General features: G+C 51.6%; 50 protein-coding genes (2 of these 50 cut by a window edge). 22 read left to right on the top strand and 28 right to left on the bottom strand.

Annotated elements, in window-relative coordinates; all coding sequences use genetic code 11:
* From SYK_RS12510 to SYK_RS12520, 3 genes are all read left to right on the top strand, one after another.
* Positions 1-770, top strand: the 3' portion of a protein-coding gene (locus tag SYK_RS12510; RefSeq protein WP_281760605.1) for an aspartate carbamoyltransferase catalytic subunit. It extends 160 nt beyond the left edge of the window; 770 of the gene's 930 nt are visible here — the last part of the coding sequence; the start codon falls outside the window, past its left edge; its stop codon occupies positions 768-770.
* A gap of 15 nt (positions 771-785) precedes the next feature.
* The gene (locus SYK_RS12515; RefSeq protein WP_281760606.1) at positions 786-2,069 is read left to right on the top strand and encodes a dihydroorotase; all 1,284 of its coding nucleotides are present in this window, start codon (positions 786-788) and stop codon (positions 2,067-2,069) included.
* A 125-nt stretch (positions 2,070-2,194) separates the two neighbouring features.
* Positions 2,195-3,541 (top strand): HD domain-containing protein, encoded by a 1,347-nt coding sequence (locus SYK_RS12520; protein WP_281760607.1) that lies wholly within the window; start codon positions 2,195-2,197, stop codon positions 3,539-3,541.
* A gap of 446 nt (positions 3,542-3,987) precedes the next feature.
* Here the strand turns inward: SYK_RS12520 and SYK_RS12525 are convergent, their stop codons facing one another.
* Together SYK_RS12525 and SYK_RS12530 are read right to left on the bottom strand one after the other, a co-directional pair.
* Positions 3,988-6,495 (bottom strand): multiheme c-type cytochrome, encoded by a 2,508-nt coding sequence (locus SYK_RS12525; protein ID WP_281760608.1) that lies wholly within the window; start codon positions 6,493-6,495, stop codon positions 3,988-3,990.
* Between the two features lie 3 nt (positions 6,496-6,498).
* A complete protein-coding gene (locus tag SYK_RS12530) occupies positions 6,499-7,542 on the bottom strand; it encodes a hypothetical protein (RefSeq protein WP_281760609.1) in 1,044 nt (347 codons plus the stop codon).
* 188 nt (positions 7,543-7,730) lie between these two features.
* Here SYK_RS12530 and SYK_RS12535 point away from each other — a divergent pair, with 188 nt between their 5' ends.
* From SYK_RS12535 to SYK_RS12555, 5 genes are all read left to right on the top strand, one after another.
* Complete coding sequence (locus SYK_RS12535) at positions 7,731-9,899, top strand: methyl-accepting chemotaxis protein (protein WP_281760610.1); 2,169 nt, start codon at positions 7,731-7,733, stop codon at positions 9,897-9,899.
* Positions 9,900-9,999: 100 nt separating this feature from the next.
* Positions 10,000-10,770 carry a type III pantothenate kinase gene (locus SYK_RS12540; RefSeq protein WP_281760611.1) on the top strand — a complete coding sequence of 257 codons (771 nt, stop codon included), beginning with the start codon at positions 10,000-10,002 and terminating at the stop codon, positions 10,768-10,770.
* A gap of 30 nt (positions 10,771-10,800) precedes the next feature.
* Positions 10,801-11,391: a hypothetical protein gene (locus tag SYK_RS12545; RefSeq protein ID WP_281760612.1), complete on the top strand. Its 591-nt coding sequence runs from the start codon at positions 10,801-10,803 to the stop codon at positions 11,389-11,391.
* A 130-nt stretch (positions 11,392-11,521) separates the two neighbouring features.
* A complete protein-coding gene (eno, locus tag SYK_RS12550) occupies positions 11,522-12,808 on the top strand; it encodes a phosphopyruvate hydratase (RefSeq protein ID WP_281760613.1) in 1,287 nt (428 codons plus the stop codon).
* A 62-nt stretch (positions 12,809-12,870) separates the two neighbouring features.
* Positions 12,871-13,281, top strand: coding sequence for a hypothetical protein (locus SYK_RS12555; protein WP_281760614.1), 411 nt, complete (start codon positions 12,871-12,873; stop codon positions 13,279-13,281).
* Positions 13,282-13,337: 56 nt separating this feature from the next.
* On the opposite strand, the gene SYK_RS12560 is transcribed toward SYK_RS12555, so the two are convergent.
* The gene (locus tag SYK_RS12560) at positions 13,338-14,687 is read right to left on the bottom strand and encodes an MATE family efflux transporter (protein ID WP_281760615.1); all 1,350 of its coding nucleotides are present in this window, start codon (positions 14,685-14,687) and stop codon (positions 13,338-13,340) included.
* 92 nt (positions 14,688-14,779) lie between these two features.
* On the opposite strand from SYK_RS12560, the gene SYK_RS12565 reads away from it, so the two are divergent.
* From SYK_RS12565 to SYK_RS12580, 4 genes are all read left to right on the top strand, one after another.
* Positions 14,780-15,583, top strand: a complete 804-nt coding sequence (locus SYK_RS12565; RefSeq protein ID WP_281760616.1) for a MerR family transcriptional regulator — start codon at positions 14,780-14,782, stop codon at positions 15,581-15,583.
* 201 nt (positions 15,584-15,784) lie between these two features.
* On the top strand, positions 15,785-16,642 hold the full coding sequence (gene folD, locus SYK_RS12570; RefSeq protein ID WP_281760617.1) for a bifunctional methylenetetrahydrofolate dehydrogenase/methenyltetrahydrofolate cyclohydrolase FolD: 858 nt from the start codon (positions 15,785-15,787) through the stop codon (positions 16,640-16,642).
* A 140-nt stretch (positions 16,643-16,782) separates the two neighbouring features.
* Positions 16,783-17,622, top strand: coding sequence for a hypothetical protein (locus SYK_RS12575; protein WP_281760618.1), 840 nt, complete (start codon positions 16,783-16,785; stop codon positions 17,620-17,622).
* Positions 17,623-17,812: 190 nt separating this feature from the next.
* Positions 17,813-18,703, top strand: a complete 891-nt coding sequence (locus tag SYK_RS12580; protein WP_281760619.1) for a DMT family transporter — start codon at positions 17,813-17,815, stop codon at positions 18,701-18,703.
* Here the strand turns inward: SYK_RS12580 and SYK_RS12585 are convergent.
* From SYK_RS12585 to SYK_RS12625, 9 genes are all read right to left on the bottom strand, one after another.
* Positions 18,675-19,478, bottom strand: coding sequence for a hypothetical protein (locus SYK_RS12585; RefSeq protein WP_281760620.1), 804 nt, complete (start codon positions 19,476-19,478; stop codon positions 18,675-18,677). The genes SYK_RS12580 and SYK_RS12585 overlap by 29 nt on opposite strands.
* A gap of 5 nt (positions 19,479-19,483) precedes the next feature.
* The gene (locus tag SYK_RS12590; protein WP_281760621.1) at positions 19,484-19,840 is read right to left on the bottom strand and encodes a PilZ domain-containing protein; all 357 of its coding nucleotides are present in this window, start codon (positions 19,838-19,840) and stop codon (positions 19,484-19,486) included.
* A 107-nt stretch (positions 19,841-19,947) separates the two neighbouring features.
* Complete coding sequence (glpX, locus tag SYK_RS12595; protein WP_281760622.1) at positions 19,948-20,931, bottom strand: class II fructose-bisphosphatase; 984 nt, start codon at positions 20,929-20,931, stop codon at positions 19,948-19,950.
* 9 nt (positions 20,932-20,940) lie between these two features.
* Positions 20,941-22,905 (bottom strand): transketolase, encoded by a 1,965-nt coding sequence (gene tkt / locus SYK_RS12600; RefSeq protein WP_281760623.1) that lies wholly within the window; start codon positions 22,903-22,905, stop codon positions 20,941-20,943.
* Between the two features lie 25 nt (positions 22,906-22,930).
* Positions 22,931-23,371: a ribose 5-phosphate isomerase B gene (gene rpiB, locus SYK_RS12605; RefSeq protein WP_281760624.1), complete on the bottom strand. Its 441-nt coding sequence runs from the start codon at positions 23,369-23,371 to the stop codon at positions 22,931-22,933.
* Between the two features lie 62 nt (positions 23,372-23,433).
* Entirely contained in the window at positions 23,434-23,748 is a 315-nt protein-coding gene (locus SYK_RS12610; RefSeq protein ID WP_281760625.1) for a hypothetical protein, read from the bottom strand.
* Positions 23,748-24,632 (bottom strand): hypothetical protein, encoded by an 885-nt coding sequence (locus SYK_RS12615; RefSeq protein ID WP_281760626.1) that lies wholly within the window; start codon positions 24,630-24,632, stop codon positions 23,748-23,750. Before SYK_RS12615 ends, SYK_RS12610 begins: the two co-directional genes overlap by 1 nt.
* A complete protein-coding gene (locus SYK_RS12620; RefSeq protein ID WP_281760627.1) occupies positions 24,629-26,347 on the bottom strand; it encodes a tetratricopeptide repeat protein in 1,719 nt (572 codons plus the stop codon). The genes SYK_RS12615 and SYK_RS12620 overlap by 4 nt, the downstream gene beginning before the upstream one ends.
* Positions 26,348-26,416: 69 nt before the next feature.
* Positions 26,417-27,448 (bottom strand): sigma-70 family RNA polymerase sigma factor, encoded by a 1,032-nt coding sequence (locus SYK_RS12625; RefSeq protein ID WP_281760628.1) that lies wholly within the window; start codon positions 27,446-27,448, stop codon positions 26,417-26,419.
* A 277-nt stretch (positions 27,449-27,725) separates the two neighbouring features.
* On the opposite strand from SYK_RS12625, the gene SYK_RS12630 reads away from it, so the two are divergent.
* The 4 genes from SYK_RS12630 to selD all read left to right on the top strand — a co-directional run bounded on the left by SYK_RS12630 (position 27,726) and on the right by selD (position 32,758).
* Complete coding sequence (locus tag SYK_RS12630; protein WP_281760629.1) at positions 27,726-30,140, top strand: homocysteine S-methyltransferase family protein; 2,415 nt, start codon at positions 27,726-27,728, stop codon at positions 30,138-30,140.
* 298 nt (positions 30,141-30,438) lie between these two features.
* Complete coding sequence (locus SYK_RS12635; protein ID WP_281760630.1) at positions 30,439-31,236, top strand: YkgJ family cysteine cluster protein; 798 nt, start codon at positions 30,439-30,441, stop codon at positions 31,234-31,236.
* Positions 31,214-31,699, top strand: a complete 486-nt coding sequence (rfaE2, locus tag SYK_RS12640; RefSeq protein ID WP_281760631.1) for a D-glycero-beta-D-manno-heptose 1-phosphate adenylyltransferase — start codon at positions 31,214-31,216, stop codon at positions 31,697-31,699. Before SYK_RS12635 ends, rfaE2 begins: the two co-directional genes overlap by 23 nt.
* Positions 31,700-31,708: 9 nt before the next feature.
* Positions 31,709-32,758, top strand: coding sequence for a selenide, water dikinase SelD (gene selD, locus SYK_RS12645; RefSeq protein ID WP_281760632.1), 1,050 nt, complete (start codon positions 31,709-31,711; stop codon positions 32,756-32,758).
* 5 nt (positions 32,759-32,763) lie between these two features.
* On the opposite strand, the gene SYK_RS12650 is transcribed toward selD, so the two are convergent.
* On the bottom strand, positions 32,764-35,862 hold the full coding sequence (locus SYK_RS12650; RefSeq protein WP_281760633.1) for a PAS domain-containing hybrid sensor histidine kinase/response regulator: 3,099 nt from the start codon (positions 35,860-35,862) through the stop codon (positions 32,764-32,766).
* 156 nt (positions 35,863-36,018) lie between these two features.
* Here SYK_RS12650 and rocD point away from each other — a divergent pair, with 156 nt between their 5' ends.
* Positions 36,019-37,218, top strand: coding sequence for an ornithine--oxo-acid transaminase (rocD, locus tag SYK_RS12655; RefSeq protein ID WP_281760634.1), 1,200 nt, complete (start codon positions 36,019-36,021; stop codon positions 37,216-37,218).
* Between the two features lie 238 nt (positions 37,219-37,456).
* Here rocD and SYK_RS12660 read toward each other — a convergent pair whose 3' ends face one another.
* The 6 genes from SYK_RS12660 to SYK_RS12685 form a co-directional block, all read right to left on the bottom strand.
* Complete coding sequence (locus SYK_RS12660) at positions 37,457-38,275, bottom strand: TatD family hydrolase (protein WP_281760635.1); 819 nt, start codon at positions 38,273-38,275, stop codon at positions 37,457-37,459.
* Positions 38,276-38,282: 7 nt separating this feature from the next.
* The gene (locus SYK_RS12665) at positions 38,283-39,269 is read right to left on the bottom strand and encodes a glycosyltransferase family protein (protein ID WP_281760636.1); all 987 of its coding nucleotides are present in this window, start codon (positions 39,267-39,269) and stop codon (positions 38,283-38,285) included.
* Between the two features lie 252 nt (positions 39,270-39,521).
* A complete protein-coding gene (locus tag SYK_RS12670) occupies positions 39,522-40,433 on the bottom strand; it encodes a DMT family transporter (protein WP_281760637.1) in 912 nt (303 codons plus the stop codon).
* 73 nt (positions 40,434-40,506) lie between these two features.
* Positions 40,507-41,082: a WbuC family cupin fold metalloprotein gene (locus SYK_RS12675; RefSeq protein ID WP_281760638.1), complete on the bottom strand. Its 576-nt coding sequence runs from the start codon at positions 41,080-41,082 to the stop codon at positions 40,507-40,509.
* A 40-nt stretch (positions 41,083-41,122) separates the two neighbouring features.
* A complete protein-coding gene (locus tag SYK_RS12680; RefSeq protein ID WP_281760639.1) occupies positions 41,123-41,983 on the bottom strand; it encodes a GNAT family N-acetyltransferase in 861 nt (286 codons plus the stop codon).
* Between the two features lie 8 nt (positions 41,984-41,991).
* The gene (locus tag SYK_RS12685) at positions 41,992-42,774 is read right to left on the bottom strand and encodes a polysaccharide deacetylase family protein (RefSeq protein WP_281760640.1); all 783 of its coding nucleotides are present in this window, start codon (positions 42,772-42,774) and stop codon (positions 41,992-41,994) included.
* Positions 42,775-42,906: 132 nt separating this feature from the next.
* Here SYK_RS12685 and SYK_RS12690 point away from each other — a divergent pair, with 132 nt between their 5' ends.
* The 3 genes from SYK_RS12690 to SYK_RS12700 all read left to right on the top strand — a co-directional run bounded on the left by SYK_RS12690 (position 42,907) and on the right by SYK_RS12700 (position 46,600).
* Positions 42,907-43,983, top strand: coding sequence for a radical SAM protein (locus SYK_RS12690; protein WP_281760641.1), 1,077 nt, complete (start codon positions 42,907-42,909; stop codon positions 43,981-43,983).
* Between the two features lie 137 nt (positions 43,984-44,120).
* The gene (locus SYK_RS12695; protein WP_281760642.1) at positions 44,121-45,329 is read left to right on the top strand and encodes a glycosyltransferase family protein; all 1,209 of its coding nucleotides are present in this window, start codon (positions 44,121-44,123) and stop codon (positions 45,327-45,329) included.
* Complete coding sequence (locus tag SYK_RS12700; protein ID WP_281760643.1) at positions 45,329-46,600, top strand: glycosyltransferase family 4 protein; 1,272 nt, start codon at positions 45,329-45,331, stop codon at positions 46,598-46,600. The genes SYK_RS12695 and SYK_RS12700 overlap by 1 nt, the downstream gene beginning before the upstream one ends.
* A gap of 330 nt (positions 46,601-46,930) precedes the next feature.
* Here the strand turns inward: SYK_RS12700 and metW are convergent, their stop codons facing one another.
* The 7 genes from metW to SYK_RS12735 form a co-directional block, all read right to left on the bottom strand.
* Positions 46,931-47,536, bottom strand: a complete 606-nt coding sequence (gene metW / locus SYK_RS12705) for a methionine biosynthesis protein MetW (protein ID WP_281760644.1) — start codon at positions 47,534-47,536, stop codon at positions 46,931-46,933.
* A complete protein-coding gene (gene metX / locus SYK_RS12710; RefSeq protein ID WP_281760645.1) occupies positions 47,536-48,714 on the bottom strand; it encodes a homoserine O-acetyltransferase MetX in 1,179 nt (392 codons plus the stop codon). The genes metW and metX overlap by 1 nt, the downstream gene beginning before the upstream one ends.
* A 46-nt stretch (positions 48,715-48,760) precedes the next feature.
* Positions 48,761-49,171, bottom strand: a complete 411-nt coding sequence (locus SYK_RS12715) for a MarR family winged helix-turn-helix transcriptional regulator (RefSeq protein ID WP_281760646.1) — start codon at positions 49,169-49,171, stop codon at positions 48,761-48,763.
* Positions 49,172-49,180: 9 nt separating this feature from the next.
* Complete coding sequence (locus SYK_RS12720; protein ID WP_281760647.1) at positions 49,181-49,906, bottom strand: urease accessory protein UreH domain-containing protein; 726 nt, start codon at positions 49,904-49,906, stop codon at positions 49,181-49,183.
* Between the two features lie 175 nt (positions 49,907-50,081).
* Entirely contained in the window at positions 50,082-51,392 is a 1,311-nt protein-coding gene (locus tag SYK_RS12725; RefSeq protein WP_281760648.1) for a mechanosensitive ion channel family protein, read from the bottom strand.
* Positions 51,393-51,416: 24 nt separating this feature from the next.
* Entirely contained in the window at positions 51,417-52,280 is an 864-nt protein-coding gene (locus SYK_RS12730; RefSeq protein ID WP_281760649.1) for a UbiA-like polyprenyltransferase, read from the bottom strand.
* A 20-nt stretch (positions 52,281-52,300) separates the two neighbouring features.
* Entirely contained in the window at positions 52,301-52,744 is a 444-nt protein-coding gene (locus SYK_RS12735; protein ID WP_281760650.1) for a DMT family transporter, read from the bottom strand.
* 173 nt (positions 52,745-52,917) lie between these two features.
* On the opposite strand from SYK_RS12735, the gene SYK_RS12740 reads away from it, so the two are divergent.
* Both SYK_RS12740 and SYK_RS12745 read left to right on the top strand, forming a co-directional pair.
* Positions 52,918-53,265 (top strand): TraR/DksA family transcriptional regulator, encoded by a 348-nt coding sequence (locus SYK_RS12740; protein WP_281760651.1) that lies wholly within the window; start codon positions 52,918-52,920, stop codon positions 53,263-53,265.
* Between the two features lie 26 nt (positions 53,266-53,291).
* A complete protein-coding gene (locus SYK_RS12745) occupies positions 53,292-55,724 on the top strand; it encodes a glycosyltransferase (protein ID WP_281760652.1) in 2,433 nt (810 codons plus the stop codon).
* 1,279 nt (positions 55,725-57,003) lie between these two features.
* On the opposite strand, the gene SYK_RS12750 is transcribed toward SYK_RS12745, so the two are convergent.
* Both SYK_RS12750 and SYK_RS12755 read right to left on the bottom strand, forming a co-directional pair.
* Complete coding sequence (locus SYK_RS12750; RefSeq protein WP_281760653.1) at positions 57,004-57,357, bottom strand: hypothetical protein; 354 nt, start codon at positions 57,355-57,357, stop codon at positions 57,004-57,006.
* Positions 57,358-57,361: 4 nt separating this feature from the next.
* On the bottom strand, positions 57,362-57,671 hold the 3' portion of the coding sequence (locus tag SYK_RS12755; RefSeq protein WP_281760654.1) for a hypothetical protein. 83 nt of this gene lie beyond the right edge of the window; 310 of the gene's 393 nt are visible here — the last part of the coding sequence; the start codon falls outside the window, past its right edge; it ends in the stop codon at positions 57,362-57,364.

Raw genomic sequence — 57,671 nt, forward strand, 5'->3', positions numbered from 1 at the left:
AACCGAGTACCCGCACCAAAACCAGCTTTGACGTTGCTGGAAAGCGATTGTCCGCGGACACGTTTTCGCTGGCCAAGAGTTCATCCAGCCTGACCAAGGGCGAGTCGCTTAAGGATACGGCCCTGACACTGCAAGCCATGGCCCCAGACGCCATCGTTATCCGACATTGGTGCTCAGGCGCTGCCCGCTTTTTGGCTGATCGATTGGACTGTGCGGTTATCAATGCCGGTGATGGACGACATGCCCATCCTACTCAGGCCATTCTGGATAGTTTTACTTTGCATCAGGAATGGGGCGATGTCGCGGGCAAGACGATTCTTATTTTGGGAGATATTGCCCATAGCCGTGTGGCCCGCTCCAATGTCATCATGCTAAATAAGCTGGGCGCAAAAGTCCGGCTGTGCGCACCACGAACACTGATGCCTCCGGCAGTTAAATCCTGGCCGGTGGAAGTTTATTCCGATCTGACTGAAGCGGTCAAAAATGTTGATGCGGTCATGTGTCTGCGTTTGCAGCTTGAACGTCAGAAAGATGGCCTGCTGCCTGATTTGCGTGAATACGCCCGGACCTACGGATTGAATCAGAAGCATATCGATCTAGCCAATCAGGACGTGCGTATTCTGCACCCCGGTCCCATGAATAGGGGCATTGAGATCAGCTCGGATCTGGCCGATTGTGCCGATTCACTGGTGCTTGATCAGGTGTCGAGCGGTGTGGTCACGCGTATGGCCCTCCTCTTCCTTTATATGACCCGCAAGGGCGAAGAATAAGTTGGAGAAATAATGATGCCTAAAATAGAATTGATAATTCATAGGGCCACGTTCGACGGCAAGGAAGTGGATGTCTTTGTTGCCAAGGGTAAGATCGTTGAGATCAGGAAGTCCGTTGAATCTCTGGATGCAGGTGATGCGAAAGTGGAAGAGGCTTTTGGCCTGACACTGATGCCATCCATGACGGATGTGCATGTTCACCTTCGCGAGCCGGGATACGAATATAAAGAAGATGTTGAATCCGGGCTTCGGGCTGCTGCCTGGGGTGGATTTTCAAACATTATGTGCATGGCAAATACCAAGCCGGTGAACGACAATGAGTCCGTGACCGAGATGATGCTTGAAAAGGCGCGGAAATCCTGGCCCAAGGGTCCGCGTCTGTTTCCTATCGGCGCATTGACCAAGGGATTGTCCGGCAAGGAACTGGCTCCCATGGCCGAATTGGCCAAGGCCGGATGCGCGGCGTTTTCCAATGATGGCGTGCCGGTGAAGTCCACCAAGATTTTTCGTCGGGCCGTGGAATATGCCTCAGATTGGGACCGCGTGGTCATTGATCATTGCGAAGATCCATATATGGGTGTGGCCGCAGGCGTGAACGAAGGCGAAGTTTCCAGCCGTCTGGGATTGCCTGCCCAGCCTGATGTTGCCGAGGCCCTGCAAGTGGCGCGAGATATACTCATGGCTGAATATTTGGAGCTGCCCATTCATCTGGCGCATATTTCCTGCCGCAAGTCCGTTGATCTGATTCGTTTTGCCAAGGAACGTGGGGTCAGGATTACGGCGGAAACCGCGCCGCATTATCTGATTTTTACCGAGGATTATCTGGAAAACGAGGCCACCGAGTTCGACACCAATGCCAAGGTCAATCCGCCGTTGCGGACGCAGGACGATCAAGACGCCATTTTCGATGCTCTCAATGACGGCACCATCGATTGTCTTGCAACGGACCATGCGCCCCATGCTTCCTACGAGAAGGAAACCGAGTTTGATGTGGCTCCGTGTGGTATTACCGGGCTGGATACGGCCTTGAGCACGACATGGCAATTGGTGAAGGACGGCAAGTTGACCAAGGAAGCGTTTACGCGAGCCTGGACCACGGCCCCGTGTGGTATTTTCAAGCTGCCGGTAAATACTTTTCAACCGGACGACCCGGCGGATTTTTTCTTGTTTGATGAGGAAGAAGAATGGACAGTCTCCAACCAGACCCTATACTCCAAGGGTAAGAACACTCCGTTGCTTGGTACCACCCTGAAAGGGCGGGTAAAAACCCATTTCATTCGGGGCAAAAAGATTGTATAGCAATGGTTCTGGGGCGGTTGCCTTCAGACAAAAAAATGTGCTGTTCGGTATTGGATAAGACAACATAAGGACTACGCAAAGGCTGTTTCTGGAAGCATACGCTTGTGGACAGCCGGAGGAGCAATATGAGTCAGCCTTTCAAAGATGCTGTCGGCTTTTGTAAAACCATCATGCGCAACGGTTACGATGCGTATGTTATCAATGTTCGCCTCCAGGCCCTGACCCTGGATGAGACGGGCGACGAAAAAGAACTCGACATCTGCACTGAGGCCGGTCTTTCCGAGCTTCAAAAATATTTCCCCAATCTCGAAGAATCTCAGGATAAGGGCATTCTTGGTTATTTGATTGAAGGCGGCGTGAAGTATTACTTCTATCCCGCTGATGTCACCGAGGCTTCCTACACGGATGAGGCAGTGTCTGTTATGACACCTCGCCTGTTGAAGCGGTTGGAACAGCGCGGGGATATTCCCTTGTCCGCTGTCTGTCCGTTTATCCCCAAGGCCAAGGATATGTACGCCGATTTTGCGGACTTTTCCGAAGGTAAAATCCGTTTCAAGGGTGTCCCGGATCAGGCCCTCAAAAAGGATTACTCCTTGGCATATCGTGCTCTGCGATTTGCGGCCAATTTTGACAAGGAAATCGAGGCCAACTCCTGGATTGCCATTGTACGTAATGCTCGGCGAGTGCTTGACTATGTCCCCATGTCCGACTTTTTGGATGAATGGCGCAAGGTCGAGGCCGAAGCAATGTACAAGTTCTTTCGCCTGCTCTTTGATTCCATGCTCCTGCATGGCCTGATCCCGGAAGTTGCGGCTTTGTCCCGCGTCCATCAGATCAAGAATCCAGAAGAGGGTTCCGAAGAGACTGTGCTTGAGCACACCTTTGACGTGATGAAGGCGTATCCCGAAGAATTGCCTTATGATTGGTACGGCACCGTTGCGTGTCTGTTCCATGATGTGGGCAAGCTTTACACGGCTGAGTTCTACGAGGAAAAGTGGAATTTCCTCCAGCATCATCGTGTGGGGGCCAAGGTTTCCCGTAAGGTTCTCAAGCGTTTGCGTTTTGAGGAACAGGATATCGACCTTGTGTGCGATTTGGTCCAGAATCACATGCGGCCTCATTTCATGCTTACAGATAAGGGCATCCGTCGTCTGCGTTCTTTGGATGAATACCCACGCATCATGGAAATGGTTAAAGCGGACATCAAGGCCCGTGGCGCTTCTTGGCGTGAATTCAATCACAACCTCAAGATGGCTGAGCGCGCCGATATCCCGGAAGACGAGATCGAGCCGTTTATGGACGGTAATCGGATCATGACGCTCACCGGTCTCAAACCCGGTCCAATCGTCGGCCAGATCCGTGACGAACTGCTTAAGGCACAGATTGCAGACGACGTTGTCACCGACGAGGACGCCGAAAAGTTTGTCATCGATTATGTCAAAAAGAATCAATGCAAAGGCACGACCTGCTAGCGCAAGCCACACAAATAAAAAAAGGGCCGCTCGGATTTCCGAGCGGCCCTTTTTTTATTTGTGTGGCTTGCGCAGACGGCTTGCGATAGCGGCGCATCTGCACATTTTTCTGGCTTCGTTTCATCCTCAACGTAGCTAGGCTACGCCTCCGGTGAAACTTCGCCCGAGAAAATGCACATCTGCACCACTCTCCCAAGCCTTTCGGCATCGGGGAAAGAGAGCCGTTGTTGGGGTGCGTTCGCACCCCAAGGTACTCCATGCACAGTGCTTTGCTGGTGCTTTTGAGGGAAAGAAAAAGGGGGCGCTTTAGGCCGGTGAAAATGAGTGCCTTCGCCGAAGGCGACACAAAAAGTTTAGGAAAAGGAAGGGATGGGGGGCTGGGGGAAGGGGAGGAAAGAACCTTTTTCAAAGGGTGTTCCCGCCCCTTCCCCCAGCCGTCGGAGATATTATTCCAATCCCATACCTGGATGATGTACTGCGTCTTCCATGGTTTCGCCGTGGCAGACGACGCAGGTTCCGTTGGCTCCAATGGCTTGAGCTTCATCCATGTATTGGAGCGGCATGACATTGTCGCGATCGGATGCCGGGTAGATGGCGTGCGGGCTGCCGTGACAGGCGCCGCAATGCATGGCATCCATCTCGTCGCGTCGAGCCGCATAGAGCGTGGCAGGGCCATCGGTCCAGGAGTTGAAAGCCGAGTCGGTTTCCGGTGGTTGGAAATCCACGTGACAGGTCAGACAATCCGGTTCGTTTAACCACGGGGTGCGTGGATTGATGGCGTCCTGATTGCCCAGAGTTTGTGGGATGATCAGACCGAGTAATCTGTCAGCGCCGGGAATGGACTGATCCTTTTCGGCCTTGAGTAAGGAGATCGCGTGATCTTCCATGGCTCCATGGCAGTCTGTGCAGACGAACCCTCCGAGATCGTGCTGTCCGCGCAGGGTGGATTCCGGGTGACATTTAAGACAGGAATCCTCGGCCTCGCGTCCGGCGAGATACACGGCGTGAATACCGTGAATGGCGGCGGACAGATTGAGCCGTTTGTCTTTGCCGTCCGTGTCCTGCATCGGGTCGTCATGACAGGAAGCACACTCGACTACTCCCTTGCGATTGGAGAGATCGGTGCGGTTCATGCGGTCATGCACAGCCAGAATGTTTTCGACCGTGGCGTTGGCAACACCTGAGTCTCCCTGTGCCCATTCGCCGCCGTGACAATTGCGGCATCCCATTTGGTTGGAAGTAGGTAGTGCGACTCGGGCAGTGGCCAGAATTTCCCCGGCGTCGTTGCGTGCTTCAAGGTTGATAACAGGCAATAGATTGTATGCGCCATTGGCCTGAGACTGAATGGCGAGTTTGGTTTCGAATCGTTCGAACTCTTCGTTGAGGGCTAGTGTGCCGGATAAGGACTTACCCTTGAAGCCGTTTTCCACCTGATAGGTAATAACGACGTCTTCAAGTACACGCTCGGGGCCGGGACCGCGCAGGACGAGTTGGGCGCGTAACGTGTTGGAAGGTGGCAGCAGGGTCCATTTGTCGCTTTGGGCATAGAAACCAGCACCGCGTGCGCACCATGCAGTCAGCACGTATTCTGAAGTATCCGAGCCAAAAGCCACAGGCTCGACCGATTTCAATTCCGGTAATTCTACCGGGTCCATAGGAGCTTTGTTGTTCAGTTCTTCGCTGATGTACCGGGCCAGAATCATGCGTTCGTCCGGGGTTCCGGCAAAAGGCGGCATGTATTTGTTGATCTTGCCCATGCCCGTGAGGAGAGCGTCCAACCCGTTGGTGTTGAATACGGCGGTGCGTTTGCGAATATCGTTCATGGGACCGCCGATTGAATGGCAGGCGGAACATTCGAGCTGATACAGGAATGCGCCGGCTTGTTTCCAGTTGTCTTCGGTGATGCCTTTTTTGAGTTCCGGCGGTGCCCATTTGGCAGAGGCAATGGCTCCGTTCTGGTTGATGATCGGCATATGCGCCTTGACGATGGACGTTGAATAGACCGTATCCCAGATAAGATACGGCTTGCGTCCGGCTTCGCGTACGAATTCAAAGGAACCGAAAAGTCCTTGTCCGGCCAGAAGAACGACCAGTGCCAGCGGGAAACTGATGAGTCGTGGGGCTCGGATGGCGAGCAACAGTCCTCCGATAAGTGTTGCCAGACTGAACATCCAGAACCATTGCATGAATACGGCGACACGGTGGGATTTGAATGCGACCATCTCATATTGACCGGCAGGCAGGGCGGCTATGTACCACCAGCCTGAGACGATGACGGCCAGTACACCAAGGGTCGTCCAGACTGAGCAGGAGCGCACCGCGAGCATGCGGGTGTCGTCGTCCTTGATGCGTGTAGCTGTGACGAATCCGAAAAGACCGGCACAAGCCGCACTGAAGAAAGTGCGGAAGACCAGTGAAGGCCAGAAAGTCGGGTTGAATAAACCATCCCAGAAGTCTTTGGTTTGCAACCAGTCTCCGGGCGTGAGCATGAAGCCGATGATGCCGTTGATGAGAAACAGGGAGAACCAACCGAAGATGAAATAGAGCCAGCCCACGATGACGTGGTCGCGGCGATTCATGGTGTTCCATGTATAGTAATAGATTATGAGCGCGACAATTTCGCCGAGAAAACAAACCCACTCGGCAGCCCAGCCAAAGACGAATTGGTGGATGAGAGTGATGGTCGCCTCAGGTGCAATGAGTGCGATGGTGAACCAGATGGCCACGCCGGATACCCCGCCGAAAGCCATGGTCAGAAGTAGGAAGAAACGGGTGTGTTTTTTGGCCCATTCAAGCAGGTGCATGTTGTTGGTACGGTATGCCGCCTGTTCGGTCAGGACGAGGAACAGTCCGCCACCGACAGCGAAATGGGCTACATAAACATGGATGGTCGCGATAAAGGCGATCCAGAAGCCGCCGGCCAGAGTTGTGAGTTGCCAGATGGGGTATTCCATGACTTAGCTCCTCCCCTGACGTGAATTGAAGTAGAGTTTGATCATGTAGGCCATGGCAGCGAGGCCTACGATCAGGAATCCGAGGAAAAGATAGAAGGAGCCGTAGCGACCAGTTACTGGTGTGGACTCGATGGAGAACCACGGCGCAATGTACAGGGTGCGCAACCAATGGCGGGTGCATACCATGAAGAAGACAGTGATGATCGCCCAGATGGTGGCTTTTTTCGGTTCTTTTTTGAAGCCTGCGATGAGCATGAATGCGGCGGCGATCAGTGAAGCGATTAACGTCCCGGTAGCCGGGATGTTCCGTCCCATGAATGCGAGAAGGATATCCTGAGGCAGTGCGGCCAGAAACCAGATGCCTACGGCCAGATTAACGAGAGTTGCACGGGTGAACCAGAGCATGCCGGTGTCGATCATATCGTCGTTGGTTCGGATCTGACCAAGCAGGGCTACGAACAGCCCGCCGATGGCGAGTGCTCCGGTCATGAAGTGCAGGAACCGGGGATAAATGACCGGATCTGACCAATTGAGAAAAGCTCCATCTGTATTGAAGTATTTCAGCCATGTTTCGGGCTGTAACATGATGGTCATGTTGTTGGAGAACATCCAGCCCACGTAGAGCAGGCCAAGAATGGACGCTGCGAAAAGTGCGGTGCGGACTGCGTTGCTCATGGATTCGTATTTGAATTTATAAATGTAGAATCCGTAGTAGGAGAACATCAAGGCCGCGATTACGGCGAGCCACCATCCCCCCATAATAACGGAGCTGACGTAATCGAAGTGTCCGTAATTGACTTGAAGGAAGAGGAGGGGAGCCACACCCATGTTGATGGTCAGAGCAAGCAAAGGCGGTAGTTTCATACCGACTTCTTTGATTATAACTCCTTGACCTCGTAGACTTTTTGTCAATCCTATGACCGCCGAACCAAGTAGGGCGTTCATGAAAAGCAGGTGAGCCGTGAGGGTGACGATGAGCAAGATATCAAACCATGCCCAATGGATGGGTACAGGTTCGGCCAGTGGAATGAGTGATGCGGGATTCACAGGAGTTCTCCTTCATATTTATCCAGACTGTGAACCGTATTGTATATGGTAATTATTGTTAGTGCACAACATCCTTTTTCTTTGGCCTCGGTCTGACACTAATGAAAAGTTTAATTATTATAGTGACAAAAGCTTTATATCCCGTGTAAAAGGGCTGTAAGTCTATTTTTTTGATATAGGAGGCGGTTATGAAAATAGGTTTTAAGATAACTTCGCTTGGCGCTGTTCTCATAGGTCTGACTGTAACGTGTATCCTTGGTATTTTGCTTTGGCAGAGTGGCAATATGCAGGAAACGTTGACGGAGAGTTTTGATAAGCAGGCTCGACACGAAGTGGAATTGGCCGTTGTCGATGCCGGTAACATGTTGGCGACCCAGCACGCCACTTTGGCGAAGCAATTGGAGAATGACATGCATGTCGTTCTCGATATTGTTCAACGAAATGGGGGCTTTCACCTGTTGGATGAAACGGTTGATTGGAAGGCTGTGAACCAGATTTCGAAAAATGCATCGACTGTTTCACTCGACAAGATGGCTCTTGGAACAGAATGGCTTGGGCAAAATGCTGATCCTAATGTCTCGACCCCCATGGTGGACGAGATTATGAAAATGACAGGAACCACCTGTACTGTTTTTCAGACCATGAATTCTCAAGGCGACCTGTTAAGGGTCGCGACTAATATCCTCAAGACAGACGGTAATCGTGCTGTTGGGACATTTGTCCCCAGCTCAAGCATCGTAGCTCAAACGGTGAAGTCCGGGCAGACTTTTCGGGGGACGGCTTTTGTGGTCAATGCGTGGTATCTGACGCAGTACAGGCCCATCAAGAATGCGTCCGGTACGGTGATCGGTTGTCTCTATGTCGGTATCTTGCAGGAGGGTGTGCAGGAATTGCGGCAGGGCATCAAGTCCGTTGTACTTGGTGAAACCGGGTATATGGCTGTTCTGGGAGGTTCGGGCAAAGGCGAGGGCGTGGTTAAAATGCATAAGGATAAGTCGCTTGAGGGACAGAATGTGCTTCAAACGACCGATGCAGAGGGAAATACTGTTTTTAAAGAATTGATCGAAGCCGCTCAGGCGAACGACGGAAAGCCTGTAACCAAAGCGGCCATGCTTGCCGATCGTGGGGGAGTTGAGCCTCGTGCCGTGCTTTTGAGTGCAACGTATTTCAAGCCTTGGAATTGGGTTATCGTAGGCACCGGGTATGTGGAAGAGTTCCTTGGCGGCAAGAGGGCTGCGGATGCGGCATTGGACAGTACGACGTGGTGGACCATACTGATAGGTGTGGTCATGCTTGTGATTGGCGTGTTGGTCTTTTTCTTCTTTGCCAACAAGATGAGCCGTTCCATTGGCAAGGCTGTATCGGTTATGTCTGAGATCAGTCAGGGGAATCTGGATGTTCCCGCGCTTGATGCGGATACGAGTCGATTCAGGGACGAACTGGATGAGCTGGGTGAATCGGTTAACGCCATGGGTGAGCGGCTTCGTGACATTGTGCATAATGTCCAATCCTCTGCGCAGAGTGTGACTCAGGGTAGCGCCGAATTGGCGAATACCTCGCAGTCGATTTCCGCAGGCGCATCCAATCAAGCTGCTTCTGTTGAAGAAGTCTCGGCTTCCATGGAAGAGATGACCTCCAATATTGAGCAGAATACAGAGAACGCTCAACAGACTGAAGGCATTGCGCGGCAGGCTGCGGGCGATGCTTCCAAGGGCGGTGAGTCGGTGAGTCGGACGGTGGATGCCATGCGTCAGATCGCCGACAAGATCGCGATTATTGAGGAAATAGCCCGTCAGACAAACCTGTTGGCATTGAACGCGGCTATCGAAGCTGCCCGCGCCGGTGAACATGGCAAGGGTTTTGCGGTTGTTGCCGCCGAAGTGCGTAAGTTGGCAGAACGAAGCGGTGTTGCTGCCGCCGAGATCAGTGAGCTTTCGGCCAGCAGTGTCGATATAGCAGAACAGGCCGGGAAGATGTTGGGCAAGATGGTTCCAGATATCACCCGGACTGCCGAACTTGTTTTGGAGATATCCACGGCTAGCCATGAGCAGACCACTGGTTCATCCCAAATCAAGAACGCCATTCTCGAATTGGACCGTGTGGTGCAGCAGAACTCGGCAGAGTCTGAAGAATTGGCTGCTTCGTCCGAAGAACTGGCTGGTCATGCCGCTCAGTTGCAGCAGGTTATCGGTTTCTTCCGGCTTCGTGCAGGAACGACTGCCCCGTCTGCATCGGTCAGCGTTAACCGTATCAATTCGCCCAAGCCGTTGCCTTCTGCTTCTCCCAAAACATCCCCGACTCCGTCCGGTATGAATCTGGATATGGGGGAAGATGACTCTGGGTTCGAGCGTTTTTAGTTGTGTAAGTAATACTTTGTCGAGGTCCGTGCTGCATTGTGTGGCGCGGGCCTTGTTTTTTGGGTAAAAAGAAGAGAAAGTCCCCTCCAAGGAGAACCATATGGGCAAGATACTGCTTTTCGATGCCGGGAATACCAACACCAAACTTTGTCTGGCCGATGATCAAGGGCTGGGCGAGAGTTATACCCTGCCAACACGTCCGGCCAATACCGATGATGATTGGGGACTCAAAATCGAGTCTATTTTGCTCCGTGAGGATGTGGACCCGGCAGACATTGAAGCCTGCGTTATTTCCAGCGTGGTGCCGCCGCTCGATCCGCTTATTTCCCGCATGGCGCGACGTTTTCTCAACTGTGAGGCGCTTTTTGCCGCCCGCGATTTGCCCATTGATATGGACAATGAATACGCTCGTCCAGAACAGGTGGGAGCGGATATATTGGTCGGGTGTTACTCAGCACGCATGACCTATGACGACAAGAATCTTATCGTTATCGATTTCGGCACAGCTACGACCTTGGCCTGTGTCCAAAACACCGCGTTCAAGGGTGGGCTGATCTGTCCCGGCGTCCTGTCATCTGCCGGAGCTTTAGCTGGAGGTACTGCAAAACTCCCTAAAGTGGATCTGACGGTGTCTGATGAGTCTATAACGTGGGGAAAAACCACAGAAGAGTGTCTCAATCAAGGTCTTGTTTTTGGTTTTGCGTCTATGGTTGATGGCCTTGTCGACAAGCTGTCAGTGCAATTGAAAGATCCTTTTGTGGTGGCAACAGGTGGCTTGGCTCGGACCATTGCACAGGTTTCCGATTCCATTGATGAACTGCGTCCCGATCTGGTCATGGAAGGATTGTGGATGGCATATTATAATCGGTAGCAGCGGTTTCATTTTGAAATTGGAGATATCATGTTCAAACACATCTCACTCATTCTACTGTTGCTTTTCCTTTTGATTGGTTGCGCGGAAAAGAAAGTTGGAACAACCTCTCTTGTTTCGGCGACACTTCCCTATTCCATATATCTTCCAAGTGACTGGAAAGCCATTCCAGACAGCAAGGTCCTGTCGTCAGATTTCAAAGCCTTTGCCACATTGGAGGATGGTGTTTTTGGAGGTGCATATACTGGAGCACCAACGGCAGATATCCGTCTTCCGCTGATGGGTTTTACACAACTGAATACCGGCAAGGTGTCAGTTTCCGAGTTCTATTTCGTGGCGGACGGGATAGACGGTTTGATGATGAAAATGTTTGGGGATGAGAATTTGAAAGCAGTAGTGAATGGGAAAAAATTTGATGAAAAGAGAAAATGTGTTTTGATGGATACGACAATTTTTTACGAAGGTGGCCTTTCTCTTGATATTGATTACGCCATGTTTTTTACTGAAAAGGGGATGTTGTTGGCTTTTGGTGCCGCTGCTCCTCAGGACAGGCAGACAAAAGACGTCTTTAAGCGCGCTTTTGCGAACTTGATTCTTTCGCCGGAACTTCAGTATCAATAGTCTCTCTCTGTGAAATAATAACTGCGTTCACCCAATGGGGCATATATAGAATTGAGCATTGTAGGGTTTTCATCTAGAGTCCTGCAATCAAGACGTTAATTTTTTTCATCAATCATAGAAGGAGACTCCCATGAGTACCATCGTCGGCGTTTGGGCGCGTGAAATCCTCGATTCTCGCGGCAACCCCACCATCGAATGCGAAGTTTTGTTGGAATCCGGCGTCATTGGCCGGGCAGCCGTGCCTTCTGGCGCATCTACCGGAACCCGTGAGGCCCTTGAACTGCGTGACAAGGAAGAGCGTTATAACGGTAAAGGCGTGCAGCAGGCCGTCGAGAACGTGCGCGGTGAAATTGCCGGTGCCGTTATCGGCATGGATGCCGTGCGTCAGGTTTCGCTCGACTACGCACTTATTGATCTGGACGGTACCGAGAACAAGGATCGCCTTGGCGCCAACGCCATGCTCGGCGTTTCCATGGCTGTCGCTCGTGCAGGCGCTCGTTTTCTGGGTCTGCCCCTGTACCAGCACCTTGGTGGTATGAACGCCAAGCTGTTGCCTGTTCCCCTTATGAATATCATTAACGGTGGCGAACATGCTCCGAATAACCTGGATATTCAGGAATTCATGATTATGCCTGTTGGCGCAGAGACGTTTGCCGAGGCCCTGCGCATGGGTGCCGAAGTCTTCCACAATCTCAAGACTATTCTGTCCAAGGACGGTCACGTTACCTCTGTTGGTGATGAGGGTGGTTTTGCTCCGAACCTGAAGTCTCACGCTGAGGCCTTTCAGTATATTACCCGCGCTTGTGAAGCCGCAGGGTACGAACCCGGCAAGCAAATCGGTTTCGCCATTGATGCCGCCGCTTCCGAGTTCTACAAGGATGGAAAGTACGTTCTGGCCGGTGAGAACAAGACCTTTTCTTCCGCTGAGCTGGTCGATTTCTACGATGACCTTGCCTCTCAGTTCCCGCTTATTTCCATCGAAGATGGTTTTGCTGAATCTGATTGGGACGGCTTTGCCCTCCAGACCGACAAGATGGGCGAGCGTATTCAGCTTGTGGGCGACGACCTGTTTGTTACCAACCCGGACATTCTGGCCGAAGGTATCGACAAAGGTGTTTGCAACTCCATCCTGATCAAGCTTAATCAGATTGGTACTGTGACCGAGACTTTGGACACCATTGAGCTTGCTAAGTGCGCCAGCTACACCAACGTAGTTTCCCACCGTTCTGGTGAGACCGGCGATCATTTTATCGCCGACTTGGCTGTTGGTGTAAATGCCGGACAGATCAAGACCGGCTCTTTGTGCCGTTCGGATCGTCTGGAAAAATACAACCAGCTTTTGCGCATTGAAGAAGAACTTGGCGATGACGGTATCTATTATGGTCCCGTTCTCGGTGGAAGTTTCTTCGACGAGTAGAAGAACGCATCACATAACGGGCCGCTCATATGGGCGGCCCTTTTTTTTACCCGGAGGTTTGAATGAAGAAATCGCTGTGTTCTCTGCTTACACTGACTTTTCTGCTTCTTGCTGCCAATGCCTTTGCCGGTGATATCCCGGATATGAAAGGGACCTGGGTTTGCGATGCAACGGTTGTGGCGAGTGTGGAGCGGGGGATTTATGAAAATCAGTCAGCTAAAAGTACTCTTGTTATCGAAGAGCAACAGGGCCGTGTTTTTACGGGGCATAAAACGTGGGTCGTGAAAGGAAAAATCTTTACCGAAAAAATTGTGGGCGGCATCGCCTCGGACGGTGAAATTTATATTTCTGAAGAGAATGACGGCCAGATTTTGGGCGACCTCAACAAACGTGGCGATTCATTTGTGGTTTTTTATGTGGAGAGCGGTTCCACGGCCAAGGTCGTTGAATTGACATACAAGAAGGCTCAATAGCCGTCCTCATATATCCAAGCAATGAAAAGGGCACTTCCATATGAAGTGCCCTTTTTTTATGTTGGAACGGCGACCTCGGGCCTGACGTATCGGTGTCTGTACTTCATGAAGAAGAATATAGACATTCCAACTGCCGCGATTTCTGACATGGGCACGGAGAGCCAGACTCCGGTTAGACCGAATAGTGGCGGCAGAAGTACGATGAATCCCAGAGTGAAGACAAAGGATTTCAGAAAGGAAATGAGTGCGGATATCTTGCCGTTGTTTACGGAAGTGAAGAATCCCGAGGCGAGAATACTGACGCCTTCGAGTAGGAAGCTGAAAGCGAAGATTGCCAGTGCGCCTTCGGCAATGGCTATTACGGCCTGTTCGTCCTTGGCAAAGAGTCTGATGATGTCACTTCCGTAGAATATGGCAACGAGGAATGAGAGAATGGATGCCCCCACCATGATCAGTGCCGACGTGCGAACCAGTTCTCTGATCTTGGCGAAGTTACGTCTCCCATAGTTGAAGCTTATGGCTGGGGATACCCCGATGCTCAGGCCGATATGTACCGAAGACAGGAGATAGTATGTGTACATCATGATGGAGAGTGCGGCCACGCCGTATTCACCAGCATAGGAGAGTACAACGTAGTTGAAAACAAGCGTCTTCACGCCTGCCGATAGTTCAGACACCATCTCGGATGATCCATTGACCATGGCATTTCTCAGAAATCGGAAATCCATGGTGGGGCGTGCAAAACGGAGCATCCGCGCCTTGAAAATGAAATAGTAGATGCCGATGGCAACGGCAACGGCGATGCCTGCGCTGGAGGCGAGACCTGCCCCGCTGATTCCCATGTCGAACTTGGCGATGAGGATATAGTCTAACGTAGCATTGGTCAGTCCTGCACCAACGGTGGTGCAGAATGCCCAGCCGGGGCTGCCGTCCAGACGCATGAAATATTCGACGGTCACTTGCAGTATGACCGCACCTAATCCATAGATGATCGCGTTTAGATAGCTTATGCAATAGGGCAGAAGCTTGTCGGTTGCCCCGAGAAGAAGTGCTACTCTGTCAGTGCCCATTCCCTTGACCAGAAGAATGATCCCCACCATCAGGAAGAGAAGCACGCTAACGGTTAACGTGAAGTGTGCGAAGGCTTTTTCCGATTGTTGCTTACCGAGTTCAATGCCGATGATGGCGCTGGCTCCGGCGGCAAACATGACGCCTACTCCAAAAGTGAGGCAGAAAAGGGGCATGACGATATTGACCGAGGCCATGGCGAGAGGTCCGGCGTACCGTGCGATAAACAGGGCGTCCACGATCGTGTACAGCGAGATCGAAATCATGCTGAGCACGGACGGAGTGACAAACTTAGCGTAATCCAGTGCGGACCACTTTTTGCTGAAAAACTGTTCCATCAAATCTATTCCTTGAAAGGGTATTTTTTCTTTCTTGAATGGAGCATGGTGTATATAGTAACTATAGGGTCAAGCAAAAAAGGCAGAAAGTTATGAAAATCAGATTTTCCACGGGCGAAATGGCAAAACATTTTGGCATCTCAAAGCAGACACTTATATATTACGATACAATAGGGCTTTTCAGGCCACGGTGGACAAATGAGGAAACCGGATATCGATCCTATTCCATCGAACAAAATGAGATACTGGATACGATTCTTGCGTTGAAAAATCTTGGTATGCCGCTCAAGAAAATTCGTGATTATTTGAATCTGCCAACAATTGAAGAGCGCATTTGTTTGCTTGAGAAGCAGGAGGAGCGCATTAAGAATAAAATTAAAGTCATCACCAGAGCGAGGAAACGGGTCAATTCCATGCTTGCCGCATTCAGAGATCGTTCGAAAATTGTTCCTTTCGAGATGGGGGTCAAGCGGGTGGAGCAGAGAAGTCTGTTCAGCGAATCTGTTAGCGAGCCGTATGACCTATATCAATTGGAAATAGCTATTAAGCGGCTACTTGAAAGAACGCAGGTACGGGGAGATACCGATTTGCATGAATTCATGGGGGTGGTGGATGCCCCTGCTGTAAATGTGCGGTTATTCATGAAAGTAGGACAATATGTGAAGTCCGGCGGCAATGATCGCCTTGAAGCCGGGGATTATGCCTATATATACCATAAAGGATCGTACGATACGGTTTATCTTTCACAAAAGAAGCTTGAGAATTTTATGGAAGAGATGGGACTTGAAAAAGTCGGGTTGATTTATGAAAATATCATGTTGGATTATTTGGCTGTGTCCAATGAAGATGAGTATCTTATTGAAGTGATGGTGCCTGTTGTTCGGCGGAGTTCTTGAATTTCGGTGTGTTGTCGTATTGTAATGGCAGAGCACGTTGTCTGTTGTTCTTCTGTATATCGGGTATGACAGGAATATGTGTGTTGCATAGTTCGGCCTTTTTCTTTAGGTAGCGGCCAATGCCTGCGAAAATCCGCCAGGGGTGGTTGGCTTTGAAGCAGCAAAATTTCATGTGATCCTGAAAGCCGTGGAGGCAAAACGATGATTCTTCTGGACGGTAAGGAAACAGCGGCAACTATACGAGCCGAGATCAGAGAGGAAGTGGACGGACTGGGCGGCAAGTATGGTCGTAAACCCGGACTGGCCGTAGTGTTGGTGGGCGAAGATCCGGCCAGCCAGGTGTATGTACGGAACAAGGAACGGGCTTGTACGGACTGTGGTATCGAATCCATCCCGCATCGCCTTGATTCAGCCAGTCAGCATGAGCTGGAAGGTTTGATTCAGGAGTTGAACCGTGATGTGAATGTGGACGGTATCCTTGTGCAGCTTCCCCTGCCCGAAGGGCTGGACTCCCAGAAAATTTTGGATCTTATCGACCCGGATAAGGATGTCGATGGATTTCATCCGGTCAATGTGGGCAAGATGTCCCTCGGTTTGCCCGGTTTCAAACCGTGTACTCCTGCCGGTGTCATCAATCTTTTGAAACGGTATGACCTGGACCCGGCCTGCAAGAAAGCCGTGGTTATCGGCCGTTCCAATATCGTGGGCAAACCGCTTGCCATGATGTTGTCCCAGAGCGGTCCGTGCGCTAACGCAACAGTCACGCTGTGTCATTCGCGCACGCAGGACCTCAAGGCCGAGTGCCTGGAAGCCGATTTCGTGTTCGCAGCCATTGGCAAACCCAACTTCGTGACCGCCGATATGGTCAAGGAAGGGGCTGTCGTGGTGGATGTTGGTATCAATCGTACCGACGAAGGTCTGGCAGGGGATTGCGATTTCGAATCCCTCAAGGATAAGGTCCACGCAATGACGCCAGTACCCGGTGGTGTCGGTCCCATGACCATTGCTCAGTTGATGGTTAACACGCTGGAAGCTTTTAAGATGCACGTTGGCGCATAGCGCAAACAACGACAAATCAGTCTGTAAAACGGGCCGGTATATCCGGTCCGTTTTTTTTGTTTATGAGATGTAAAGATACTCGTCGAACGTCCGATAAGACCTGTATGCAAATTCAAGCTGCCCATATGAATTACAGCTTCATGGAGAAGTTGAAAGCACGACAAAGCCAGGGGGAAAACCTTGGTGCTGCCGGAGCTTTGCTTGAGAATCAACCCGGAATGCGTCTTGGGCAGATGGCAGACATCAACCCTGCGAAAGACGGACTGACGCCTGCACGTAAAGCTTTGGCCAATGCTCCGGGACAAGCGGATAAGTTACCGGAATCTTTCTCGGAGACTCTGGGTGAAGTTTTTGCCAATGAGATCGTCCGGCGCATGGATGATACAGCCGGCGAAGATGGGCAGCCCAAGGACCCGTCTGATCTGCGTGATTCCCTTGCATCCACCATGGACTGGATTCGTGAACGGTTCGGCGACGAAACCGCTGCAGCCGCGTCAGGCATGATTTTTCAATCCACATCTTCCGGCGTTACTGAAGATACTTTGGGCGAGGGGCTGCTCAATACCCTCAAGTTCATTGATCGCAATTTCGGATTTGCCGCCGGTGACGCTGCTATTGCCAACTTCAACAGCGGTATTAATTCTTCCATTAACGGGTTCTTTGATAACGGCAAGCAGGAATTGTTTTTTGCGGTAGATTCTCCGCCGCAGGACGGGCCGAGTGCCACACAGGACCTTACCGCACGTGTTGTCGTGCAGGCGCTTCAGGCGGGGATTGTCGACGATGATGCGGAAGATCCGCTGACAGGTGTTCTCGACGACCTCAAGGAAGAACTCAACAAGATCGCAGAGCTTCAGGATTTGACATCAAAGCTTGAAGCGAAGTTTAACCCGACTGCGGCCAACACCGAAGCTGCACACGCCGCGTATCAGGCCCAGCCCGGATTCAGTGAGCCGCAGTTCACCAGTCTCACCGTATAAAATATTTCGTTTGACCCCATGAAGCCGGCCCGAAAGAGTCGGCTTTTTTGCGTTTTTTTTCGCCCATGATGGTGAATTCCATTGAAGGGGTTGAGTTCGCAGTGCGCATACCAGATAGTGGTGTTTTAAAAAGGTTGGGTATGCGCCTAATTCTCTTGACATGGAAAGCTAAAAGCATAGTCTCCGCCCCATGAACTTCCTGACTCCTGGCATGCGATACATGCTCCTCGGAACTTTTCTTTTTTCCCTCGGATCGCTCAGCGTCAAGCTGGCGGGCATGCGTGTGCCAACGACGGAAATATTGTTTGTTCGCGGGATTATTGGCGTGGGGTTGTGCTGGTATATTTTACGTCGAGCTGGTGTTGGCGTGTTTGGTCAGCGTAAGTTAGCTCTTTTCTTTCGCGGTCTGCTCGGTTTTACATCAATGCTGGCGGAATTTTATACCATTGTTCATCTGCCGTTGGCGGATGCATTGGTCCTGTTGTTTTCACATCCGATAGTGGTGGCGCTTCTGGGGTGGGTCGTTCTGCGAGAACGTTTGTCAAAGGGCAGCATGGTCGCAGTTTTGATATCTCTTGTCGGCGTGACTGTGGTCTGTCGTCCCGGTGTCCTGTTTGGGACGGGAAATTCCATGGACCCGTTCTTGTTGGGTGTGGCCCTGTTGGCTGTGCTTTTAACTTCCGTAGCCATCTTGACCGTGCGTAGTCTGGCAAAGACCGAACATCCGGCAGTCGTGATGTTTTATCCTCCGCTGTTTATCGCATTGCTTGCGCCGATATTTTATGGTGAATGGGTCGTGCCGACAATGAGCGAGTGGTTCATGATACTTGGGGTGGCTGTGTTTATGAATATGGGACAGTATTACATGACCCGTGGATATGCTATTGAGTCGGCCGCTCGTATCAGCGGGGTTTCCAGTCTGGAGATCGTGTTTGCCGCCATGTGGGGTATGATGTTTCTTGGGGAGATACCGGATGTCTGGACCGTACTTGGTGGGTCGCTTATTGTCTTCGGCACACTTGTTTTGGGTAAGTGCGGAAGAAAGGAAATGCTTACTCCGCCGCAGGGGCCGTCAGCTTGAGGACGGTTCGCTGATTGATCTTGAGTTCCTTTAAGTCTTTGCCCCAGTATTTTTCAATCAACTCGTCCATGAGGCCGCTCTTTTGTGCTTTGATAAGTCCGTTTCGAATGATGGGCTCAAGGTGTCTGGCAGACGGATGCAAGAAGAACCAGAAATCACTGTCATAGGAGAAAAGAAGGGTGGATTCGACTTCGACGTCTTGTTTTTCTTTTATTTCATTCAGTATTTCACCGACCCCTCGTGACAGGTAGTCCACATTCCGATCCTGACTGGCAACCATTGGGTATAATGCACGCCAATCACCATCTTTTTCCATGAATTTTAGCGAGTTTTTCCGCCAGACTTGCACATCATACCAACCTTTGCCAAAGCCGCCAACCTTGCCGAGTTGTTTGAATTGTTGAAGGTTTTCAATATGAGAATATATTTGTGCCTGCCCCTTGGGAATAACCAGAATTCGTTTGCCGATGAGATCTTTCGTAAGATCTACTCTTACGGGGACAAGGGGGAGTTCTTGGGTTTTAGCTTTATGAAACCATCGAATGTCAGTCTCGCCTGATAGAAACATTTCCATACTACGTTTTAATGGGACGACACCTAGTGATTGCAGGGTGACAGTATATCCGGCATCTTCAAGGGAATGGGTCAGCAATTCGTGAAAATACTGATGATTACCAGTGGGGAGTTCCGTGACACGGATGGTGATATTTTCTGCCCATGACGAACAGGGCAGCATGCATACAATGATAAGGGCTGCAAATAAACGGATCAACATAATGATCAGAATTTTTCGAAAATTTGGAGAAGTTCTTCGTCGACATCGTCTGGTTCATTTGCATTGAGTGTGACTAAGCGATGTAGGAAGGTGAAGCTCAGTTCATCCATTTCCTTGAACGCCATGGCCGATTCAGCCTTGCCATGACGGACTATTTCTCCATCTACCACGATACGGATTCCGGGCGACAGCGGCAGGTGTAACTCGCAATGCGTTCCGGGTGCACAATCTTCACATCCGGTCAGAAGTGCGCCCTTGAGACTGATGTTCTTGGTACCCACGGGAATGACAACATCCCCGATGCTGACGTAGGCTTCGAATCCTGCGGCGACGCGTGTACTGCGGCGTTTGTTCTTGGACATAGTGTGTCCCCCCTAAGGAATTGATAGCATGAATTTATATGTATCTCAAAGAAAAGGGCCGGGATGCATACGCATCCCGGCCCTGATAAGAACGTATCCCGGCAGGCCTAGTCGTATTTGACTGAGCTGATCTGCATGAGGGTTTCCCAGTTGTGGATGGCTTCCACGTAGCGGATAGTGCCTGTTTTGCCGCGCATGACCAGGGAAGAGGTCTCTGCGCCATGACCGTGGTAGGTGACACCTTTCAGGAAGGTGCCGCCGGAGATGCCAGTGGCAGCGAAGAACAGGTCTTCGGATTTGACCAGATCAGACACGGTCAGCACACGACGAACGTCCATGCCGAATTCGGCCAGCGCGTTCTTTTCCGTCTGCTTCTGCGGGTCGAGTTTGGCGAACATCTCACCGCCCATGATACGGATGGCGATGGCGGAAAGCACTCCTTCTGGGGTGCCGCCGGTGCCCATCATGACATCGACTTCGCAGCGCGGATCAATGGCCATGAGAGAAGCGGTGATGTCGCCGTCACTGTGCAACTGGATGCGTGCGCCAGCTTCACGGATCTCGGAGATCAGTTTTTTGTGGCGTGGTTTGTCCAGAACAAAGACGACCAGATCGTCCACATCCTTGTCCAATGCGCGAGCAATGAGTTTCAGGTTGTGGCCAGTGGGAGCTTCGATGTCTACTACGTCTTTGGCCTGAGAAGGCACGACGAGTTTTTGCATGTAGTAGCTCGGGCCTGGATCGAACATGGATCCGGCAGGGGCCACGCCGACAACTGCAATGGCATTGGGACGGCCATTGGCGAGCAGGTTGGTGCCTTCCAGCGGATCAACAGCGATGTCGACCTTGGGGCCTTGTCCCAGTCCGAGTTTTTCACCGGCGTAGAGCATGGGAGCATCGTCCTTCTCGCCCTCACCGATCATTACACGGCCTTGTATTTCCAATGTATTGAAGCTCAGGCGCATGGCATCGACAGCCGCTTGGTCTGCGGAAATCTTGTCACCTTTACCAAGCCAACGGGCGCAGGCTAATGCTGCTGCCTCAGTGACGCGGACCAGGTCCAATGCGAGGTTTTTTTGTGGGGCTTCCATGTGATACTCCTAGTATTTCTCTCGAATCATTCGGGCAAAGTTTTCGGGGGTGAACCCGTATTTGTCGGACAGGATCTTGCCGGGGGCGCTGGCACCGAAATGGTCCAGGCCGAGGACGACACCGTTCAGGCCGACGTATTTATACCACAGGGGAGTGCGACCGGCTTCCGCTGCAGCGCGAGCCGTGACTTCCGGGGGCAACACTTCATTTTTATACGATTCGGGCTGATCGTCAAACAATTTGGTGGAAGGCATGGAGACCACGCGTACCTTGCGTTTGAGCACCTTGGCTGTTTCCAGACACAGGGCGACTTCGGAGCCGGAACCAATCAGGATAAGATCAGGGGTGCCGTCGCAGTCCTTGAGGACATAGCCACCCTTGCGGGGGCCATCGGTCACAGCCGGATATTCGGCGGGATCGAGAACGGGCAGACCCTGACGGGTCAGGAATATAGTGGACGGCATTTCTTCCTGCGTAATGGCGATATCCAGGCAGACCGCGGTCTCCATGGCATCGGCTGGACGCAGGTCGATGAGATCCGGGATCAGACGCAGGGAACTGACGTGCTCGATGGGCTGATGAGTCGGACCGTCTTCACCGACCCAGAAAGAATCGTGGGTGAAGACATATAATACCGGCAGTTTTTGCAGTGCAGACATGCGGATGGCATTGCGACAGTAATCGGCAAAGGTCAGGAACGTTGCGCCGAAAGGCATCAGGCCGCCGTGCAACTGTAAACCGTTCATGATGGCAGCCATGGGGAATTCGCGGACGCCGAAGGCAAGGTTACGGGAACCGTATCCGGTTACACCAAAGTCGCCGTAGGTATCGCGGAAGTGCTGCGTTTGGTTGGACGGATCGAGGTCGGCAGAACCTCCTACCAGTGTGGGCAGGGATTCCATGACTGAATTCAGGCAAGCACCCCATGCCTTGCGGGTGGCCATGGTTTCACCGGGGGTGAACTCGGGCCAGTCGATTTTGCGCTCGGAGCGCGGCATGGTGACTTCTTTCCACATGGAGGCAAATTCGGGATCGCCCAGTTTTTCGTCGACCACTGCCTGCCAGTCGGCAGCGTTTTTGCGCAGACCGTCAAAGCGGGATTGGAAGTTGGCAACCACGTCCTCAGGGACATAAAAGTTCTCGGCGGGCAGGCCGAGTTTTTCTTTGGTGGCTGAAATTTCCTCTGTGGACAGCGGGGAGCCGTGAGTCTTGTGACTGCCTTCCATGGTGGCGCAGCCTTTTGCCATGGTGGTGTGACCGATGATCAGGGTGGGCTTGCCCGTTTCGAGCTGGCCTTCTTTGATGGCGGCGCGGATTTCGTCCTGATTGTGGCCGTCCACTTCCAGAACCTGCCAGCACATGCCTTCAAAGACCTTGCGGTGATCGGTACAATCAACTTGGCTACAGGGGCTTGCGAGCTGAATCTTGTTGGAATCATAGTAGATGATGAGTTTACCAAGACCCCACAGACCGGCCAGAGACGCGGCACCAAGAGCTACTGGTTCCTGAATGTCTCCGTCGCAGGACACAGCGTAGGTGTAATGGTCCATGACATCGCTACCAAGCTTGTCGCGCAGGTGCGCTTCGGCGGCGGCAAAGCCTACGGATACTGCGAAACCCTGACCCAGCGGACCGGATGTGGCTTCCACGCCCGGAGTCTCGTTCACTTCGGGATGGCCGGGAGTACGTGAACCGAGCTGGCGGAATTCCTTGAGGTCGTCAAGGCTGAGCAGGCCGTTCAGGTGCAGCAGGCTGTAAAGCAGCATGGACTCGTGTCCGGCGGCCATGATGAAGCGGTCCCGGTTGAACCATTTGGTGTCATCCGGGTTGGTGTTCAGGAACTCGGAGAACAGGATAGTGGCATAGTCTGAGGAGGACATTGCGCCGCCTGGATGGCCTGAATTGGCCTTGGCAACGCCGTCCATGATCAACCCTTTGACCACGGCGATGGTCTTGTCCGTCATCTGTGTCATCTTAATATACCCTTTCTAAAAGTTGTTATTGGGAAACTGTGTCGATGAGATCGATGCGCCGCTGGTGTCGATCACCACCGAACTCTGTTTCCAGAAAATCTTTGAGAATCCCCAGGGCCAACCCCTGGCCGGTGACGCGTTCTCCGAGACAGAGGACGCGTGCATCATTGTGCTCGCGGGCCATGCGAGCGAGAAATTCGTTGGTGCAGAGGGCTGCACGGACGCCCATACGATTGGCGGTCATGGTCATGCCCTGACCGGTTCCGCAGATGAGCACGCCGAGCTTTGTGTCGTCTGCCTTAACTTTTTTGCAGACTTTGGCCGCAAAGAGCGGATAGTCGCAGGAGTCCAGGCAGTCCGGTCCCTCATCCTCCACCGTATACCCCCATTCCTTGAGAGTCTTGATGAACAGGGCTTTGAGATTGAAGCCCCCGTGGTCGGAGCCGATGACGATGGTTTTGCTCACAGCATTTTCCCCTTTGCTGTTCGGTGACAAGGCAATAATGCCCGTCTGTTTTCGAACAGCCCTTAACCTTGATTGTTGTCGTGCAGGTCCTTCATGCGCTCTTCACGGTCGCCTGCTAATTCGCTCTTGAGGGTGGCAATTTCTTCTTTCAGAAAAGCGATCTGCTTGAGGCAGAGCTCCTTTTCGGCCTTTTTCCCTCTGGGCTCCTCGGCGATACGTCCGAGCATGCCATATTCCCGATCCAATTCTTTTTCAAGCCTTCTCACCTCAAAGCGGCTGAGCTGGGAACGGATCAACCATTTCATTTCAGCTACCCAGGTCTTGAGTCCAAGCAAAAAGATTTCCGTGACGGATTCATTTTGGGTATTCTTGTCCATTATTTATCCTCGTACACTACAGGGATTTCCCCGTTTTTTTGGTTATGATAGCCATTGTCCAGCCGAATGGGAGTAATTCCGTTCGGTAGAATCAGGTTCAGCGACTTGGCAGGCCATGCCGCAATCATAAGCTCACGGGACTTTATGTGCAAGACGCCCTTCTCTCCGTTGTCCAGAGCCAGGGTTATCTTGTCGGGGAGCGGAGCCACATCGGACGTGCTTTCTTCGAATCGGTTGATTTCGAGCAGCCATTTGTGGGCGTTTTCGTATGACTTGGTTGTTCTGCCTTCGACGCGAACAGGGCGGCCCACCACGTCCAGCGTGATGGAAGAGATCAGCCCGTTGTCAAAAGTGAAAATGTATCCACCCTGTGAAGAGGTTACTCGGTCTGCAGTGGTATATCGTTTAGGGGCCAGCCCGGAGAAATCACCGACCAGAACATTGCCCAGTTCGGATAGGGAAAATGGGAAGGGCATGCCCAGACGGGTTGCTCCCAACACCGGGCTTATATGGGTATAGGCTTCCTCATCCGAGGGATAGAAAACCAGTAGCCCGTTGTCGTCTTCACGGATGTGCGCCAGAAGTTTGCCGATGGATGCGGCTACGTCCAGACGCATGGCTCCGTCAAAATTGCCCCACATGGTCATGATGGTTCGGTTGGTGCGTTTGCGGGGTTTGATGCGGGTGTAATAGAGACTTGCCTTAACCTTCATGCCTGCGGCTTTGGGTGAAACGCAATAGTGCCGCCTGAAGGATTTCCAAGCGGCGTCTGGGGTGGACATGATTGTGCCGGGCGGGGTTTTCGGCGTGCAACCGAATGCCATGACCAGCAACAGGGCGACCGCTGATGTCGCCAAAGGCTTCAACAGGGTCTGACAAATCATAGGTTTTTCAGCTTCTTTTTGATTGCGTCAGTGTCGGAGTGTCCGAATTTGAGGGCGTAGTTATAGCCCTTGCGAGCTTCTTTGATCTTGCCTGCGGCAACAGCGATGTCGCCATAGTGCTCCCAAATGGTCGGGTCCGTGTCTGCGACATCGACGGCGTAACGGACATATTCCCACGCCTTGTCGATATTTCCTTTCTTGAAGTGGACCCAAGCGACGGAATCAAGGATGTACCCGTTTTCTGGGTCAAGGGCAGATGCCTTGGTGACCAGCACCAGAGCCCGGTCCAGTTCGCGGTTCTCTTCGGCCAGCGTATAGCCGACATAATTCAGGGCATTGGCGTGATCCGGGTGGGACCGAACCACGATTTCCATCAGGGCTAACCCTTCGACTCGTTTGCCCATGGCTTCATAAGTCATGGCCAGTTCATAGGTCAGTTCTGGGTCGTTTTTCAGTCGGGCAAGCCCTTGTTTCAGTGCGCGCTCGGACCTGGTCAGATCCCCGCTGTGTTTGTGCAGGGTTGATTCAAGGATGTAGAAAATGGGTGCGTCGGGATACAGTTCCTTGCCTTTGATCGCGATCTCAAGAGCTTGTTTTTCTTTGCCTTGAAGGCTGAAAATTTGGGCTTTGAATCGTAAAGCATGTGGGTAGAGTCGGTCAGTTTTTGCGACCTTATCGAGATATTCAAGCGCCTTGTCCGGGTCGTTCTCGCCTTCGTCAGCGATGACGGCCTTGTAGAAATAATATTCTGCTGGGGTCGTTCCGTCCGATGTCAGCATATCCAGAGCCGTGGACCCCTGAGCGAAGAAATCGTCATTGATGAACATGAGTACCGCGTCCAGAATGAAGCTTTTGGAGGGCGGACCGTCCAGCGTCAACTGTAACGCTTTGGCCGGATTGTTCAATTTGAGGTTGAGATTGATGAGCCGAAGCCGAGCCTCGGGGAAGGAGCCGTTTTGTTCCAGTATTGAGGTATAGATTTTTTCGGCGGAGACGTAATCTTTGGCCAGTTCGTATTGGAAGGCCAGTTCAACCAGAGCTTCCGTGAACTCTGGGTCCATGGCAACAGCCTTTTTCAGGCTGGCAATGGCTGATTTACGCATGCCGAGGTTCCCTTGGACGCGTCCCATGATGTAAATGGCATCGGCGCTGCGTTCTTTTTCGGGAATCTGTTTGAGAACATCGAGGGCCTGGGCATCTTTGCCTGCGTCCATGAGCATCTGGCCGAGCCGTTCACGGGCTTGAACGTCTTCAGGGCGTTTGGCTAGATATTCATTCATGACATTGATGGCGTCCTCCACACGGTTATCCGCAATGTAGGAGTTGGCCAGATAGATGGTCAGCATTTGATCATCCGGGAAGAGTGCCAGTCCTTCCTTGAGCGTTGCACGGGAGCGGCTTGTTCCTTCCGGGTGATTCCAGAACAGGCCCGCCTTTTCCAGATATAATTCAGGAGAAGGTTCCACGGTCAGAATACGGTCAAGGGCTTCAACTGCATTGATATGAAGTTGGTTGGCTTGTTCGTCGGTCAGCGTACTCCGTTTGCCTTGGGTCACATGTCGTTGCAGCTGCTGCATTTGATCCCGGTACAGGAGATAGTCGTAGTTCAGTTGCGCGGATTGGCTCAGTGGCCGGTCCGTTGCGGGCATTGTCGAAGTTCTCTTCTGGGCGCAACCGGTGAGGGCCAAAAATGCGAGAAGCATTAAGGCTGCCATCGTTGCGTGAAATTCAATCCGGTGCGTGTGTGTCATCCGTTTATCCCGGTTGGAGCGGTCAAAGCACGATTAATTCTGCTTGACTACCCAGTCCTTGGAAAAGTCTTTAATTCTGCCGGTCATGTGCTCGCGGATTTTTGCCAGTAATCTGGCTTCAATCTGTCGCACCCGTTCCCGTGTAACGCCGAATCGTTCACCGATTTCACGCAGAGTCACGGGGTCCTCGGAAAGCAGCCTGTCATCAAGGATGGTTGCTTCTTTTTCATTGAGGGTAGGCCGGATTTCCTTGAGGTTGTCCAGCAGGAGGTCCACAATCTGATTGTTGGCGATAGATTCTTCGACGCCCGGTCCCAAAGATGGCAGAAAGTCCATCTTGGTGGCATCGGAGTCTTCACCCAAAGGTGTGTTCAACGACATGTCATTCTTGGACAGACGTTGGTCCATTTCGACGATCTCGGCTTCGGAAACGCCAAGTCGTTCACTCAGGACTTCGGTTGTCGGATCGAATCCCATGGTCTGAAGGCGTTGCCGTTCCTTGTTCAGATTGTAAAACAGTTTACGCTGAGTCTGGGTGGTCCCGATTTTGACCATCCGCCAGTTGTCCATGATATATTTCAGGATGTAGGCTTTGACCCAAAATGCAGCGTAATAGGAAAATTTGATGCCTTTTTCAGGGTCGAATTTGGTTACGGCTTTGAGCAGGCCTACATTGCCTTCCTGAATAAGATCCAGCCCGTTCTGCATCCAGCGTCGCTGGAAGTCCATGGCGATTTTGACCACCAGTCGAAGGTGAGAAGAGACGAGCTGGAATGCGGCATCCTGATCGTTTTCTTCCTGTACGCGTTTGGCGAGCGCATATTCTTCTTCCGGTTCCAACATGGGGAATCGGGCTATTTCCTTGAGATAAAGCTGCAAAGGATCCCGAACCCTGACCTCCTTGGAAGAGGGCATCGGGACAAATGCGGGGAGCTTCGACTCCAGCCCTGCGGCTTTGGCCGGGGCATTGATGGGGACAGCATTCGGCTTTGGTGTATCGAGGTCCTTTTCTTCAAGGTCTACGATTTCCGGCTCGACTGCGGTCTTTGTCTCTTGTGATGTCATGCTATATTTTGTGTGGGTGATTGTTGGACCCAGTTCAATACTTAATATAAAGAGCGAAAAAGGGACACTATAGATTTTATTTGACCTTATCAATGTTTTTCGGGAAGGCCGACTATGTGCAAATCCTTGCCTTTTCTTGCATCCAGCGTATCTCTCTCGGTGAGAAAACGCTTGATTTTTCGTGTTTTCATAGCTATATCGAGATATCTTGATATAAGAATACACCCTCTGCCAAGAGTGGCGATCAAAGCCCGAGGCAGGTCATACGGAGGATAGAGTGCCCGATTTCAGGTCCATACTTGACGACGACAGGATATATTTCTTTGACGGTGGTTACGGCACCTTGCTGCAAGGCAGGGGGCTTCCGGCTGGGCTTTCTCCCGAATTGTGGGGGTTAAAGGAGCCTGATGTTATCCGTGGTGTGCATCAGGATTACCTGGATGCCGGTGCGAATGTTCTGACAACCAATACCTTTGGCGGCTCCCGGCCTAAGCTTGGTCTTGATGCTGATCCGTATGAGCTGAACAAGGCCATGACCCGGATCGCTCGAGAAGTGGCCGGAGACACTGCCTTTGTCGCCGCATCCATCGGACCTACCGGTCATTTTGTGCAGCCGCTCGGTGACATGACTTTCCGTGAATTGGTGGACATATACAAAGAGCAGATCAAAGGGTGTGTTGACGGCGGTGCCGACCTCATCCTTGGTGAAACGCATTTCGATCTGGCAGAGGCTCGGGCCGTGGTTATCGCCACTCGTCTGGTCTGCGATTTACCAGTGGCCATGTCCATGACATTTGAAGGGCCAGCTTCCTTGACCGGTACTTCGCCGCTGACATTCGTGGATACTATGCAGAATATGGGCGTGGAGCTTATTGGTACCAACTGTTCCGCCGGTCCCGAGCAGATGCACGAAACCCTGCGTTCCTGGCAGTGCCGATTGGAGACCCCGACCTTTGCCGAGGCCAATGCGGGACTTCCCGAATTGGACGACGATGGCAACACCTCTTTCCGCCTGCCGCCCGAGCCATTTGCTGAACAGGCTGTCGGATTTGTGGATCTCGGTGCAAAATTTATCGGTGGTTGCTGTGGCACTACCCCCGACCATATCCGTGCCCTGCGAATCAAGGTGGGGGACGCCTCGTGGAAACGGCCGCAAAAAATGGACAACGCCCAGATGGTGCTGACCTCCCGTTCTATTTCCGTGCCTATTGGTTTTGATCATCCCGGTGTGATCATCGGTGAACGAATCAATCCCACTGGCAAAAAGCAGCTTATCGCGGAATTGCAGGAAGGAGTGTTTACCGAAGCCCATCGGTTTGCCACCGAACAAATTGAACTCGGTGCACCTGTGCTCGACGTCAACGTGGGTGCGCCCATGGTGAATGAAGTTGAGTTGCTGCCTGAGCTTGTCACTTCCCTTGTTGGTCGGTTCACCACGCCGCTGTCCATCGATTCTAATGACCCCAAAGCCGTTGAAGCCGGCTTGTGGAATTACCCTGGTTCACCGTTGGTTAATTCCATCTCCGGTGAACCCGGCAAGATGGAAGAACTCGGTCCCCTGTGTAAACTCTTTGGCGCTCCGTTCATCCTTTTGCCTATTGTGGGCAACAAATTGCCGGTCACTGCCAAAGAGCGGCTGGTTGTTATCGCTGATCTTTTGGCTCAGGCCGATAACCTAGGTATACCGCGCCGTTTGATTATGGTGGACGCGCTTGCTTTGACCGTTTCTTCTAAGCCCGAAGCAGCCCGTCATTCCCTTGATGTCATGCGTCACTGCCGTGACGAATGGGGATTGCCAACTACCATCGGGTTGTCGAACATTTCCTTCGGGTTGCCTGCTCGTGAATTGCTCAATTCAACTTTCCTGAGCATTTCCATGGTGTCGGGATTATGTTCATTTATATCCAATCCGAACTCAGAGCGTATTCAAGAGGCGTTGCATACTACCGAGGTCTTGCTTAATCGCGATCCGCAGGCCGAGCGGTATATCGAGAAGTTCTCCGATTGGACCGGCGGCGGTGGTGCTGCCCAATCAGGGTCTGCTCCTGCCAAAGGTGATGATACACAAGGCCTGTCTCCTGTGCAGGCTGCCGTGATCAAAGGTAATAAGGACGGCATTCTTACTCTCGTAGATGTCGAACTTGAAGCGGGCATCAAAGCTATGGATATCGTCAATGACATGCTCATTCCCGGTATTCTTATCGTCGGTGATAAATATGAAAATAAGGAATATTTTCTGCCGCAGCTTTTGCAGTCCGCCGAGACTATGCAGAACGCTTTCAAGCGTCTTCAACCGTTGCTCGAAGAGGACGGCGATGCAGGCGAAAAGCCTGTTGTCATTATGGCCACTGTTGAAGGTGATATTCACGACATCGGCAAGAACATCGTCTGTTTGATGCTCAAGAACTATGGGTTTGACGTTGTTGATCTCGGTAAAGATGTGTCTGCCGACAAGATCGTTGACGCTGCCGAGGAAAATGACGCAGCCATTATCGGATTGTCTGCGCTTATGACCACGACCATGGTGCGCATGGAAGACACTGTGAAGCTTGTTGAAGAGCGTGGTCTCAAGGCCAAGGTCATCATCGGCGGGGCTGTTGTTACCGAGAAGTTCTGTAATGCCATCGGTGCGGCCGGCTGGTCCACCGACGCTGTCTCCGCCGTCAAGCTGGCACAAAGATTGACGCAATAAAAGATGTCTCTGACGGCTGGGTGAAGGGGAAGAAAAACCCTTTCGAGAAAGGTCCTTTTTTCCCCTTTCACCCAGTCCTTTATCCCCTTCTTTTTCCGAAGCTTTTTATGGGCGCCTTTGCGCCTGTTTGCAAAAAATGAATAGAGTACATCTATTTAATTTCATTTCGTTATCGGTCATTTGCCGATGAGAGGTGTGCTTCTTTGCGTTCTGTGTCGGCAAGTGCTAGGACATCTGCGGCTGACAGGCATTCCTGCGGCCCAAAAAATAGAGGGGTTGCTCGCCCCGGAGATGAATTATGCACAACGACGAGACTCAAGAATTTCTGGCTTCGCTTCCCGAGTTGGAAGAGGGCAAGACATATTGTTTTAAATGTTATCCCGGCATTGAATGTTTCAATGCCTGTTGTAGCGATCTGGACATGATCCTGACGCCGTATGACATTCTGCGTATGCGTGGGGCATTAAATATGTCCAGCATCGAATTTTTGCGCGTATACACCACCGGACACCATGCCCCGGATACCAACTTCCCGGTGTTCAAGTTTCGTATGACCGATGATAAGGCTCGGACTTGTGCCTTTGTTTCGGACAAGGGCTGCCGTATTTACAATGATCGTCCTGGCGCATGCCGCATGTACCCATTGGGTCGTGCCACCAAGCCCGACGGGAAGGGTGGCGTGTCCGAGCAGTTCTTCGTCGTCAAGGAAGATCACTGTAAGGGCTTCTTGGAAAAAGACGAATGGACCGGCAATTCATGGAAGGAAGACCAAGGTTTTCAAGAGTATACCGCGCACAATGATCGGTACATGTACATCTTGTCCCGTATCAAGCAGGAAAGCCATCCCGTATCCGAGAAAATGAGCCATATGGCCGTTCTGGCGTTGTACAAAGTCGACGAGTTTCAGCGGTTCATTACGAAAATGCGTCTTTTTGAACGCGTTGAGGTGGACGAAAAGCGTCAAAAAGCGATATTGGAAAATGAACATGTTGCCTTGGCTTTTGCCATGGATTGGTTTGAGCTCATGCTCTTCCATGATAGCAGCAAACTTAAGATCAAGGGAGTGACGCCGCGTGGGCCTGCCTGTAAATCCTAAACTCATGTCCATCCGTACTTTCTTGAAAAAGAAGGCGGAGTTCATGCCCGGCCACAAGCTGGTCTTTACCAATGGTTGCTTCGACGTGCTGCACTCTGGTCATGTTGATTTGCTGACACGTACCCGTGCGCTTGGTGATTCTCTGGTTCTCGGTCTCAACTCCGATGAATCTGTCAAGATGCTTGGCAAGGGGGATGATCGTCCTTTGAATAATCAGGATGATCGTGCGTTTGTCTTGGCCGGACTGACATGCGTGGATTACGTCGTCATTTTTCATGAATCCACGCCGCTTGAGTTGATCAAGGCGTGTCGTCCGCAGGTTCTCGTCAAGGGTGGCGATTGGCCCGTGAATACAATCGTGGGCGCAGATGTTGTGGAAAAAGCGGGTGGTGAAGTGCACAGCCTTCCCTTGCTTGAAGGATATTCGACAACGGACTTTCTTGAGAAGGTCCGAAACAGTTAATTGGTAGTTATGCAGAAATTTAAATTAGTCAGCATGGTCAAAGCCGCGGGTTGAGCGGCTAAGATCGCTCCAGGGGACCTGGAGATAGCACTTTCCGGACTGAATGTCCGACACGATGACCGCGTTATTGCAGGAGGCCCTGGCGATAACGAGGACGCTGCTATTGTGTCTTTCCCCGCTGGCAAGGCACTTGTACAGACCGTGGATTTCTTTACGCCGGTCGTCAATGATCCGTACCAGTTCGGACGCATTGCCGCAGCCAACGCTCTTTCTGATGTCTACGCCATGGGAGGCGAACCCTGGACGGCCATGAACATCGTTTGTTTTCCTTCGGATAAATTGCCGTTGGAAGTGCTGACGGCCATCCTCCAGGGAGGACAGGATGCCGTGGACGAGGCAGGGGCTATCGCTGCCGGTGGTCACAGCGTGGATGACGATGAAATTAAATTTGGAATGGCCGTGTCTGGCATTGTGGACCCGAACTGTTTCGCATCAAATCGGGGCGTTGAACCCGGCGATGAACTGATTTTGACCAAGCCTATCGGGACTGGAGTACTGGCAACGGCGGTCAAAGGCGAAATGCCGGGTTACGAGCCGATGGAAGCCATTTTGTATGAAACCTGCGGTCGGCTTAACAAGACGGGTGGCGCGGTTATTCGGGAATTCGGTGTGAAAGGTGCAACCGATATTACCGGCTTTGGTCTTGGTGGTCATCTGCTTGAATTGGCTGAGGCGAGTAACGTTCGTTTGGAATTGCGTATGAAGAATGTTCCGCTGTTGCCAGGAGCTTTGGAGATGGCCTCCATGGGAATGTTGCCTGCCGGGTCCATTTGCAACCGTAAATATTATTTGCCCAAAGTGGATGTTGCCGAAGGGCTGGATCCCATTCATTTTGATTTGATGTTCGATGCCCAGACCTCGGGCGGTCTTCTTTTGGCAGTCAAGCCGGATCAGCTCGATCAGGCTATGAACATGCTTATTCATGCCGGTGACGTTGCTGCCCATGTCGGCAGGGCTTATGCTATTTCTCCCGGCCAGGCCTCATTGGCAATTCTTTGATTTGATCAGATCTTTTCGGGTGTGGTCATTTCGGTCATGACGCGTTCTATTTCTTTTCGCAGTTTTTCCATGTCAAACGGTTTGGCGATGTAGCCGTTCATCCCCGCTTCCATGAATCGGTCCTTGTCTCCTTTCATGGCGTGTGCCGTCAGCGCTATAATCGGTATGTCGATACCGAGATCCTGACGTATGGCGCGGGTGGTTTCCACACCATCCAATCCCGGCATTTGGATATCGGTGAGAAAGAGGTCAAAAGGTTCACACTTGAGTTTCTCCAAGGCCTTTTCACCACTGTCGACGCACAGTGGGACGTGTCCGAATTTTTTCAGAAGACGTTCCACGACGACTCGATTGACGCGCTCGTCTTCCGCCACCAATATGGACAATCCCTGTTTATGCAATCCGTTCAACTGGGCGGACGAGCATTGTGACGGTTCCGCAACCCGTTTGGCTTGAATGGTAAAGATGATCGTGGTGCCTTCATTCAAACGGCTTTCAACATACAGATTGCCGTTCATGAGCGAGACCAGTCGGTGCACGATGCCCAAACCGAGCCCTGTGCCTTGATATTTGCGTGTCGTGGATCCGTCTGCCTGGGTAAATGGGTCGAATACATCCGTGACTTTGTCGGCGGGAATTCCAATACCTGTGTCTGTTACCTGAAAAAAAATGCTGACGGTGTCATCCTTCGAGGTGGAATTCAGAGGGTAGGCCTCGACATGGATGGAGCCTTGGTCTGTGAATTTGGCAGCGTTGCCGACGAGATTGAACAAGATTTGTCGGAGTCGTCCTTTATCGGCCATGAAAAAACGAGGGAGGTCTGGATCAATGGTCCACACCATATTCAGGCCACGTTCTTCGACATCAAGTCGGAAGGTTCCGATTACCGAGTCGAGCATTTCACCCAGTTCAAATTCGCTTTCTTCTAGCTCCAGTTTACCGGATTCAACTTTGGATAAATCAAGAATATCATTGAGAATTTGTAGAAGGTTGCGACCTGAATTAAGTGCTGTATTCAGATAATCCTGCTGTGTTGTTTCCAGAGAGGTGAGTTGTAATAATTGCATCATGCCGAGCAGGCCGTTGAGCGGTGTTCTAATTTCGTGACTCATATTTGCCAGAAATTCGTTTTTTGACAGGCTGGCAGCTTGTGCTTCCACCATGGCGTGTTCCAGTTCTACGGCCATGGTTTTTAGTACAGTAATATCCGTACCCATGTGCATGTGTACCAATCGTCCACGCAACCATTCAATTGCGCTGTCATAATTGAGATACCATGTTTTGTGCTCTTCGCTGTATCGTTCAGAAACAAAGGTCCCCGCAGGCTTGCCGTTTTCGTCGATGATCTTGTCCTTGGCGCAGAGTTCACACTTTTTGTCGCGGCCGCGGACGTGTTGGTAACAGGAGGTGGTGGCGTCACACAAACCGAATCGGTCCCGCATGTGGGCGTTCATGAAGAGAATTTCGTTGGTTTCCAAGTCGGAAACATAAATATAGGCACTCATGCCGTCGAGAATGGTCAATAGTCTTTGATGGGCCTGTTTGACCTCTGTGATATCCGCAACCATGGCAAAAGCGCCCAGATGATCTCCGTCTTCCGAAGTCAAAGGTGATGCTGACACCAATCCCCAGACCACGTGACCGTCTTTGTGGACGAATTGTCGTTCATAGCGGTTGCGCTTGCCGTGTAGAACCTCTCCTGCGTGTTTTCTGAAGTCTTTCAGTTCCTGAGGCAGGAGGAATTGTGTGTATCTTCGTCCAATAACATCAACAGCGTCATAGCCGAGGAATTTTGCCATGATGTCATTGACATATGTAATGCGCCAGTCGGTATCCAATCCTACGATGCCTTCGTTGGCGGTTTCCACGATGAGGCGGTATTGTTCCTGGGTCTTTTTTCTGGCTTCCTCAGCGTATCGAGAGTCGGTGACGTCTCTGGCGTAGACCGCGATAGTGGTCACCTTGTTTCCATCGACCACTGGATAGATGACACTTTCCAGCATTCTGCCACCCCAGACAGTATCTTCTGACACCGGCCGTTCTGCTGTTTTGGCTTTGGTGAAGGCTTCTTTGACGGTATTCGCCAACATGTCCGGCATGAAATCGAAGATATTGCAGCCGATGGCCTGTTCCACAGAGCGGCCAAGAATACTTGCCAAAGTTTGATTTGCGGCTAAAATCGTGCCTTTTAGTTCAAATAGGCCGACCGGTTCCGTAATGGCGTCCAACAAGGCGCGAACAGAGTGTTGGCTTTTCTTGAGCCGTTCTTCCATTTTTTTTCGATCAGTAATATCACGCGATGAACCGACAGACCCGAGCCATGTGCCGGACGTATCCCACAGAGCCTTGATGACGGATTCGACCCAAACCGTGGCCCCGTCCTTACAAAAAAGTTCCAATTCTATTCGTGTAATTGTGACATCATCACCAAGAAGGGCTTTTTCGCGAGCCTCATCAAAGGCTACTTTGAGTCGGACTTTAGAATCAGAAGGCATGCCGTCTTCGCCATTTGTTCCGACTACTTCTTCCGGGGTGAACCCGCGCTGTCGTTTTACCGATGGGCTGACGTACGTATATATGAAATCAGGGCCCATTGCCCAAATGACGTCATCTGTATTTTCAGCCATGAACCGGTATCGCTCATATGATTTGGCCGCTTCGAATTCAGCTGATTTTTGGGCTGTGAGGTCGCGGACTGTTCCCCATGTCCCGCCTTTGATTTGACTATTGGGGCAGTCCCATAAATTGACCTGAACCTGAATACGGTGTCCATCCGCCCGTACTAATTCTTTTTCGAATTTAATATCGTTTTCTTCGCTACTCAAGATATTGCGGATGAATTCGGCTTCAGCTTCACGATTTTCAGGCGGAGCGAAATCCAGAGGAGTTTTGCCGATCAACTCTTCCGCAGGGTATCCGAGCATGGTGCAAAAAGCTGGGTTAACTTTGAGAATGACACCTTCGGGATTGGTATAAACGAGGCCATCGCTGCTGGATTCGAACAACGCTTTGAAGCATCCGTCAGTCAACTCAAAGTCTTTGATTTTTATTTGACTGGATTGTTCGTTGGTGGGCTGGCCTTGCAGCGTTGTTTTTTTGGTCATGGCCGTCTGTTTTCCCTTGGATGGTGCATCTTTTGTACGATAGGCGAGAAGTATACTTTTTTCATCACAAATACCAATTATTTTCCTTGTGACTTGATGCAAATGACGATGGCAGGTAGTATGTTCACAAACTGAAAATTCAGGGGGGGGAAAGAGATGAAGTCGGATCAATACATTTTGCTTGAAGATGAGTTTGGCGCGCAGAATTACAAGCCGCTTGATGTGGTCATTGAACGGGGCGAAGGTATCTGGGTCTGGGACGTGGACGGTAACAAGTACATGGATTGTCTTTCTGCCTATTCTGCTGTGAATCAAGGCCATTGCAATCCCAAGATTATGGGCGCCATGTTTGAGCAGGCCAAAAAACTCACTTTGACTTCCCGTGCTTTTCGCAATGACCAGCTCGGTCCTCTCTATAAAGAGCTGTGTGATTTGACCAATTCCCACAAGGTACTTCCCATGAATTCTGGAGCGGAAGCCGTTGAGACAGCCATCAAAGCCGTTCGCAAGTGGGGTTATCAGGTTAAGGGAGTTCCCGAAAATAAGGCAGAAATTATTGTTTGTCGGAATAATTTTCACGGGAGGACCATCACCATCATTTCCTTTTCTACCGACCCGATTTCCACCACGGGATTCGGCCCGTTCACGCCGGGTTTCAAGGTTGTCGATTTTGGAGATGCCGCCGCATTTGAAGCTGCCATCAACGACAACACTGTGGCCTTTCTTGTGGAACCCATTCAGGGCGAGGCTGGAGTCATCATCCCACCTGACGGGTATCTTAAGGATATTCGTCGTATCTGCGATGAAAAAAGCATCGTTCTCATTTTCGACGAGATTCAGACTGGTCTCGGCCGTACCGGTGCGCTTCTGGCCGAAGAGCATGAAGGTGTCGAAGCAGATCTTACTCTTATAGGCAAAGCCCTTTCTGGTGGATTTTATCCGGTTTCAGCGGTGCTTTCCAATACCGAAGTGCTCGGTGTGCTCAAGCCCGGCGAGCATGGTTCCACCTTTGGCGGCAATCCGCTCGCTTGTGCCGTAGCCCGGGCTGCACTCAAGGTGCTCGTCGAAGACAATCTCATCGAGAACGCCCAGAGAATGGGTGAGTATTTCATGGAAGGGCTGCGTAAAATCAAGAATTCCAAGATTAAGGAAGTGCGTGGGCGCGGTCTGCTCATTGGTGTTGAATTTCATGACAACGCAGGTGGTGCGCGCCAATATTGCGAAAAGCTTAAGGAAGTCGGATTACTCTGCAAGGAGACCCACGAAACCATTATTCGGTTCGCTCCGCCGCTTGTTATTACTAAAGCCGACATCAATTGGGCTCTTGAAAGAATCGTGCCCATTTTGAGTCAATAAAGCCTCCTACGGGCCTACCAGCGGTCGCTTCCCGCGGGGTCAGGATGCTGTCCTGGACCTGCCAGAGAACCTTTTGAAAAAGGTTCTCTGGACTCTCCAAAACTTTATATGTCGCCTTTGGCGAAGGAGTAATAAACAAAGTCCCTGATATATGTCAGGGACTTTTTTTATTTATTTTATCCCCGCGAAGCGGCATTAAAAAATTTAGGAAAAGGAAGGGATGGGGGGCTGGGGGCACTTACAACCCAAAAAAACGTCGAGCGTTGTCGCCGGTGATTTGCCAGATATCTTCGAGAGACCGACCTTTGATTTGGGCGATGCGTTGTGCTGTGAACGCGGCAAGAGCCGGATGATTTCGTTTGCCGCGCCATGGTTCAGGAGTGAGATATGGACAATCGGTTTCGATCATGAGTCGGTCAAAGGGGATTCGGGCAACGGCGGCTTGGGTCTCTTCAGATTTTTTACGATACGTCACGGGGCCGGGAATGGATATATACCAGCCGTTGTTGATGATTCTTTCGGCGAGATCGATACCTGCGCCGAAACAGTGCCAGAGGACGGGATAATCCTTGAGTCCCTGTTCTTCGAGAATGGCGAGGGTGTCGTCGTTGGCATCGCGCGAGTGAATGATTATTGGCAGGGATAACTCTCGGGCCAAGACTATTTGTTTGATGAACGCGGCTTTCTGGATATCGTGAGGCACTCGTTCCCAATAATAATCGAGTCCGATTTCACCTACGCCCTTGAGCCGTGGGTCGGCCTTGAAATGATCGCGCATGCGGTTGAGCACATCGTCGGTCAGGTCGTTGGCATTGTTTGGATGGATACCGAGTAGAAAGGAAATATGTGGGTGCTTGTCGAAGAGTGACCGATTCTTTTCGTAGGCATCGGGTCCGAGAAAGACGTTGATGATTTGGCTGAATCCCGAGGCTGTAGCACGGGCAATGAGTTCGTCTCGATCTTCGTCAAAGTCTTCAAGATCGAGATGCGCGTGAGAATCCACGCCCCCGGCAGAGAGTGCCAGGGATTCCGGTTCAGGGCGTTTTTTTTTGGACATGGTGTGTTTAGAGTGCGTCCCATGCGGTCAGGACAGCGAGTTTTTGTTCATCGGTACTGTATGCGTCGGCGGTTTCCTGACCCGATTCCAGGGCCGCTGCCATATAAAGGTTATTTTTTTTGACCATGGTGACGGCCTCTTCCAGACAGAGTGCGGCATCCAGGACATCGCCGTCCGCACACCATAAGCCGTTTCCGGCCCAGTCCACTTCGCGGAGTTTGATCCATGGAGTGTAGCGTGGTTCGGGTTGAATCTGGCGCATGTAATCCCATCCACCGAAACCTGTGAATCCAACAGGCAAACAGCCGCAGGCCATGGCCTCAAGAGGAGGGAGCGGACAGCCTTCGGGAAAGCCTGTTACGAGAAATATGTGTGCGGTCCGCAGGGCATCGGCCACCTGATGGGTGTCCATACCTTCGATGGGCAGCCAGTTTACGGCACTTGGTCCGACGCGGTGTTCGAAAATAGCTTTGATCTGTTGGGCCAGAGCTTTGTTTTTGCGTGGCATGTAGGCCACGGTAATACGGCCTGGTTTTTTAGCGTTTGATGTGTGGTAGATTGAGCGGTCGATGCCTGGTCGGATGATGGGGGCGTCTTTGAAGGTACTTTGTTTGACGAATTGGGAGACAGGGTCGGATACGGCGAGGAATTCCACGGGCAGATTGTGCCAATCAACACCCTCGGGCAATGCGGAAAACAAGTAGGCCCAGTTCTGCACATAGTTGACGCAGTGTGCGCCAGCTTCCATGCCGGGGGCCAACGCGTTGACCCAACCCTCTGGAACTAGCCAGAGAGAGTCTTTGGTCAGTCGCAGATCAGTCCATTCGATGATCGGAGCGGCATCAGCCAGTCCGTCGGGTCGCCAGCCACCTTTTTCGCGAGCCACAAGACAGACATCTCGGTTAGCCTGATGAAGAATGTCGGCAATCTGTCGTAAGACGGTGATGCCACCGGTTGGTTTGTTGACTGGAGGCAGAAAAATACATGTTTTCATGATGCTTTAATTGAAACCATAATCCGTCGGATTTGGCAAGGAAAGGGTGCGGGGCGGACGAGGAGAGGGAGGCCCGCCCCGCAGCAAGGGAAGGAGTTTTACGCTGAGTTGTGGGTATGTTTAACCCCTTGGCAGGGGCGGTGCTTTTCAGAGAGGTGTCGGATTTGTTGCGATAGAGCGACAAGGATTCTCGCCGAAGGCGCATCTTCCCAATAAAAAAGGCCGCTTCAAGCGGCCTCTCCTTGCCCTTCTCTAGGGCTTAAGCTGACTCAATAGCATCCCTGCCAACATCAACCCACAACCCATCAACGCCCGCAAACTCAACACTTCACCAAGCATCAAACACCCACCAATAACTCCAAATACCGCTTCAAGGCTGAGAAGGACGGCAGCATGGGCCGGTTGCGCATCGCGCTGCGCAATCACCTGCAAGGTATACGCAATACCCACGGACAGGAAACCACCGTAAGCAATCGCCGGGGCTGCGCCAATAAGGCCTGTCATGGTGATTTCTTCGGTGGCGACAGCGCCAATAAGACTCAGGACTGCGCAGGCCGAGAATTGTACAATGGACAGTTTGATGGCGTCCACCGCATCCAGACCGGGGGAAAGTTTACCCACGAGAAGCACGTGTCCTGCCCAAAACACTGCGCTGACAAGGACCAACATGTCACCAAAGGAGATGGCGAGATCGGAGGTGACTGACAGCAAGTACATGCCGACAACGGCCAATCCTGCGCCAACCCAGGTTCCCCATCCGGTTTTTTGGGCCAGAAAGAGACCGAATATTGGGACGAAAACGACGTATAGGCCGGTGATGAATCCCGCTTTGCCGGCTGTGGTAGCTTCGAAGCCAAACTTGGCAAGTTGGGGGCCGGCGAGTCCCATTTGTTGCAAGGAGGCTCCCACGAACAGTGCAATGCCGAGTAGTCCTCCTCCGATAAGCATTTTTTTTCTATCCACACCCGTTGTGTTGGAGGAGCGGTATTTCTGCATGTAGAGAATGAGTGGGACTAGAGCAAGTGCGCCCAGAGCAAATCGAATACCATTGAAGGTGAGCGGACCAACGTGGTCCATGCCCACGCGTTGCGCCACAAAGGCCAGCCCCCAGATGACGGCTGTGATGAAGAGCAAAATGTCGGCGCGAAGTGTACGAGAATTCAAGCGGTAATCTCCTTTGAAAAGATCACCTCATGTACTGCATTCGTTTACTGGCGGCAAGCGCACAGAGCGGGTATTACTCGGTGGAAGCTTCTTCCGCTTTCATCTTATCAACGGCGGCATTGGCTTTTTCCGCCAGTGATTTGATCATGTCCAGCAGATAGGGTTCAGCCTCGGGGGAGCCCTCGCGGGGAGCCCATTCCGGGATGTTTTTGTCGGAGTCCGGTTTATAAGGGCCGGTCTTGGTTTCGAATATCAAGGTGTCCGGTTTAAGCGGAATGAATGTGTGATAGACGTGCGGAGCTACGTCGATGCCGAAATTTTCCGTCCCGGGCTGAAGCAAAATGGTTTGTTCGACTTTTCCGTCATCACTGAATTGCACGTAAAGCATGGATCCGGCCATAACCAGAACGGTTTCGTCCTTGGGCGGGTCAAGATGCCGGTGGGGCATTACATATGTGCCCGGCTGCATGGCGTTGAACATGCGGTGAGCAAGTGCATCGTGGGATGTGTGCAGCTTTTGCAGCATCCGTTTGCGAGGAGCCTCCCTGGACTGGGCCAGCAAATCGCCGACCATGGTCAGGCTCAAGGGGGTGACATCGGTGTCGGGCGCATCCATAGCCACGGGAAGTTCGGTGGATTGTTGAGTCATGGGCAAGAGATATCCTGCCCATGAACTTTCGGCAAGTCGGCTAGTCGAGCTTTAACCCGAGAAGTGACAACTCTGAGTATGTCAGGTCGATATCACGGGGATGCACTCGTGAAGATTTGTAGAAGCGTGGCGACTTAATGATTTCCACTTCGGCTCCGGGACCGTCATCTTCCACAAACCGACGGTCAGCAGCCAGTACACATTCGTTGTCGGGGAGCAGGGCCTCCGCAATGTGCTGTGCCCGTTGGGTGAACAGTGTGGGATTGCTTCGATACAAAACATCGTAATAGACGCGATCTCCATGCTTCACTGTTCTGGAAAGAAGCAACAAGCATTGTGAACAACGGGTGGTTACCAATACTGGCATAACACGAAGGGGAACGTGGTCATCAAAGAAAGGCAAGTCTTGAGGGGCGGAGTGGGAACGAATTTTTCCGGGATCAACGATCAGTTCCAAGTTGTCATAGGGAACTTCGGTTTTGTGCCAGAGCAGTCGTTCTTCTTCAAGGACGTTCATGCCGAGAGACTTGAAGAAATCGATCCGTTTGGGAGAAAGGGAGAAAACAGTGTAGGTCGTTTCCGGGTCGGCCGTGGCCATTTCGAGCATTCTGCTCCCCAGGCCGTTTTTCCGGTATTCTTTGAGAATGTACCAAGATGTGAAGTTGGTAAATCGTTCCCAGCACCCGTCAATGATGCGGTGGGAACAGATGTGGCCGTGAAAGCCAACAATCTTTCCTTTGTCTTCGGCCACAATGCCGAAGTCCGGTTTTCCTGAACACCAACCATGGGTAAAGAGAGCTCGCCATCGCTTTGGGGGGAAGGCTGGGTTCATGTGTTTTGTCAGTAGGGCGCAGATGGCGTCAAAATCATTCGGTGTGGCTCGACGCAGTATGGCAGTCATGGAACTTCCTATTTTGGTTGCGGCCAAATATCAGCCGGAACAAGCCATGTAACGCCAGTGTGCGCGGTGGTCAAGGCGAAGATGTCTTCAATAAATTGCCAAGCATCCCGGTCCATTTCAAGATGATGTGTGAGCAGGCATGTTGGTTCGCTTTTGTCTGCAACGCCGGTTCGTTTCTCTTTCAGGTGGTTGACCAGAGAGTGAATGCATTTTTCCTGTCCAGCGAATCGAGCTTCTTTCTTTTTCCAGCTCAGGACATCGCAATGGGCATCGGCTACACGCAGATCGTTTGGCGGTACGGGGCGATTTTTTTTGTAGCTGGCGGACAGACCGCGAAAGCCCATGACAGGCAGGTAAAAAAGAAGTTCGGGGTCAATGCGGTTCCACGGTGGTACCAAAACAGGAACAAATCGGGTTTTGAAAAGTTGGCTGAGTTTGAGCATTCCGTCACGTAACTCGTCGAGCACAACGGATTTAGGCCTGTGTAATCCCAATTCCCAGGCACCTATGCCGGAGCCGGACGGAGCGTGGTTTGTATGGGCATAGCCGTGTTGAAGAATCCAGAGATGCGACGCACCAGATACGGTTTTGCGCATAGGTTCACCGGTTTTGGCCGGGACTGTCGCCAGTCCGCACGGCACGTCATACCGGTCGCTGATACGGATGAGCTGGTCCAGTTCCACTGTGGGTTCTGCTGCATCATCATCTCGCCACCAGAGTTCGGCCATCATATCGGCGCGCTTCCAGGCGTTGAGTTCCTGCAAAAGTGTGTTCATATTATCATGGGTCATATTCTCCTTTTGTATCAAAGGTTCTCCACAAAAGCCAATGGCTCCTCTGGCGTTTTCGCGCAATCCGTGGCAGGACCATGCTCGGAGGCCACAATTGACATGAATGTACCCCGTAACAGCATTATTTGGAATATGACGCGGAAGTGTAATTTCCGTTGTGAATATTGTTATTTCCCCCACGACAACACTCCGGTAACAGAGACATTGTCTGCCGAGCGCATCAAGGATTTTCTCGATAATACCGGGGAAATCTGGAAGGTGGGGCTGACCGGTGGTGAGCCTTTTATCTATCCGAATTTTGTGGATGTGTGTGAGGTCTTGACGTCTTCACACATCATTGGTGTGGATACCAATCTGTCCGTATCCTCCAAGGTCAAAGAGTTTGCTGAGCGCATTGACCCAAACCGGGTGCACAATCTGTATGTGGCTTTGCATATTGAGGAGCGGGAACGGATTAAGGGCGTGGATGCCTTTATCCGAAATGCACAGCTTCTCATGGACAAGGGTTTCGAGATTATCGTCAACTATGTGGTCCATCCAACGCTGGAAGGCCGTTTTCAGGCTGACCGGGAGTTTTATGCCAGCCACGGCATCACCATCACGCCCCGTCCGTTCAAGGGTGAGCATGATGGGCGACGGTATCCCGAAGCCTATGGTGATCGGGCTCAGGTCATTTTTGGCGATCACCCCGAGCAGGGCAAGAAGGTCGCCTTCAATTTTTATGGTGTTCCCTGTTCCGCAGGGCGGACCCTGTTGCGTATGGAACCGGATGGAACCATCTTTCGGTGCCCCGGAGACAAGACCGTACTCGGCAATGTCATGGATGAAGTTACGCTGTATGAAGGGCATGAGCCGTGCATCAAGAAACGGTGTCCCTGTCGCGGACTGGATCATGTGCAGTTGACCGATTTTGAAGCGCATATGGTGGACGGTGTTCAGTACGCCGTGGTGGCTGATAACGAACAGTCCAGGTTTGCATTTGAGCAGGCTACGGCGTTGGTTCCCAATGATCCGTGTGCAGAGAACAATCTTGGTGTGCTGGCGTGGCGTCGGGACGATCGAGAGGATGCCCTTCTTCATTTTGAGAATGCACTCAAGAGCGTGCCGGACAACACGCTTTATGGCCGTAATCGCGATGGGGCACAGGCTGCACAGGCTGACTTTGATCCGCAGATATGTCTGGATGTGAATTCTGATCTGATAAAGTAGAGGTGGCGTCATACTCGAATCTCGGGTAAGGGTCGCAATGTTGGCTTTTCTGGACAGAATGAACTCAAGACGGTAACGTCGCACCGTTGCCGAAATAGGATGATATTCGGCGTTTTTTATTGCCGCAGATAAACGATATGGAATCGAAAGCATATAATATACTGATGTATTCCCATGACACTTATGGTCTGGGACATATCCGACGCACCATGGCTATTGCCAGGAATCTGGTGGCGCAGGATGTGAACATTCTCATTGTTACCGGTTCCCCCATCGTCGGGCGGTATACCATGCCCAAGGGTATTGATTTTGTCCGTATGCCAGGCATGATCAAGAAAACCAACGCCATTTACGTTCCTCATTCCATTAAGGTTGATCCCAAGATCGCCATTTCCATTCGCAAAAATATTATTTCTGCCACTGCCAAGGCATTTAAGCCGGATCTTTTTGTCGTGGATAAAGTACCTACCGGCCTCAAGGGCGAGGTCCTGCCCACCTTGAAGTGGATCAAGAAGAACCTGCCGTGTACCCGCGTGGTACTTGGTTTACGTGATATTCTGGATGATGCCGAATCCACTCGTGCGGATTGGAAACGTAAGCAATTTCCTGAAGTTTTGCGCGATCTTTATTCCGAGATCTGGGTGTATGGCTATAAAGCCATGTATGACCCGATCACTGAATATGCCTTTCCTGATGACATTGCGGAAAAGACTGTTTTTACAGGTTACATTCCGCGAAAAGTTCCGCGTACCCGCAAGGTCAGGCGTAAGCATAAGCAGGTTGTTGTCACCATCGGCGGTGGCGGTGACGGTTACAACGTGCTGGATACCTATCTCAAGATGCTTGAGACCAATGGTACCGTTGATTTCAAGACGCTCATGATTACTGGCCCGTTTCTTTCGCCAGAGCGGTTGGACGAATTGGCCGACCGCGCCCGTGCTCTCAAGGTTCAGATTAAGCCGTTCGTACGGAACATGGAAAAACGTATGGCCAAGGCCGATCTGGTGGTTTCGATGGGTGGCTACAACACCATGTGCGAAATTTTGTCCCTGAAAAAGCCGGCTTTGATTATCCCCCGTGACAATCCACGCCAGGAACAGCTCATCCGCGCCAAGGTTTTCAAAAAGCGTGGGCTGTGCGATTTTATCAAGTGGGGCGAAGTCACGCCTGAAACCATGCGGAAAAAGATCAATGGCCTGTTGGAAAACCCGACCCCCTACACAGCTGAACTTGAGACCTTTGCCATGACCGGTCTGGAAGTCATGCGTGAACGGCTTGAATATTTTCGAGAGCATTGCTTCTCTGAAGAAGTGTCCGAAGAAAACAGCGAAAGAGACTCCTCATAATGACGACCGAATCCAAAAAGAAAACCCTTGGCATGGTGCTCAAGGGGTATCCGCGCATTTCCGAGACATTTATTTCCAACGAAATTCGTTTGCTTGAAGAGATGGGATTCAACATCCATATTTACTCCATGCGCGCTCCCCGTGAAAATTTTTCTCACAAGTCCATCAAGGATATTAAGGCTAAAGTTACGTATCTGCCGTCTTCCATGGTCTGGGGGTTTCCGGCCTTCCTCTGGTACAACATTCGCCTCTTTTGCAAGATGCCCAAGCGGTACATGGAATGTCTTAAGCTTATGAAGTCCCGTTTTGCGTTGGCTCCCAAAAAGTATACTTGGGTCAAGCACATGCTTCAGGCCGGGTACATCATGCAGAAATCCGTGCTCGACGATGGTGTTGATCTGGCCCATATGCACGGTCATTTTGCGCATACGCCGACAACTGTTACCATGTACGCTGCTTTTCTTGCCGATATCCCGTTTTCCTTCACTGCCCATGCCAAGGATATTTATACTCAGGACCCGCGTCGTATTCAGGATAAAGTTGATCGGGCCAAGTTCGTGGTCACCTGTACAAAATACAATGCCAACCATCTTGAAAAAACAGTGGGCGGAAAGAAGCCTATCCATTGTGTGTATCACGGTATTAATCTTGACCTGTTTTCACCCAATGGGCGTGGAATCAAAGCCAAGACGCCGTATCATATTTTGACGGTCGCTCGTTTTGTGGAAAAGAAAGGGCTGGACACCGTGCTTATGGCCCTCGCCAAGCTGCGGAGCGAAGGGCTTGATTTTCGCTACACTCTTGTGGGCGAGGGTAAGGCTAAATTCAATCGCAAGATCGAAAAGCTTATTCAGGATCTTGGTCTCAATGATGTGACCACATTGACCGGCACTATTACTCACGATGACGTTATCGAGTTGCTCGGTTCGTCCGATTGTTTCACCTTGGGGTGTCGTGAAGCCAAGGACGGAGATCGGGACGGCATCCCCAATGTGGTGGCCGAATCCATGGCAACGGGTGTGCCTGTCACTGCCACGGATGTGTCCGGTGTTCCCGAATTGGTGGTCCACGAAGAAACCGGCCTGCTTTGTCCATCCAACGATGTAGATGCTTTGGCCGACATCATTCGTCGGTCCCTCACTGACGACGAGTTGCGCGCCCGGATAATTCCCGCTGCCAACGAGACTGTGCACGAACTTTTCAATAACAAGAAGCTCATCAACACGTTGGGCGAAATATACAAGTCGCACGGCGTTCCCTGTTCCAAATAAGAAGAGTGCCTGCCGGCGGCCTCCTTCGGAGAGACAAGGGCGCTGCCCTTGACCCGCCAAAGGGCGAACCCCTTTGGAATCCCATGTCGCCTTCGGCGAAGTATGTAACTGTTATGGTTACTATTTGAGTTAAAGAAATGATTTATGCGGCGCATCATGTTTTTAAGCATGGTGCGCTTTTTTTTGTGCTTGATGGATTGCCTTTCGCCGAAGGCGGCACAAAAAGTTTAGGAAGGAGAGAGGGATAGGGGGTCTGGGGGAAAGGGAGAGAGGGAAGCCCTTTTCAAAGGGTTCCTTCTCTCCCTTTCCCCCAGCCGCCGGAGGCATCTTCTATCCCTTACTCTGTCCCAACATGAAAATGCCGAAGGTGGCAAAGAGGTTGGGCAGGAAGGTAATGACTCGACCTTTTTCATCGTGATGATAGGTGGAAATGGCAACTTCCTTGACGATAGGCACATTCATGCCCTCGCAGAACCGGAGAAAGTCGGTGATAGGTATGACCCGAATGTTAGGGGTGTTGTACCACTCGTAGGGGAGCTCCTTGGACATGGGCGCACGTCCTGTGAAGAACATCTGAAGCCGGTTCTTGTAGTGGGTGAAATTGGGGAACGAGACGATTCCGAGCTTGCCGACCCGAAGCATGTCCCGGATACAGGTTTCGGGATCGGATACCTGCATGAGCGCTTGGGATAAAATGACGTAGTCGAAGGCATTGTCGGGGTAATCTTCGAGTTCTTCGTAGATGTCGCCGTGAATGACGGATAGCCCCTTGGAAATGGCTTGGCCTGCAGCATCTTCGTCGATTTCTATACCCGTGCCGATGATGTGTTTTTCTTGCGTGAGGTAACTGAGCAGAGAGCCGGTTCTGCAACCGAGGTCGAGAACTTTGCTGCCCGGTTTTATCCATGACGCAATGACTTGAAGATCAAAACGCATTATTTGTCCCCCGTGATTTCGTTGCTGACCCGATTGAGAAAGCCGGAGAGCAGCCCGTTGAGGCGATCATTGGGCAACAGAAATGCATCGTGACCCCATGGCGCCTCGATTTCGCAGAAACTGACATCCAGCCCGTTTTTTTTCATGGCTTTGACCATGGCCTTGGATTGGTAGGTCGGATAGAGCCAGTCCGATGTGAATGAGATAACCAGATAGCGGCATGATGCGCGGGAAAATGCTGAGACGAGAGACCCTTCGCCGTGCTGGTTTTCCAAATTGAAATAGTCGGCGGCCTTGGTCAGATAGAGGAAAGAATTGGCGTCGAATCGATCAACAAATTTATTGCCTTGATAACGCAAATAGCTTTCGACCTGAAAATCGGCCTCGAAATCAAAGGAAAGTTCGACGCGATCCTGAAGTCGGCGGTCGAATTTGTGGCGCATGGATTCATCGGACAGATAGGTGATGTGTCCGACCATGCGGGCCACGGCCAGCCCATGCTCGGGGCGGCCAGTCTCGTAATAATCGCCCTTGTTCCATGTGGGGTCGGCCATGATGGCTTGCCGCGCGACTTCGTTGAAGGCGATGGCTTGGGCCGAGTGCTTGGTGGTGGTGGCGAGTGGCAGGGCAGCGCGGACTCGATCGGGATACCGTACAGACCATTCAAGGACTTGCATGCCGCCGACGGAACCGCCTGCAACGGCCAAAAGTGTGTCGATGCCGAGGTGATCGACAAGCCGACGCTGGCAGCGCACCATGTCGCCGATAGTTACCACCGGGAAAGAGGTTCCGTATGGGTGGTTGGTTTCCGGGTTGCGTGTCATTGGTCCGGTGGACCCCATGCACCCGCCAATGGTGTTGGAACAAATGATGAAATATTTGTCCGTGTCGATGGGCTTGCCCGGTCCGACCATGAGATCCCACCAACCTGGCTTGGGATCTTCTTCATTGTAATATCCGGCAACATGGGAGTCACCGGTCAGGGCGTGACAAACGAGGATGGCGTTGGACTTGTCCTCGTTCAGCGTGCCGCAGGTCTCATAGGCCAGTGTTACCGATGGAAGAGTGCGGCCTGAATCCAGAGTCAGTCCAGAACCGCCTTCGTCAAACGTGAAGGTTTCTTTCTTGACCAGTCCCACGGATGGCCCGTCAGCATTGTGTTCAATATATTCGCTCATGTCGTGAAAGTACGGCAGAGCGGTTTAGGGGTCAATGGTCAGGCTGTTAGAACTCTTTGTTCATGATTTTCAGACAGCGTAACAGGGTGTCGTGGTCTTCAGGTGGACAGGCTCCGATGAGTTCTTCGGTCAGCTGCAAATGCAGCCTGTCGTGTTCTTCGAAGAGGGCGTCTCCCTTGTCCGTCAATTCGACGTTGATGGACCGACGATCAGTGTCGTGGGGCTTGCGGCGAACGCATCCCTTTGACTCCAGCCTGTCCACAAGCACAGTCAGTGTACCTGTGGTGATGCCCATGGCTTCGGCCAGCTCTTTCATACGCATGGCTCCATGGATGCCGAGAATTTCCAGAGTATGCATTTGTGGCAGGGTCATGCCCTTTTCCCGCACCACATCGTGTTCCCACGATGAGAGTTTTTCAAAGAATTCGATAATGGCGTGGTTGATTTCGTTGATCATGGTCGTCTCCTAAGTCGTAGATGTATACAGACTGTATGCACCAAAGGCTATGGTCATGACACCGGCAGTCCGCATGACCATTGGTTCGACCCAATCCTGTTCAAGTGTGCGAACGAAACCCGCGGCCTTGTATATCGCATAGATGACCGTTCCAAGAGCGGCGGCCGTGCCGATAGCATATGCACCGAATACCATAGTTCCTTTGAGGAGACTCCCAGAGTCCAGAGCATATGTATACATGATAGCCACGGTTGGGCATGGCACGATCATGTTGACGAAACCAATGGAGAATAATCCCCACGTTGTGATGGTATGGGCAGAAGGAGCCTTGTGCGTGTGGCCACAACTACCGTGGCCGTGCTGACATGTGTGTTCGTGCTCATTCTTGTGTGAGTGCGTATGTCCGTGGTCGTGGTTATGCAGCAGGGAAGGTTTGACGATAAGGATGAGTCCAAGTGTAAGGAGTACCCCAAAGGTGATGATATCAATATAAAAGGAAAAGGATGCCGGGATTGCCAAAGAAATGGAACCGAGGGTCAGGCCGATGATAAGACAGGCGAGGGAAGTGCCTGTAATGAATGCTGAGGTCAGGGAGAACACTCGTTTTCCGTTTTTTTCGCCATATACAAATGGAGCCAGAACCAGCCACGAATGACCGCATGGATTTATGCCGTGAACAAGGCCGAGCACGATACTACTCTGAAGGGCTACCCAGAAAATTGAATCTAAAGGCATATGAATCTCTTTTGTTTGAATGTGGTATAGTTTGAATGCCAAGATATATATTTATAGTTTAGTTTGATAGTCAAGGTAAAGTGGCAAAAAAAAGGAAACGCCTGTAATTAACGTTTCCTTAGTGCTTTTAAAAGACAGTAAATCAGTGTGTTATCGGATCGTCGAGGTTGGTTTATCACTTCGATTTTTCGTTGTTTTCCAGCGTTACAGATAATTCCGAGCCGGACTTGAGGAACAGGTCGCGTTGTGGGAACGGGAATTCGATGCCGTGTTCATGGAACAGGTTCCATATGTTGAGAAGTACCTCGCTTCGCACGTTGGCGACACCGCTTTCCGCGTCGCTGATCCAGATGCGGAGCTGGAGGTCTACTGAATTGTCACCGAAACCGATGAGGCGAGAGGCCGGAGCGGGATTGCGGAGGGCGCGCTTGACGCCTGTGCATGCAGTGATCAGGAGCTCCAATGCCTTTTCGACATCGGAGTCATAGGCAATGCCTACCGGAATTTTGATACGGACGTTTTTGTCTTTGTGGGTCCAGTTAATGACCTCGCCGGAAATGAGTAGCTCGTTGGGAATGAGATATTCCATTCCATCACGGGTGAGGATGGAGGCGTAGCGTCCGTGCATCTCGCTGACGACACCAAAGACCGTGCCGACCTCAATGGTGTCCCCCGGCTTGATGGATTTGTCCATGAGCAAGAGAATGCCTGCCACATAGTTGGAAAAGATGGTTTTGAGGCCGAACCCGATACCAACACCGAGTGCGCTTGAAAAAATGGCGAGGCTGGTCAGGTCGATGCCCACGCTGGACATGGCGAACAGGATGGCCGCTGTATATAGCCCAGTTTTGACCGCTTTGGTCATGAGAACCTGAACCGAAGGAGACAATCCTGAAATGGCGTTAATACGGTTCGTGGCGAATTGAGCAACAATGACTGCGGCCTGGAGGAACAGTGCGGCTAGCGCCATGCCTTTGATGACCCCAAAGGCCGTGAAGGACGTCTCGCCGACGGTGATGCGCAGGCCTTCCAGAAAACCCGTGATCGGGGAGAGCAATCCGAAGATGCTGAGGGCTGCGACGGTCCAGACTATCACAGCCACACCGCGTGCGAGTGTGTGGTTGGGCATCATGCTTGTCAGGAATCGGATAATGATCCAGGCCACAGCCAGATCGCTGGCTGCGTCAAGTACTCGGGGCGTTAAATCCATGGACCAGAATATCGCTGCGCAAACCTGCATTAAAACGATGAACAGGGCCACATTGCCAACGTCCACCAAGGCCCTGAGTAGGGAGCGGCCAAGGTCGTTTTTAATAGTATCGTCCACCCATGCGAACAAGCGGCGTTCCAGACCTCGCCAAAGAAGGACTGTCAACAGATAGGCACCGAAAACGCATCCCCATTGGGCAAGCATTGCTCCGGTCAGTACCGTGGAGTGAAGCCAGTCACTGAGGAATTTGATCGCGAATTCTATTTTTTCTTGCATGGGCAGCCTTATGTCCGGTGAGTGTTAGCTTCGGGCTATCAGGTCGATAACTGTTCCTGCAAACAAGGCCACGGAAATAATGCCGTTCATGGTGAAGAAGGCGACGTTTACACGACTCATGTCGTCGGGTTTGACGAGCAGGTGTTCGGCCATGAGAATAAGTCCCATTGCCGAGGCTGTGATGAAGTAGATGACGCCAAGGCCTGCGGCCCAGCCTGCAAGCAGGAAGAATGCTGCGGTGGTCGCATGACTCAAGGTGGAGATGCCGAGTGCGGCAGGCACACCCAGTCTGGCCGGGATGGAAAACAGGTTTCGTTTGCGGTCAAAGTCTGCATCCTGACAGGCATACAGCAAATCGAACCCTGCGACCCACATGGTCACGCCGCAAAAAAGCAGGACCGCGGGCAGCGTCACGGTTGGTTCTACACACAACCAGCCAGCAACCGGAGCCAATCCCAGTACCGAACCGAGTGCGAAGTGGCACCAGTAGGTGAACCGTTTGCAGAAGCTGTATGAGGCGGACATGATCAGGGCAACCGGCGACAGTTTGAGGCACAGAGGATTCATCATGGCGCAGGCAACGATGAAGACCACGGCGGTTCCCACAATGAACATCAAGGTGAAGGCCGTTGAGAGTTCGCCTGTAACCAGTTCTCGTTTCTGAGTGCGTGGATTTTCGCGGTCGATGTCGAGGTCCGCATATCTGTTGAAGGCCATGGCGAATGAGCGGACTGCGACCATGGCCACTGTCAGCACAACCAGATTGTAGAATCCCGGCCAGCCGTCTGCGGCCAGAAATGCGCCCATATATGCAAAAGGCAGGGCAAAGATCGAGTGTTCAATTTTGATCATCCGGCACACCGTGCCGAGGTCTTTGACGAGTTTCATGTGGTGCCTGTTTTTTATTATTAATACCTGTTTATCAGCGTTGCCCCGATGATGAGGAGGAAAACGCCGGCTATTCTCTGCCAGGAAATGGTGTGTACGTTAAAGCTTATTAATCCGTAGTGGTCAAGGATCAAGGCGGCTATGAATTGTCCGGCCAGAAGCCATGCCATCATGGTCGCCGCGCCAAGTTTCCCCGCCAGAATGATGATGGCGAAGACAAAGAACGCGCCAAGTGCGCCGCCTGTCCACGCCCACAGCGGGGCAGATGTTGCCATGCCCAGAGATGGAACAGGTGCTTTGGTGGCGAATGCGTAGGCGATCAGGACCAATGTGCCGATGGCGAATGAGGCCGTGGCAGCCCAGACGGGGTCTCCCAGTGATCCTTTCAGTCGTAAATTGATACCTGCCTGTACCGGCATCATGGCTCCGGCCAGCAGGGCGAATATGACATACATCCATTTCATGACGACTCCAGTGTGATTTGTCATTTGAAACACTATCGCTGTTTAATGCGTTCGTCCATGGCTTTGGGAGCGGAGTTACGCGGAATTGTTTGTTGTCTGTAACCGAAGCGGCACCCATTATTCCCTCGAAATCTTTATGAAGGTATCGAATCAATCAGACAAGGAGGACCCTAATGACCAAGACACAGATCAAGGAAATTCGTATGCACCTCGTACAGGGGTTGAACACCATGACAGAGCCTGACGTTGATGAAGCTCTGGTCGTGGAAAATTGTCCGGACGATACCGATTTTGCATCTCAACTGGCTCAGCATGGGCTGAATGTATCAATACATCGACGTCGTGTGACACGAATTCGGGAGATGGAAGACGCACTTCGGCGGTTGGCAGAAACCGATTACGGCGTGTGCGAGGAATGCGGCGAAGAGATTGGCGTAGCCCGACTCAAGGCCAATCCTGCGGCTCGGTTGTGTGTCCTTTGTCAGTCTGCGGCGGAAGAAGGGCTTACACGTTGTGCTTAACGCACTTTTTTCCCATGGAGGTTCCCATGGCTGGCTTTAAGTTTTCCGTGGACATGCATGTTCATTCCAAATTTTCCACCCGTCCGTCGCAATGGATTTTGCAAAAGATCGGGTGCCCGGAAAGTTTCACCGAACCACTTGATTTGTACAACATTGCCCGCGCTCGTGGCATGGATATGGTCACGATCACTGATCATAACACCATTGATGGTGCGCTGGAGATAGCCCATTTGCCGGGGACATTTATTTCTGAGGAGATCACGACATATTTCCCGGAAGACAAGTGCAAGCTTCACGTGCTTGCTTATCATATATCCGAGTCGCAGCATGACGACATTCAACGATGCCGTGAGAATCTGTTCGATCTTGTTCCCTACCTACGGGAACAGGGCATCGTCCATGTCCTGGCGCACCCGCTTTTTGCCGTCAACGACCGCCTGACGCCTGCCCATTTTGAGCAGGCGTTGCTGCTTTTTGACGTGTTTGAGGAAAATGGTACCCGCGACGCTCGGCAGAACAAGACGCTCCGGGATATCATCACCAAGCTGACGCCTATGGATATCGAGCGCATGTCAAACACCTACGGCATCAAGCCTCATGGAGATGTCCCGTGGGAAAAAGGGCTGACCGGCGGGTCCGATGATCACAGCTCGCTCAACATTGCGCGCATGTATACCCGGTTTACGGGTGGCCCGTGCATCAACAGTGTTTTGGACGGTGTGGTGAATCACACGTGCGCACCCGCAGGTACTCCGGCCACACCCCGCACCATGGCGCATAATCTGTACGGCATCGGCTATCAGTTCTATTGTTCACGCACGGGGAACATGCGTCCTGAGGTGTCGGAACATCTGTGCTTTCGATTTCTCAAGTCGATACTGGCCCCGGGTGAGGAAAAGAAGCCGACGCTTTCCAGTTTTTTTCAGCGACTCATCGGGCGAGGCAAGGCTACTTTGCATAGAGAATACGGCCCGAGCGACTCCGTGCAGGAGCTGTTGCTCAAGGAAGCCGGGGATATTATCGCCCACGACCCTACGTTGATGCGTATTGCACAGGGCAATGTCAACGATGTGGTTGAGCTGGAAAAGGAATGGGCGCGATTTGTTTCACTTGCGGCCAACCGGGTTCTTTCCGAATTTGCGGATCGGACGCTGAACTCGGTGCTTGGCGCGAATCTGTTTGATGTTTTTCATTCCATTGGATCGGCGGGGTCGCTCTATGCCCTGCTTGCTCCATATTTTGTCGGGTATGATCTTTTCTCCTCGGAACGTAGTTTTTCTCGGGAATGCATGGCCCGGTTTCAGCATAAAAAGAGTTCTCGAACCGGCGATGATCTTAAAATAGCACATTTTACGGATACCTTTGACGAGATCAATGGCGTGGCCCGGACCATTCGACAACAGCTCAAAATGGTGGCCCGTCACGGCAAGGATATGACCGTGATAACCTGCGGAGCCAATGCGGATGTTCCCGGTGCGGTCAGCTTTACTCCAGTAGGGCGGTTTTCTGTTCCTGAATACCCGGAAATAACGCTTTCCTATCCACCGTTTCTGGAAATGCTGACGCATTGTTTCGAGCAGGAGTACGATTGCATTTTGGCGGCAACTCCCGGTCCGGTCGGTTTGGCGGCTCTTGCCATATCTAGGATATTGAAGCTTCCGTTTCACGGCACATATCACACGGCCTTTCCTGAATACGTGGGAGCGTTCACCGAAGACGCGGCCTTGGAAGACGGATGTTGGCGGTATGTGAGTTGGTTTTACAACCAGATGCAGGTCATTTATGCGCCGTCCGAGGCGACCAAGTTCGAGTTGGCCGACAAGGGAATCGACCCGGAAAAAATCGTAACTTACCCACGCGGTGTGGACACAGATCGTTTTCACCCGGATAAGCGTAACGGCTTTTTCAATCAGTTTGATGTGGGTAGTCGGACCAAGCTTTTGTACGTGGGGCGCGTGTCCCGCGAAAAGGGATTGGATGTGCTTGCCGAGAGTTTCAGGAAGGCCGTGAAGATGCGGGATGGATTACAGCTTATCGTGGTGGGTGACGGTCCCTATCTTAAGGAGATGCAACGTATACTCCGGGGCATGCCAGTGACGTTTACCGGTGTGCTCAAGGGAGAACCGCTTGCACAGGCCTATGCCTCGGCTGACCTATTCGTTTTTCCTTCGGCCACGGATACTTTCGGTAATGTGGTGCTGGAAGCCCAATCTTCAGGCCTGCCCGTTATTGTCACGGATAAGGGAGGTCCGGCAGAAAACGTCCTGCCCAATGAAACCGGCCTCATTGTCCCAGCCGACAACCCCGATTCACTGCTCCGGGCCATCATCCACATGGTCGACACCCCGGAGCGCATCGAATACATGCGCCTCAAAGCCCGCGCCCACGTGGAAAAGCGCACCTTCGACGCCACCTTCCTCAAAACCTGGGAAATTTTTGGATCACACGTCGCCGCCTGATCTCGTTAAAAAGGAAGAAGTCCCAAGATATTTAAGAATGCCTTTGGCTATTTATCTTTCAATTCCGGGTGCCGTTCGTAGAAACCCTCAAGAGGTTCCAGTTCGGTTTGGCATTTGGGGCATGTGTGATTGCCAACATTGCGGAAATCAACTGCTGTTTCGCATTTGGGGCAGATGTATGTCCCGATTGATTTTGTTCCTTTCTGCCGGGTGATTATTGTGCAAATCAAAAAAAAGGCTCCACAGGCCATCATTAATCCACCAATTATTCGTGGATAAATGACTGGGACATGCCAATAATGCATATTTCCAGTAATAACTCCAAGTGCTCCAACAACAATTAGCGAAAAAAAAAGGAATAATTCTGAATGTTTGATCATTTCATTACTACTTATTTTAATCTGTCATAAGTTTCTTTCGCAATAGCTACTCCCATTCCAACTTTTGAAGTTGGTGGAGGGCCCGGGACAGTTGCTGCTGTAAAGGCATCATATGCATTTTGCACAGTCACAGGGTTTGTGAGTCCCGTTGCCGTAGCCGTGATGACTCCCGGCGAGCTGGCGACAACTGCCGCAGGGGCAAGTCCGAATCCGATGGTTCCTAATGGCTTATTCCCATTAAGTAAAAGGAGCCTCGGCCCGATAGCACCAAGATTCCCATGTGTTATTTATCTTTCAATTCCGGGTGCCGTTCGTAGAAGCCTTCAAGCGGTTCCAATTGGGTTTGGCATTTGGGGCATGTGTGATTGCCAACATTGCGGAAATCAACTGCTGTTTCGCATTTGGGGCAGATGTATGTCCCGATTGATTTTGTTCCTTTCTGCCGGGTGATTATTGTGCAAATCAAAAAAAAGGCTCCACAGGCCATCATTAATCCACCAATTATTCGTGGATAAATGACTGGGACATGCCAATAATGCATATTCCCAGTAATAACTCCAAGTGCTCCAACAACAATTAGCGAAAAAAAAAGGAATAATTCTGAATGTTTGATCATTTCATTACTACTTATTTTAATCTGTCATAAGTTTCTTTCGCAATAGCTACTCCCATTCCAACTTTTGAAGTTGGTGGAGGGCCCGGGACAGTTGCTGCTGTAAAGGCATCATATGCATTTTGCACAGTCACAGGGTTTGTGAGTCCCGTTGCCGTAGCCGTGATGACTCCCGGCGAGCTGGCGACAACTGCCGCAGGGGCAAGTCCGAATCCGATGGTTCCTAATGGCTTATTCCCATTAAGTAAAAGGAGCCTCGGCCCGATAGCACCAAGACTCCCATGTGTTATTTATCTTTCAATTCCGGGTGCCGTTCGTAGAAACCCTCAAGAGGTTCCAGTTCGGTTTGGCATTTGGGGCAGATTTCATTTGGGACTTCTGCGAAAGGAAGTGCCGTTTCGCATTTTGGGCATATGAATACCTCTGCATAGTCCCGCTGGTCTTTGCGAAAAGCCATGATGAACATGAATACTCCGATTATCGCTATTCCAATTCCTGCTTCAACATGAAAGGGCTCCATTTCTGTGCAGTAAGAACCAAAATAGTGGCAAAATGTAGTACTTGAGTACACGAAGTATCCAAAAGCCATCGTTGCAATTCCTGCAAATAGAATGAGTGTATCAACCTGTTTCTTTTTCATGCTATCAATCATTTTTTTTGTTGCGTCGTTGCAATTCTTCTAAGGTCCATCTTCCAAGAGTAAGAACTTGGCCTTCTATTGTCTCAGGCGGTAAGTTGGGGTCCATCAAGTCCTTGCCTACCCGGCCAATCTTATCAAGCTTTTGAGGATTTGCCTTTGTCCATTCTATCCCGGTCTTAATGGCGTCTTTCCCTTTTCCTGCGACAGCCTTCGTCGCTTCTTTCCCTTGCCTGATAATCGTCGGCGCGGCTGCAACGGCTGCTGGTGCGGCTTTGGCAATTCCCGCGCCGCCTGCGGCAGTTGCGCCAATTCCT

It is taken from the genome of Pseudodesulfovibrio nedwellii (genome assembly GCF_027923765.1).
Taxonomy (GTDB): Bacteria; Desulfobacterota; Desulfovibrionia; order Desulfovibrionales; family Desulfovibrionaceae; genus Pseudodesulfovibrio; species Pseudodesulfovibrio nedwellii.

Excerpts from the sequence above, each read along its gene's own strand:
- SYK_RS12580 (WP_281760619.1), top strand. The coding sequence starts at position 17,813 with ATGAACTTCCTGACTCCTGGCATGCGATACATGCTCCTCGGAACTTTT.
- SYK_RS12725 (WP_281760648.1), bottom strand. The coding sequence starts at position 51,392 with ATGCAAGAAAAAATAGAATTCGCGATCAAATTCCTCAGTGACTGGCTT.
- SYK_RS12735 (WP_281760650.1), bottom strand. The coding sequence starts at position 52,744 with ATGAAATGGATGTATGTCATATTCGCCCTGCTGGCCGGAGCCATGATG.
- SYK_RS12520 (WP_281760607.1), top strand. The coding sequence starts at position 2,195 with ATGAGTCAGCCTTTCAAAGATGCTGTCGGCTTTTGTAAAACCATCATG.
- folD (WP_281760617.1), top strand. The coding sequence starts at position 15,785 with ATGATTCTTCTGGACGGTAAGGAAACAGCGGCAACTATACGAGCCGAG.
- SYK_RS12685 (WP_281760640.1), bottom strand. The coding sequence starts at position 42,774 with ATGACCCATGATAATATGAACACACTTTTGCAGGAACTCAACGCCTGG.
- SYK_RS12750 (WP_281760653.1), bottom strand. The coding sequence starts at position 57,357 with ATGAAAAAGAAACAGGTTGATACACTCATTCTATTTGCAGGAATTGCA.
- SYK_RS12660 (WP_281760635.1), bottom strand. The coding sequence starts at position 38,275 with ATGTCCAAAAAAAAACGCCCTGAACCGGAATCCCTGGCACTCTCTGCC.
- SYK_RS12545 (WP_281760612.1), top strand. The coding sequence starts at position 10,801 with ATGTTCAAACACATCTCACTCATTCTACTGTTGCTTTTCCTTTTGATT.
- SYK_RS12650 (WP_281760633.1), bottom strand. The coding sequence starts at position 35,862 with ATGACCAAAAAAACAACGCTGCAAGGCCAGCCCACCAACGAACAATCC.
- SYK_RS12690 (WP_281760641.1), top strand. The coding sequence starts at position 42,907 with ATGACGCGGAAGTGTAATTTCCGTTGTGAATATTGTTATTTCCCCCAC.
- metX (WP_281760645.1), bottom strand. The coding sequence starts at position 48,714 with ATGAGCGAATATATTGAACACAATGCTGACGGGCCATCCGTGGGACTG.
- SYK_RS12555 (WP_281760614.1), top strand. The coding sequence starts at position 12,871 with ATGAAGAAATCGCTGTGTTCTCTGCTTACACTGACTTTTCTGCTTCTT.
- SYK_RS12665 (WP_281760636.1), bottom strand. The coding sequence starts at position 39,269 with ATGAAAACATGTATTTTTCTGCCTCCAGTCAACAAACCAACCGGTGGC.
- SYK_RS12720 (WP_281760647.1), bottom strand. The coding sequence starts at position 49,906 with ATGCCTTTAGATTCAATTTTCTGGGTAGCCCTTCAGAGTAGTATCGTG.
- SYK_RS12535 (WP_281760610.1), top strand. The coding sequence starts at position 7,731 with ATGAAAATAGGTTTTAAGATAACTTCGCTTGGCGCTGTTCTCATAGGT.
- SYK_RS12715 (WP_281760646.1), bottom strand. The coding sequence starts at position 49,171 with ATGATCAACGAAATCAACCACGCCATTATCGAATTCTTTGAAAAACTC.
- glpX (WP_281760622.1), bottom strand. The coding sequence starts at position 20,931 with ATGGAAGCCCCACAAAAAAACCTCGCATTGGACCTGGTCCGCGTCACT.
- SYK_RS12575 (WP_281760618.1), top strand. The coding sequence starts at position 16,783 with ATGGAGAAGTTGAAAGCACGACAAAGCCAGGGGGAAAACCTTGGTGCT.
- SYK_RS12745 (WP_281760652.1), top strand. The coding sequence starts at position 53,292 with ATGGCTGGCTTTAAGTTTTCCGTGGACATGCATGTTCATTCCAAATTT.
- SYK_RS12620 (WP_281760627.1), bottom strand. The coding sequence starts at position 26,347 with ATGGCAGCCTTAATGCTTCTCGCATTTTTGGCCCTCACCGGTTGCGCC.
- rocD (WP_281760634.1), top strand. The coding sequence starts at position 36,019 with ATGAAGTCGGATCAATACATTTTGCTTGAAGATGAGTTTGGCGCGCAG.
- SYK_RS12700 (WP_281760643.1), top strand. The coding sequence starts at position 45,329 with ATGACGACCGAATCCAAAAAGAAAACCCTTGGCATGGTGCTCAAGGGG.
- SYK_RS12540 (WP_281760611.1), top strand. The coding sequence starts at position 10,000 with ATGGGCAAGATACTGCTTTTCGATGCCGGGAATACCAACACCAAACTT.
- SYK_RS12675 (WP_281760638.1), bottom strand. The coding sequence starts at position 41,082 with ATGACTCAACAATCCACCGAACTTCCCGTGGCTATGGATGCGCCCGAC.
- SYK_RS12610 (WP_281760625.1), bottom strand. The coding sequence starts at position 23,748 with ATGGACAAGAATACCCAAAATGAATCCGTCACGGAAATCTTTTTGCTT.
- SYK_RS12525 (WP_281760608.1), bottom strand. The coding sequence starts at position 6,495 with ATGGAATACCCCATCTGGCAACTCACAACTCTGGCCGGCGGCTTCTGG.
- tkt (WP_281760623.1), bottom strand. The coding sequence starts at position 22,905 with ATGACACAGATGACGGACAAGACCATCGCCGTGGTCAAAGGGTTGATC.
- SYK_RS12515 (WP_281760606.1), top strand. The coding sequence starts at position 786 with ATGCCTAAAATAGAATTGATAATTCATAGGGCCACGTTCGACGGCAAG.
- SYK_RS12565 (WP_281760616.1), top strand. The coding sequence starts at position 14,780 with ATGAAAATCAGATTTTCCACGGGCGAAATGGCAAAACATTTTGGCATC.
- eno (WP_281760613.1), top strand. The coding sequence starts at position 11,522 with ATGAGTACCATCGTCGGCGTTTGGGCGCGTGAAATCCTCGATTCTCGC.
- SYK_RS12590 (WP_281760621.1), bottom strand. The coding sequence starts at position 19,840 with ATGTCCAAGAACAAACGCCGCAGTACACGCGTCGCCGCAGGATTCGAA.
- SYK_RS12585 (WP_281760620.1), bottom strand. The coding sequence starts at position 19,478 with ATGTTGATCCGTTTATTTGCAGCCCTTATCATTGTATGCATGCTGCCC.
- SYK_RS12635 (WP_281760630.1), top strand. The coding sequence starts at position 30,439 with ATGCACAACGACGAGACTCAAGAATTTCTGGCTTCGCTTCCCGAGTTG.
- SYK_RS12680 (WP_281760639.1), bottom strand. The coding sequence starts at position 41,983 with ATGACTGCCATACTGCGTCGAGCCACACCGAATGATTTTGACGCCATC.
- metW (WP_281760644.1), bottom strand. The coding sequence starts at position 47,536 with ATGCGTTTTGATCTTCAAGTCATTGCGTCATGGATAAAACCGGGCAGC.
- SYK_RS12625 (WP_281760628.1), bottom strand. The coding sequence starts at position 27,448 with ATGACATCACAAGAGACAAAGACCGCAGTCGAGCCGGAAATCGTAGAC.
- SYK_RS12615 (WP_281760626.1), bottom strand. The coding sequence starts at position 24,632 with ATGATTTGTCAGACCCTGTTGAAGCCTTTGGCGACATCAGCGGTCGCC.
- SYK_RS12695 (WP_281760642.1), top strand. The coding sequence starts at position 44,121 with ATGGAATCGAAAGCATATAATATACTGATGTATTCCCATGACACTTAT.
- SYK_RS12730 (WP_281760649.1), bottom strand. The coding sequence starts at position 52,280 with ATGAAACTCGTCAAAGACCTCGGCACGGTGTGCCGGATGATCAAAATT.
- SYK_RS12740 (WP_281760651.1), top strand. The coding sequence starts at position 52,918 with ATGACCAAGACACAGATCAAGGAAATTCGTATGCACCTCGTACAGGGG.
- SYK_RS12560 (WP_281760615.1), bottom strand. The coding sequence starts at position 14,687 with ATGGAACAGTTTTTCAGCAAAAAGTGGTCCGCACTGGATTACGCTAAG.